At 64.1% G+C, this 57147-nt stretch carries 50 protein-coding genes (2 of these 50 running past the window's edge); 24 read left to right on the forward strand and 26 right to left on the reverse strand.

Annotated elements, in window-relative coordinates; translation table 11 throughout:
- Nucleotides 1-80 carry the final stretch of an NAD(P)/FAD-dependent oxidoreductase gene (locus tag H1D44_RS00945; protein ID WP_181512973.1) on the forward strand. It extends 1057 nt beyond the left edge of the window, so the window shows 80 of its 1137 coding nt (coding positions 1058-1137); its start codon lies off the left edge, out of view; its stop codon occupies nt 78-80.
- 24 nt (nt 81-104) lie between these two features.
- Here H1D44_RS00945 and H1D44_RS00950 read toward each other — a convergent pair whose 3' ends face one another.
- Both H1D44_RS00950 and H1D44_RS00955 read right to left on the reverse strand, forming a co-directional pair.
- Nucleotides 105-1691 (reverse strand): methyl-accepting chemotaxis protein, encoded by a 1587-nt coding sequence (locus H1D44_RS00950; protein WP_238984341.1) that lies wholly within the window; start codon nt 1689-1691, stop codon nt 105-107.
- Between the two features lie 168 nt (nt 1692-1859).
- Entirely contained in the window at nt 1860-3134 is a 1275-nt protein-coding gene (locus H1D44_RS00955; protein ID WP_181512974.1) for an O-acetylhomoserine aminocarboxypropyltransferase/cysteine synthase family protein, read from the reverse strand.
- A 112-nt stretch (nt 3135-3246) separates the two neighbouring features.
- Between H1D44_RS00955 and H1D44_RS00960 the strand changes: the two genes are divergently transcribed.
- The 6 genes from H1D44_RS00960 (at nt 3247) to H1D44_RS00985 (ending at nt 12259) form a co-directional block, all read left to right on the forward strand.
- A complete protein-coding gene (locus H1D44_RS00960; protein ID WP_181512975.1) occupies nt 3247-4980 on the forward strand; it encodes a SulP family inorganic anion transporter in 1734 nt (577 codons plus the stop codon).
- A 264-nt stretch (nt 4981-5244) separates the two neighbouring features.
- Complete coding sequence (locus H1D44_RS00965) at nt 5245-6405, forward strand: TAXI family TRAP transporter solute-binding subunit (RefSeq protein WP_181512976.1); 1161 nt, start codon at nt 5245-5247, stop codon at nt 6403-6405.
- A gap of 66 nt (nt 6406-6471) precedes the next feature.
- On the forward strand, nt 6472-8496 hold the full coding sequence (locus H1D44_RS00970) for a TRAP transporter permease (RefSeq protein WP_181512977.1): 2025 nt from the start codon (nt 6472-6474) through the stop codon (nt 8494-8496).
- 8 nt (nt 8497-8504) lie between these two features.
- Nucleotides 8505-9956: an enoyl-CoA hydratase/isomerase family protein gene (locus tag H1D44_RS00975; RefSeq protein WP_181512978.1), complete on the forward strand. Its 1452-nt coding sequence runs from the start codon at nt 8505-8507 to the stop codon at nt 9954-9956.
- The gene (locus H1D44_RS00980; RefSeq protein ID WP_181512979.1) at nt 9953-11146 is read left to right on the forward strand and encodes an acyl-CoA dehydrogenase family protein; all 1194 of its coding nucleotides are present in this window, start codon (nt 9953-9955) and stop codon (nt 11144-11146) included. Before H1D44_RS00975 ends, H1D44_RS00980 begins: the two co-directional genes overlap by 4 nt.
- Before the next feature lie 24 nt (nt 11147-11170).
- Complete coding sequence (locus H1D44_RS00985) at nt 11171-12259, forward strand: acyl-CoA dehydrogenase family protein (protein ID WP_181512980.1); 1089 nt, start codon at nt 11171-11173, stop codon at nt 12257-12259.
- An 83-nt stretch (nt 12260-12342) separates the two neighbouring features.
- Here H1D44_RS00985 and H1D44_RS00990 read toward each other — a convergent pair whose 3' ends face one another.
- The 6 genes from H1D44_RS00990 to H1D44_RS01015 all read right to left on the reverse strand — a co-directional run bounded on the left by H1D44_RS00990 (nt 12343) and on the right by H1D44_RS01015 (nt 18773).
- Nucleotides 12343-13293, reverse strand: coding sequence for an electron transfer flavoprotein subunit alpha/FixB family protein (locus H1D44_RS00990; RefSeq protein WP_181512981.1), 951 nt, complete (start codon nt 13291-13293; stop codon nt 12343-12345).
- 69 nt (nt 13294-13362) lie between these two features.
- Nucleotides 13363-14124, reverse strand: a complete 762-nt coding sequence (locus H1D44_RS00995; protein WP_181512982.1) for an electron transfer flavoprotein subunit beta/FixA family protein — start codon at nt 14122-14124, stop codon at nt 13363-13365.
- Between the two features lie 68 nt (nt 14125-14192).
- Nucleotides 14193-15581: a hypothetical protein gene (locus H1D44_RS01000; RefSeq protein ID WP_181512983.1), complete on the reverse strand. Its 1389-nt coding sequence runs from the start codon at nt 15579-15581 to the stop codon at nt 14193-14195.
- On the reverse strand, nt 15578-16003 hold the full coding sequence (locus H1D44_RS01005) for a PaaI family thioesterase (protein ID WP_181512984.1): 426 nt from the start codon (nt 16001-16003) through the stop codon (nt 15578-15580). Before H1D44_RS01005 ends, H1D44_RS01000 begins: the two co-directional genes overlap by 4 nt.
- Nucleotides 16000-17622, reverse strand: coding sequence for a class I adenylate-forming enzyme family protein (locus H1D44_RS01010; protein ID WP_181512985.1), 1623 nt, complete (start codon nt 17620-17622; stop codon nt 16000-16002). Before H1D44_RS01010 ends, H1D44_RS01005 begins: the two co-directional genes overlap by 4 nt.
- Complete coding sequence (locus tag H1D44_RS01015) at nt 17622-18773, reverse strand: acyl-CoA dehydrogenase family protein (protein WP_181512986.1); 1152 nt, start codon at nt 18771-18773, stop codon at nt 17622-17624. The genes H1D44_RS01010 and H1D44_RS01015 overlap by 1 nt, the downstream gene beginning before the upstream one ends.
- A gap of 202 nt (nt 18774-18975) precedes the next feature.
- Between H1D44_RS01015 and H1D44_RS01020 the strand changes: the two genes are divergently transcribed.
- From H1D44_RS01020 to H1D44_RS01060, 9 genes are all read left to right on the forward strand, one after another.
- Nucleotides 18976-20505, forward strand: coding sequence for a 3-hydroxyacyl-CoA dehydrogenase (locus H1D44_RS01020; protein ID WP_181512987.1), 1530 nt, complete (start codon nt 18976-18978; stop codon nt 20503-20505).
- Nucleotides 20506-20525: 20 nt separating this feature from the next.
- Nucleotides 20526-21734, forward strand: a complete 1209-nt coding sequence (locus tag H1D44_RS01025; RefSeq protein WP_181512988.1) for a 3-oxoadipyl-CoA thiolase — start codon at nt 20526-20528, stop codon at nt 21732-21734.
- A 90-nt stretch (nt 21735-21824) separates the two neighbouring features.
- A complete protein-coding gene (locus H1D44_RS01030; protein ID WP_181512989.1) occupies nt 21825-22634 on the forward strand; it encodes an IclR family transcriptional regulator in 810 nt (269 codons plus the stop codon).
- A gap of 114 nt (nt 22635-22748) precedes the next feature.
- A complete protein-coding gene (locus H1D44_RS01035) occupies nt 22749-23870 on the forward strand; it encodes an ABC transporter permease (RefSeq protein ID WP_181512990.1) in 1122 nt (373 codons plus the stop codon).
- The gene (locus H1D44_RS01040) at nt 23867-24673 is read left to right on the forward strand and encodes an ATP-binding cassette domain-containing protein (RefSeq protein ID WP_181512991.1); all 807 of its coding nucleotides are present in this window, start codon (nt 23867-23869) and stop codon (nt 24671-24673) included. Before H1D44_RS01035 ends, H1D44_RS01040 begins: the two co-directional genes overlap by 4 nt.
- Nucleotides 24673-25611, forward strand: a complete 939-nt coding sequence (locus H1D44_RS01045) for an MlaD family protein (RefSeq protein ID WP_181512992.1) — start codon at nt 24673-24675, stop codon at nt 25609-25611. The genes H1D44_RS01040 and H1D44_RS01045 overlap by 1 nt, the downstream gene beginning before the upstream one ends.
- Nucleotides 25608-26219: an ABC-type transport auxiliary lipoprotein family protein gene (locus H1D44_RS01050; protein ID WP_181512993.1), complete on the forward strand. Its 612-nt coding sequence runs from the start codon at nt 25608-25610 to the stop codon at nt 26217-26219. Before H1D44_RS01045 ends, H1D44_RS01050 begins: the two co-directional genes overlap by 4 nt.
- Nucleotides 26220-26330: 111 nt before the next feature.
- Entirely contained in the window at nt 26331-27023 is a 693-nt protein-coding gene (gene csiR, locus H1D44_RS01055; RefSeq protein ID WP_181513269.1) for a DNA-binding transcriptional regulator CsiR, read from the forward strand.
- Between the two features lie 159 nt (nt 27024-27182).
- A complete protein-coding gene (locus H1D44_RS01060; RefSeq protein WP_181512994.1) occupies nt 27183-27404 on the forward strand; it encodes a dehydroquinate synthase/iron-containing alcohol dehydrogenase family protein in 222 nt (73 codons plus the stop codon).
- A gap of 9 nt (nt 27405-27413) precedes the next feature.
- Here H1D44_RS01060 and H1D44_RS01065 read toward each other — a convergent pair whose 3' ends face one another.
- From H1D44_RS01065 to H1D44_RS01075, 3 genes are read right to left on the reverse strand one after another with little or no spacing between them, the layout of a single operon-like run.
- Nucleotides 27414-28352 (reverse strand): 5-oxoprolinase subunit C family protein, encoded by a 939-nt coding sequence (locus H1D44_RS01065; protein ID WP_181512995.1) that lies wholly within the window; start codon nt 28350-28352, stop codon nt 27414-27416.
- Nucleotides 28349-29068 (reverse strand): 5-oxoprolinase subunit PxpB, encoded by a 720-nt coding sequence (gene pxpB / locus H1D44_RS01070; protein ID WP_238984342.1) that lies wholly within the window; start codon nt 29066-29068, stop codon nt 28349-28351. Before pxpB ends, H1D44_RS01065 begins: the two co-directional genes overlap by 4 nt.
- Before the next feature lie 9 nt (nt 29069-29077).
- The gene (locus H1D44_RS01075) at nt 29078-29830 is read right to left on the reverse strand and encodes a 5-oxoprolinase subunit PxpA (RefSeq protein ID WP_181512996.1); all 753 of its coding nucleotides are present in this window, start codon (nt 29828-29830) and stop codon (nt 29078-29080) included.
- 213 nt (nt 29831-30043) lie between these two features.
- Between H1D44_RS01075 and H1D44_RS01080 the strand changes: the two genes are divergently transcribed.
- The 5 genes from H1D44_RS01080 (at nt 30044) to H1D44_RS01100 (ending at nt 34455) form a co-directional block, all read left to right on the forward strand.
- Complete coding sequence (locus H1D44_RS01080; protein ID WP_181512997.1) at nt 30044-30481, forward strand: VOC family protein; 438 nt, start codon at nt 30044-30046, stop codon at nt 30479-30481.
- A gap of 12 nt (nt 30482-30493) precedes the next feature.
- Complete coding sequence (locus H1D44_RS01085) at nt 30494-31498, forward strand: LysR family transcriptional regulator (RefSeq protein ID WP_181512998.1); 1005 nt, start codon at nt 30494-30496, stop codon at nt 31496-31498.
- 5 nt (nt 31499-31503) lie between these two features.
- On the forward strand, nt 31504-32487 hold the full coding sequence (locus H1D44_RS01090; protein ID WP_181512999.1) for a TRAP transporter substrate-binding protein: 984 nt from the start codon (nt 31504-31506) through the stop codon (nt 32485-32487).
- 68 nt (nt 32488-32555) lie between these two features.
- The gene (locus H1D44_RS01095; protein ID WP_181513000.1) at nt 32556-33119 is read left to right on the forward strand and encodes a TRAP transporter small permease; all 564 of its coding nucleotides are present in this window, start codon (nt 32556-32558) and stop codon (nt 33117-33119) included.
- Between the two features lie 31 nt (nt 33120-33150).
- On the forward strand, nt 33151-34455 hold the full coding sequence (locus H1D44_RS01100) for a TRAP transporter large permease subunit (protein WP_181513001.1): 1305 nt from the start codon (nt 33151-33153) through the stop codon (nt 34453-34455).
- A gap of 18 nt (nt 34456-34473) precedes the next feature.
- Here the strand turns inward: H1D44_RS01100 and H1D44_RS01105 are convergent, their stop codons facing one another.
- The 8 genes from H1D44_RS01105 to osmF form a co-directional block, all read right to left on the reverse strand.
- The gene (locus H1D44_RS01105) at nt 34474-36315 is read right to left on the reverse strand and encodes a protein kinase domain-containing protein (protein ID WP_181513002.1); all 1842 of its coding nucleotides are present in this window, start codon (nt 36313-36315) and stop codon (nt 34474-34476) included.
- 58 nt (nt 36316-36373) lie between these two features.
- Nucleotides 36374-38023 (reverse strand): dihydrolipoyllysine-residue acetyltransferase, encoded by a 1650-nt coding sequence (locus H1D44_RS01110; RefSeq protein ID WP_181513003.1) that lies wholly within the window; start codon nt 38021-38023, stop codon nt 36374-36376.
- A 28-nt stretch (nt 38024-38051) separates the two neighbouring features.
- Nucleotides 38052-39029 (reverse strand): alpha-ketoacid dehydrogenase subunit beta, encoded by a 978-nt coding sequence (locus tag H1D44_RS01115; protein WP_181513004.1) that lies wholly within the window; start codon nt 39027-39029, stop codon nt 38052-38054.
- A 1-nt stretch (nt 39030) separates the two neighbouring features.
- Complete coding sequence (locus H1D44_RS01120; RefSeq protein ID WP_181513005.1) at nt 39031-40257, reverse strand: thiamine pyrophosphate-dependent dehydrogenase E1 component subunit alpha; 1227 nt, start codon at nt 40255-40257, stop codon at nt 39031-39033.
- Nucleotides 40258-40510: 253 nt separating this feature from the next.
- Entirely contained in the window at nt 40511-41176 is a 666-nt protein-coding gene (locus H1D44_RS01125; RefSeq protein ID WP_181513271.1) for an ABC transporter permease subunit, read from the reverse strand.
- Between the two features lie 113 nt (nt 41177-41289).
- On the reverse strand, nt 41290-42231 hold the full coding sequence (locus H1D44_RS01130; RefSeq protein ID WP_181513006.1) for an ABC transporter ATP-binding protein: 942 nt from the start codon (nt 42229-42231) through the stop codon (nt 41290-41292).
- Entirely contained in the window at nt 42228-43394 is a 1167-nt protein-coding gene (locus tag H1D44_RS01135) for an ABC transporter permease (RefSeq protein ID WP_181513007.1), read from the reverse strand. Before H1D44_RS01135 ends, H1D44_RS01130 begins: the two co-directional genes overlap by 4 nt.
- Nucleotides 43395-43396: 2 nt before the next feature.
- Complete coding sequence (gene osmF, locus H1D44_RS01140; protein ID WP_181513008.1) at nt 43397-44308, reverse strand: glycine betaine ABC transporter substrate-binding protein OsmF; 912 nt, start codon at nt 44306-44308, stop codon at nt 43397-43399.
- 90 nt (nt 44309-44398) lie between these two features.
- Between osmF and H1D44_RS01145 the strand changes: the two genes are divergently transcribed.
- Nucleotides 44399-45394, forward strand: a complete 996-nt coding sequence (locus H1D44_RS01145; protein WP_238984343.1) for a DUF1853 family protein — start codon at nt 44399-44401, stop codon at nt 45392-45394.
- A 54-nt stretch (nt 45395-45448) separates the two neighbouring features.
- Here the strand turns inward: H1D44_RS01145 and cysS are convergent, their stop codons facing one another.
- Both cysS and H1D44_RS01155 read right to left on the reverse strand, forming a co-directional pair.
- Nucleotides 45449-46855 (reverse strand): cysteine--tRNA ligase, encoded by a 1407-nt coding sequence (gene cysS, locus H1D44_RS01150; RefSeq protein WP_181513009.1) that lies wholly within the window; start codon nt 46853-46855, stop codon nt 45449-45451.
- 1 nt (nt 46856) lies between these two features.
- Entirely contained in the window at nt 46857-48536 is a 1680-nt protein-coding gene (locus tag H1D44_RS01155) for a glutamine--tRNA ligase/YqeY domain fusion protein (RefSeq protein WP_181513010.1), read from the reverse strand.
- Nucleotides 48537-48690: 154 nt separating this feature from the next.
- Between H1D44_RS01155 and H1D44_RS01160 the strand changes: the two genes are divergently transcribed.
- Both H1D44_RS01160 and H1D44_RS01165 read left to right on the forward strand, forming a co-directional pair.
- Nucleotides 48691-49200 carry a peptidylprolyl isomerase gene (locus tag H1D44_RS01160; RefSeq protein ID WP_181513011.1) on the forward strand — a complete coding sequence of 170 codons (510 nt, stop codon included), beginning with the start codon at nt 48691-48693 and terminating at the stop codon, nt 49198-49200.
- Nucleotides 49201-49280: 80 nt separating this feature from the next.
- Nucleotides 49281-50042: a UDP-2,3-diacylglucosamine diphosphatase gene (locus tag H1D44_RS01165; RefSeq protein ID WP_181513012.1), complete on the forward strand. Its 762-nt coding sequence runs from the start codon at nt 49281-49283 to the stop codon at nt 50040-50042.
- A gap of 20 nt (nt 50043-50062) precedes the next feature.
- On the opposite strand, the gene H1D44_RS01170 is transcribed toward H1D44_RS01165, so the two are convergent.
- The 5 genes from H1D44_RS01170 to clpX all read right to left on the reverse strand — a co-directional run.
- On the reverse strand, nt 50063-51124 hold the full coding sequence (locus tag H1D44_RS01170) for a CobW family GTP-binding protein (protein ID WP_181513013.1): 1062 nt from the start codon (nt 51122-51124) through the stop codon (nt 50063-50065).
- Between the two features lie 151 nt (nt 51125-51275).
- On the reverse strand, nt 51276-53093 hold the full coding sequence (locus H1D44_RS01175) for a SurA N-terminal domain-containing protein (protein WP_181513014.1): 1818 nt from the start codon (nt 53091-53093) through the stop codon (nt 51276-51278).
- Between the two features lie 210 nt (nt 53094-53303).
- Entirely contained in the window at nt 53304-53576 is a 273-nt protein-coding gene (locus tag H1D44_RS01180) for an HU family DNA-binding protein (protein ID WP_181513015.1), read from the reverse strand.
- Between the two features lie 176 nt (nt 53577-53752).
- Nucleotides 53753-56158 carry an endopeptidase La gene (lon, locus tag H1D44_RS01185; RefSeq protein ID WP_181513016.1) on the reverse strand — a complete coding sequence of 802 codons (2406 nt, stop codon included), beginning with the start codon at nt 56156-56158 and terminating at the stop codon, nt 53753-53755.
- Between the two features lie 151 nt (nt 56159-56309).
- Nucleotides 56310-57147, reverse strand: the 3' portion of a protein-coding gene (gene clpX, locus H1D44_RS01190) for an ATP-dependent Clp protease ATP-binding subunit ClpX (protein ID WP_181513017.1). It continues 440 nt past the right edge of the window; only the last 838 of its 1278 coding nucleotides appear in the window; the start codon falls outside the window, past its right edge; its stop codon occupies nt 56310-56312.

Genomic DNA, 57147 nt, shown 5'->3' on the forward strand with positions numbered 1-57147 from the left:
GCCTATGGTGGGCAGGCCGTGCCAGCCTGGCCTGGAAGCACTGGCTCGACGAACGTTTCATGGCGCAGTACCGGACCTGATGCCCAAGGTCAGCGCCTCATCGTTCAGGCCGGCTCTGGCTTGTAGCCCATACGGAACCCACCCCAGTGCTTGCCATCGACGTAGATCGGCACCGACAGGTCGTGCATGATCTCGCCGGTATCCCGCTTGTAGGTCTGCAGCAGCAGCGTCTCTTCATGGGTCCCGCAGCGCTGTCCCGTCGTGTCCTCGTAGATACGCCGGTTGCGGCAGAACTTGAGGTCATGGTCGTAGTCGCCGGTGGGCGGTTGGCTGACACTGTGATTGTGGGTCGGAATGTAGCCACGCCGATCGATGCCGATGGCGTAAGCCACACCCAGCTTCTCCAGCAGTGGCTCCTGAATGGTCGGGAAATGCTCGTCGGTGAAGCCGACATAGGGGGTTTCGTGCTGCTGGGGGTTGGTACCGTGAATCGGAGTGTAAGTGGCATGGAAAAGAGTCTGCTCGTCGAGCTCTCCCCGCTTGATGGCCGACTCGAGCAGCCCACCCAGCGCCGTTGCTGCCTGGCGGGCCGCCTTGAACACCTGCTGGTGACGGCCCTCCAACCGCTGCTGGGCCAGCGCTCCATCGACGGCTTCTGCCCCCGCCATCAGGGCGCGCGCCTGGCTGGCCAACCCATGCATGTCCTGGTTGCCCTGCACGGCGTCTTCTTCCAGCGTGGAAAGTGTGGCTGCGACTCGCTGTGAGTGCTGGTTGGTATCCTCCATGGCTTCGGCGATGGAGCGTATCTCACCCTCGACCTGATCGAAATGCCCTGTCATTTCGGTGAGCTGTTCACCTACCTTGCTCATCTCCTTGGCCCGGTCACCGACACGCTGCATCAGGTGACCGATGGTGTCTACCACGCGGTGGCTGCTGTCACCGATATCTCCCACCAGAGCCTCAACGTTGCGGGTGGCATCTGCCGTACGTCCTGCCAGCTGGCGAACTTCCCCGGCCACGACCGCGAAGCCACGCCCATGCTCTCCGGCACGGGCGGCCTCGATGGAGGCGTTGAGGGAAAGCAGGTTGGTCTGCTCGGCGATCTCCTCGATCAACGAGGTCACGTGGCGCACGCTGTCTGCTTTCTGGCTCAGCATGTTGAGGAGCTCCAGCGCCTCCTCCGAGCGCTCGGCCAGGGCCTGCATTTCCTCGATCACCTGTCCCAGTGATTCGCGGCTGACATGGCTGGCATCACGGGAGCGGCTGGCCAGGGTGGCTACATTGGAGGCGCTGGCCGCCACCTGCTCGATGGCGGAGGTGATGGCCGCCATGCTGGAGGAGGCATCTCGAACCGTCTTTTCCTGACGTTCGAGGCGCTGGTCCATGCGATCCGCATGATGCGAGACTTCGGCCGATGCGATCGCCGTGGCGCTCGACTGATGAATCAGCCCATGGGCCATGCGGCGCAGTGAAAGGTAGTCGCGAGTGATGGGCAAGAAGGCGCGGCTGTTTTCGAGCGCCTCTCGGTTGGCGCGATAGACGGCGGCAGGACCGTTCAGCGCAAGCGCCGCCCCTGCCACCAGCGCCAATCCCAGGCCAGGCCAGGCGAGCCAGCCCGCACCGCTCAAGTTGACAAGGATGAGGCCCCCGGCAAGCGAAACCGCGGCCAGCAGTAGCATGAGGATCCGCATGACGTCTCGTCTCTTTGTTATAAGTGTTTTCCAAGATTAACGTCTTGTAAGTGACATGCGTAACACCACTTTCGCCTGACAGACGAAAGCACGACTCAAGCATCACGGAAATAGGACGAAAAGGGCAGAATTCTGGGCCGCCGCGCGAAGGGGGCGGCCCGTGATGGGTCACGCCTGGCTGGCAGCCAGGGCTTGTTCGAGGTCGGCGATGATATCGTCGACATGCTCGATACCGATGGAGAGCCGCACCATGTCCGGGGTCACCCCCGCGGCCACCAGTTCCTTGTCATTGAGCTGGCGGTGGGTGGTCGAGGCAGGGATCGATGAGCAGGTCTTGGCATCGCCGATATTGACCAGCCGCAGGATCATGCCCAATGCGTCGTAGAAGCGCGCGCCGGCTTCGCGACCGCCCTGGATGCCGAAGCTGAGGATCCCTGAGGCCTTGCCACCCATGTATTGCCTGGCCAGGGCGTGATCCTTGTGTCCGGGAAGCCCGGCATACTGCACCCAGTTCACCGCCGGGTGTCCTTCCAGGTACTCCGCCACCTTGACGGTGTTGTCGCAGATTCGCTCGATGCGCAGTGCCAGTGTCTCGAGCCCTTGCAGCAGGTTCCAAGCCGCCTGTGCCGAGAGTGCCGCGCCCATGTTACGCAGCGGTACCACCCGCGCGCGAGCGATGAAGGCGGCTTCCCCCACGTCACGGGTATAGCTCACTCCATGGTAGGAGACGTCCGGCTCGTTGAGCAGCGGGAAGCGCTGCGCATGGTCGGCCCAGGGAAACTTGCCGGAGTCGACGATCACTCCGCCCACCGTGGTGCCATGACCGCCGATGTACTTGGTCGCGGAGTGAATCACGATGTCTGCGCCATGCTCGATGGGTCGCCACAGGAAGGGGGTCGGCACGGTGTTGTCGACGATCACCGGTACGCCATGGCGATGGGCTGCTTCGGCAAGCCTGGCCATGTCGACCACGCTGCCGGAAGGGTTGCCGACGGTCTCGCAGAACACGGCCTTGGTGCGCGCATCGACCAGCGACTCGATGCCGGCAATATCGTCCTTGTCGGCAAAACGTACCTCGATCCCCTGGCGCGGCAGGGTATGGGCGAAGAGATTGTAGGTGCCGCCGTAGAGTTCGCTGATGGAGACGATGTTGTCGCCCGCCTCGGCGATGGTCTGGATGGCATAGGTGATGGCAGCCATGCCGGAAGCCACGGCGAGGCCGGCGATGCCGCCCTCCAGCGCTGCAATGCGCTGCTCCAGCACCGCGCAGGTCGGGTTCATGATGCGGGAGTAGATGTTACCTTCCACCTTGAGGTCGAACAGGTCGGCAGCATGCTGGGCGCTGTCGAAGGCGAACGAGGTGGTCTGATGGATCGGCACCGCCACGGCATGCTGGTCGTCGGGCTGGTAGCCGTGGTGCAGGGCAATTGTCTCGGGCTTCATGGCGTGTCCTGGTTGAGCGTCGTTGTTGGGCATATCGCTCGATGCTAACCAATACTCAACCCATCCTCCAATATCGTTTAGTCTGGGGGTCGATACCCGATCCGAGAGACGGATGCTCAAGCGCTACCTGCCTATCCTCACCTGGCTGCCACACTACAATCGGCGCCTTGGCGTCGCCGATCTGGTGGCTGGCCTGATCGTGACGATCATGGTCATACCGCAGTCGTTGGCCTATGCCGTATTGGCCGGCCTGCCGGCCGTGGTCGGTCTCTATGCCAGCCTGCTGCCCGTGGTGGCCTATGCCCTGCTCGGCACCAGCCGAACCCTGGCCGTGGGCCCGGTGGCCATCGTTGCCCTGATGGTGGCCATCGTTGCCCTGATGACCGGGGCCGCACTCTCTGGTGTGGCCGCGCCAGGCACCCCCGAGTATCTCCAGGCCGCCCTGGTTCTGTCGCTTCTCTCCGGAGTCTTGCTGCTGCTGATGGGGCTGCTGCGCATGGGGTTCGTGGCCAATTTTCTCAGCCACCCGGTGATCGCCGGCTTCCTGACGGCGTCCGGCGTGCTGATTGCCGCCAGCCAGATAGGTCACCTGCTGGGAGTCGAGCTCACGTCCAGGGAGTTGCTGCCAAGGCTGGCTGAGCTTATCCGGGGCTTGCCCGAGTTGCACTTACCCACCCTGGGGATCGGTGTCGGCGCGCTATCGTTCCTGCTCTTCCTGCGGCAGTATGGCCGCCCCACCCTGCGCCGGGTCGGCTGTTCCCGCCCCCTGGCCGATCTCCTGACGCGCGCCGGTCCGGTCTTCGCCGTGGTCGTCACTACGCTGGTGACCTGGCAATTCGAACTGGCCGAAGCCGGCGTCGCCGTCATCGGCCAAATTCCACAGGGGCTACCGCCACTCACCCTGCCAGGTGTCGACCTGTCGCTATGGCAGGCGCTGCTGGTGCCGGCGCTGCTGATCAGCGTGGTCGGCTTCGTCGAGTCGGTTTCCATGGGCCAGATGCTGGCCGCCAGGCGACGCGAGCGAATTTCGCCCAATCAGGAGCTGGTCGGTCTGGGCGGTGCGAATGTCGTTGCGGCTTTCTCTGCAGGCATGCCGGTCTCCGGTGGGCTCACGCGCACGGTGATCAATCACGATGCCGGGGCACAGACCCCGCTGGCGGGGCTCGTCGCCGCCGTTGGCATCGGGGCGGTGACGCTGTTCCTGACGCCACTGCTCCACTACCTGCCGATCGCGACCCTGGCGGCGACGATCACGGTTTCCATCCTGACGCTGATCGACATCCCGATGATTCGTCAGACCTGGCGCTATTCGAGGAGCGATTTTTCCGCCATGGCGGTGACCATCCTGCTGACCTTGGTGGATGGCGTCGAGACCGGCATCATCAGCGGGGTGCTGCTCTCCATTGCCTTGTTCCTCTATCGCACCAGCCGCCCTCACAGCGCGCTGGTCGGCCGCATTCCCGCCACCGAGCATTTCCGTAACGTGGAGCGCCACGAGACCGAGACGGTCAGCCACGTGGCGCTGCTGCGTATCGACGAAAGCCTCTACTTCGCCAACGCCCGCTATCTGGAAGATACCGTCTATGACCTGGTGGCTACCCGGCCCGAGCTGGAGCACGTGGTGTTGATCTGCTCGGCGGTGAATCTGATCGATGCCTCGGCGCTGGAGAGCCTGGATGCCATCAACGCACGTCTCAAGGACTCTCGCGTCATCCTGCATCTGGCCGAAGTGAAAGGGCCTGTGATGGATCGCCTCAAGCGCAGTGATTTCCTCGATGACATGACCGGCCGGGTGTTCTTGAGTACCTTCGCTGCCTGGCGTGAACTCTCACGCCCCTCACAGTGATCCAGGCAACCCGAACCCTCCTTCCGGAATTGAACCTTGGTCTAATCCGATCTTTCCCTGCTGCTATTCACAGGCTGCCAACCCATTAATTCATCAACCTTTTAGAAGTCATCCACAGGGCGATTCCGCATGGCGGAAGCTCGCACACGGTAGACGCTTGCGCATTCGTTGACACCGACGTGTCGGCTTTCTAGTATCGGTTTCAGTTTCGGAATCAAATACCGCATAGCAAAACAACAACCATTCACAGCACAGGAGACTCCTATGCGCCAGCTGTCCCGCTCACTCATTCTTGCGGCTCTTCCACTCTCGCTGATCACTGCCGGCGTGGCACAGGCCAGCGAGGTCGAGCTTCCCCGCACCATGGCCTGGACCGCCTATGGCACCAACTCCAGTGGCTATGCCCAGGCCGTTGCCATCGGCAACATGCTCCAAAACAGCTACGGCACTTCGGTACGCATCCTGCCCGGTGACAATGACGTGTCGCGCATGACGCCGCTGAAACAAGGTCGTGTCGATCTCTGCGCCTGCGGCATCGCCAGCTACTACGGTGCCGAAGGCGTGATGATGTTCGCCAATCGCGACTGGGGGCCCCAGCCGATCAGGGTTATCACCACCTCCACCGCATCATTCGGACTCTCGCTGGCCGTGGCCGGCGATCTCGACGTCGAGACCCCGGCCGACCTGGCCGGCAAGCGAGTCGCCTATATCCGCGGTGACGACGCCTTGAACAAGGGGACTGAAGCCTACCTGGCCTTCGGCGGGTTGACCTGGGATGACGTCGAGCGCGTCGACTATCCCGGCTACTCCCGCTCGTTCGACGGCATCATTGCCGGCGATGTGGACGCCTCATTTACCACTACCGTGACACCGCCGGCGCAGCAGCTCGCCAGCAGCCCGCGCGGCGTCAGCTGGCCGGTGCTCGATCCCGACGACGCGGAGGGCTGGGAGCGCATGATGGCCGTGGCGCCCTACTTCCGCCCGCATGAGGTCACCGCTGGGGCAGGCAACGTAAGTGCCGATAACCCGGTGCCCAGTGCCAGCTACCCTTACCCGATCGTGGTGGCCAACCAGGATCTCGATGACAAGGTGGCCTACGGCCTGATCAAGGCGCTGCAGAACAACTACGACGACTACAAGGATGCCGCTCCCGGCGCCGTGGGCTACGCCTTCGAGTATCAGGATCTGCAGTGGGTCGTGCCGTTCCACGATGCGGTAGTGGCGTATTACGAGGAGCTCGGTGTCTGGACCGATGAAATGCAGGCACATCAGGAAGCGCTGGTGGAACGCCAGGAGCTGCTCATCGCCACCTGGGACGATTTCGTCGCCGACGCCCCGAACGACGAGGACGAGTTCGAGGAGGCCTGGATGCAGGCTCGCGCCGAAGCGCTACGCGAGGCCGGTCTCGATCCGGTCTTCGAGTGACCGAGGCCCAGGCTCAGTACCGGGGGCGGCCTGGCCGCCCCTCCTCCCCGATTCACGGACGCTGCCATGACCACCCCCACCGCCCCTAGCGAATCGACACGCCAGCTGAAGGAAAAGGTCACTCATATCCGTACGCTCCCGGCCGCGCTACGCTGGATCCCCGGTGCCGTGACCGTAGTACTGATGATGATGACGCTGGATTACCTGTTCAACCTCGGCTGGCTGCGCTTCGTCACCGGGCTGGAAACCCAGTTCTACTATGCCGTGGTGGCACTGCTGCTACCGCTGGTCTATCTGCTGTGGCCGGTGGCATCGTCACGCCAGCAGCGTCCCATTCCCTGGTACGACTATGCGCTGAGCCTTGCCACGCTGATCGTCGGTGGCTATTTCGTCTACCATGCCGAAGCGATCCTCGAGCGCGGTTGGGCCTTCGCCGCTCCCGATACCGCGATCCTGGCAAGCTATGCGTGGTGGCTGCTCATCGTGGAGGCCGCGCGTCGTGCCGGTGGGTGGCCCATCGCCGTCATCGTCGCGACGTTCTCGCTCTATCCCCTGGTGGCGGACGTCATGCCCGGGCCGATCCAGGCATTTCCCTCCACCCTGGAGGAGACTGCCATGTATCACACCATGAGCACCGAGAGCATCATGGGGGTGCCGCTGCAGGCCTTTGCCGGGCTGGTGATCGGTTTCCTGGTCTTTGGCGTGGTGCTGCAGAAGAGCGGCGGCGGCAGGTTTTTCATCAATCTTGCATTTGCCCTGCTGGGCCATGTTCGCGGCGGTCCCGCCAAGGTCTCGATCTTCTCCAGCGGCCTGATGGGGTCGATGAGCGGCAGCGTGATCAGCAACGTGCTGACCACGGGGGTGCTGTCGATCCCGGCCATGCGCCGCATCGGCATGGGCCGCTCGTTCTCCGGTGGGGTCGAGGCCTGTGCCTCCACCGGCGGCGTACTGATGCCGCCGGTGATGGGGGCGACCGCCTTCGTCATGGCGATGTTCCTCGATGTTCCCTACGCTGCGGTGGCCCTGGCTGCGGTGATTCCGTCGATCCTCTACTTCCTCGGCCTGTTCATCCAGATCGATGCCTACGCTGCGCGACACGACATCAAGGGCCTGCCCGCCGTGGAGCTGCCCTCCCTGGTGGAAACCCTCAAGCAGGGCTGGTACTTCATCTTCGTCTTCGCGCTGCTGGTATGGATGCTTCTTGTGATGCAGCGAGAGGCCGTGGCTCCCTTCTATGCCACTGCGCTGCTGCTGGTGCTCAACCAGTTCTCGCGCCGCAACCGCTGGGGCCTGCGCGAGCTGGGCGAGGCGCTATCCTCGGCGGCCAAGCTGTTCGCCGAGCTGATCGCCATCCTGGCCGGTGTCGGTATGCTGGTCGGGGCGCTGTCGATTACCGGCCTTTCCGGCACCATCGCCAACGACTTCATCCATATTGCCGGGGGCAGCGTGCCGCTGCTGCTGATCATGGGCGCGCTGACCAGCTTCGTGCTCGGCATCGGCATGACCGTCACCGCCGCCTACATCTTCCTTGCCGTGGCCCTGGCTCCCGCGTTGATCCAGGGCGGTGGCCTGGACCCCATGGCGGTGCACATGTTCATTCTCTACTGGGGCATGCTCAGCTTCATCACCCCGCCCGTGGCGCTGGGTGCCTTCGCCGCCGCGACCGTGGCGGGCGCGCGGCCCATGGCCACCGGCCTGCAGGCCATGCGCCTGGGCAGCGTGATCTACTTCATTCCCTTCCTGTTCGTGCTCAATCCGGCATTGATCATGCAAGGTGCGCCATTACAGATCATGCTGGTATTCGTGCAGGCCGTGGTGGGAATCGTGCTGTTTGCCTCCGCCATGCAGGGCTACCTGATCGGCGTCGGCCGGCTCGGCATCGGTGCACTGCATGAAAGCCTCTGCCGTGGGCTGGTGCTGGTGGCGGGCCTACTGTTCGCCCTGCCCGGTGGCGGCATGGTGCCGCTCAGCCAGTTCGAGTTGCTGGCCGGTGCCCTGACCGCCCTGGTGCCAGCCGTGCTGCTGGCTCGCTGGAGCCAGCGCCAGGCCCGACCACACCTGGCTGGCATGACGACTTCTACCGATCGATGAGGAACCGCATGACTTCCCCTGTCTCCTACCAACGCCATGGCAACATCGGCGTGATCACCATCGACAACCCGCCGGTCAACGCCCTGGGGCAGGCCGTGCGCCAGGGCCTGATGGATGCCGTCGCCCTTGGCAACGAGGACAGCGAGGCCCAGGTGCTGGTGCTCAACGCTCGCGGCCGGACTTTCATTGCCGGCGCCGACATCCGCGAGTTCGGCAAACCGCCCCAGACTCCCATTCTGCCGGAGGTGATCACCAAGCTTGAGGCCAGCACCAAGCCCATCGTTGCGGTCCTGCACGGCAACGCCCTGGGGGGCGGGCTCGAGGTGGCGCTGGGCTGCCAGCTGCGCGTGGTGTTGCCGGGTACCAAGGTGGGACTTCCCGAGGTCAAGCTGGGCCTCCTGCCTGGGGCCGGTGGCACCCAGCGACTGCCACGCCTGACCGGCGTCGAGGCGGCCCTCGACCTGATTACCAGCGGCCGCTTTGCCGATGCCGACGAGGCACTCGCCCTGGGCATCGTCGACGCCGTGTCGGACGCTGACGACCCGCTCGAGGCGGGGCTGGCGGCGGCGCGAGACGTGCTGGCCGGCAAGTGCACGCCGCGAGTCACCGCTGAGTTGCCGCCCCCTGCCGCCGATCCGGCGGCCATCGAGCGCTACCGGACCAAGCTGCAAAGCGAGGTGCCCGAGCTCTACTCCCCCTTCCGCTGTGTCGACGCGATCGCCTTGAGTACCGACGGCAGCCTTGCCGATGGGGTGCGCCGCGAGAGGGAGCTGTTCTTCGCCTGCATGGATTCTCCCCAGCGTGCCGGGCTGATCCATGCCTTCTTTGCCGCCCGCACTCCCCACAAGGTGCCCGAGGTCGGTGAGGCAGCGGCGCTGACCCGCCTAGCCCTGCTCGGCACCCATCCGCTTTTCGAGCGCCTGCGCAGCAAGGCCGAGCGAGCCGGCATCGAACTCACATCGGCTCCGGACGCAGATACCCAGGCCTGCCTGATCGCCCCTGGCGCCGCCTCGGACTACACAAAGAGCTATGCAAAGAGCTGCGCCGAGACCTGCCTGAAGGTCGCCCTGCTGTCGCCCGAGCAAGCCCAAGAGCTCGATGCCACGGACGCCGACCTGGCGCTGGTCTCGGCCGACGGCGGCATGGCGGAGCTGGTGGTGTTACGTACTAGCGCCGAGCAGCAGCAAGCCGTGGCCAATGCGCTCAAGGCACTGCGTCTTCCCATGGTGGTCAGCCGTCAGGGCAGCCTGCTGGCAACGCTGACCCAGGCGGCAGGCGACGATGTCGCCAATTCCCGGGCGGCCATGGAGGCAGCGAGCCTGATGCTGGCCGAGCGCGGATGGGCCTATCGCACCAGCGACATCGACCTGCTCGCCATCGAGGCGCTTGGCTACCCTCGTCACCTGGGCGGGCCCCATCGTCAGGCCAGCCAGGCCACTGGCGGGGAGTGTCTCTCATGAACCTCGACTTCACCTGCGAAGAGCAAGCGTTCCGCCAGGAAGTGCGCGAGTTTTTGGCCGCCGAACTGCCTGCCGACATCCGTGAGCGCGTGCGCCTGGGCCGGCGACTCTCTGCCGATGACCATGTCCGGTGGCAGAACGTTCTCAGCCGGCGCGGCTGGCTGGCTTCCGGCTGGCCACGAGAGCACGGCGGCCCGGGCTGGGGGCCGATCGAGCGGCACATCTTCGACGAGGAGTGCGCCGCGGCCCATGCGCCGACCGTAGTGCCCTTCGGCGTCAGCATGGTCGCTCCGGTGATCATGAAATTCGGCAGCGAGACCCAGCAGCGCCATTACCTGCCACGCATTCTTTCCAATCAGGACTGGTGGTGCCAGGGCTATTCCGAACCCGGTGCCGGCTCCGACCTGGCCAGCCTGCGTACCCGCGCGGTACGCGACGGCGAGCACTACATCGTCAGCGGCCAGAAGACCTGGACCACCCTGGGTCAGCACGCCAACATGATGTTCTGCCTGGTGCGCACCGACCCCGAAGCCAAGAAGCAGGCCGGCATCAGCTTCCTGCTGATCGACATGCAGAGCCCTGGGATCAGCGTGCGCCCCATCGTCACCCTCGACGGCGCCCACGAGGTCAATGAGGTGTTCCTCGATGAAGTGCGCGTGCCGGTCGTCAATCGCATCGGCGAGGAGGGTCAGGGCTGGACCTGCGCCAAGTTCCTGCTCACCCATGAGCGCACCGGTATCGCTGGCCTCGGCCACGCCAAGCAGGCATTGCGCCATTTGAAGTCGCTGGCGGGCCGAATCCAGCACCGCGACCGCCCACTGCTCGAACTGCCGAGCTTCCGCCAGCGCGTGGTCAAGGCCGAGCTCGAGCTGATGGCGCTGGAGGTGACCCACCTGCGCGTGCTAGCCGCGGCCCGCGACGGCGGCGCGCCCGGTGCCGAGAGTTCGCTGCTCAAGGTGCGTGGTTCAGAGCTGCGCCAGGAGCTCAGCGAGCTGAGCCGCCGTGCACTGGGCCCGTTGGCCCTGCCCTTCTTTCCCGACTTTCTCTACGGCGACGAGGCGCTGGAGCCTGAGCGAGGCGAATTCGCCGCCATTGGCGCCCAGTACCTCAACCGGCGCAAGCTCTCTATCTACGGCGGCAGCAACGAGATTCAGAAGAGCATCGTCGCCAAGACGCTGCTCGGTATGTAACCGGTCAGCACGTAAGGAGCCCCCATGGATTTTTCCTACAGCGACGAGCAGCGCATGCTCGCCGACACCCTGGAGCGCCTGGTCGCCGATGCGAGCGGCGACGCGGCCACGTCCCCAGCGCTGTGGCGCACCTTCGCCGAGCTTGGCCTGTTGCAGCTTCCGTTCGCCGAGGAGCTCGGTGGGCTGGGCGGTGATGGCATCGACGTGATGATCGTGATGCAGGCGCTCGGCAGCGGCCTGGTGCGCGCCCCCTATCTGGCCGGCCTGCTGCTGCCCGGTGTCATCCTGGCCCGCCTGGCGGATTCGGCCCAGCGCGAGCGCTGGCTGACCCCGCTGCTGGCCGGTGAACACCGATTGGCGATGGCATGGCAGGAGGCCGCGTCACGCTACGACGCGCACTCCATCGGCGCCCGCGCCCGGCGCCAGGCAGATGGCTGGGTGCTCGACGGTACCAAGCAGGGGGTGCTTGCCGCCGAGGCGGCCGATGCCCTGGTGGTCACGGCCAAGCTCGACGACGACTCGCTGGGGGCCTTCCTGGTGCCAAGCGACAGCCGTGGCCTCGCGCGTCGCGACTATGCCACCATCGACGACTGGATCGCCAGCGACGTGCAGTTGGACAGTGTGGTCCTGCCTATCGATGCTCACCTGGGCGGTGACGCCAGCGAGGCTCTCGACGCCGCCCTGGCACTCGGGCGTGCGGCGCTCTGCGCCGAGGCGGTGGGCGCCATGCAGGTCGCCTGCGACCAGACGTTGGCCTACCTCAAGGAGCGGCGGCAGTTCGGCGCCCCGCTGGCCAGCTTCCAGGTGCTGCAGCATCGCATGGTCGACATGCACCTGAACCTGGAGCAGGCCCGCTCGATGGCGATTCTCGCTGCAGCCAGCCTCGAGCGCCCCGCCAGCGAGCGTGACTACCGTATTTCCGCGGCCAAGGCCTACTGCGGCGAGGCCGCTCGCTTCGTCGCCGAGCAGGCGATCCAGCTCCACGGCGCCATGGGCATGACCGAAGAGTGCCAGGTCTCCCGCTATGCCCGGCACCTGGTCATGTTCGATCACCACCTGGGCGATGTGGACCATCATCTTGAATGCGTCAGCGAGCGATTGACGGCGGCCTGAGGCCACCTCCTGTCGCCCGTGATGCAAAAAGGCCCCGGACCGGGGCCTTTTGCCTTTCAGGAAGTCCGTGAGCAGAGAATGGGCTACAGCTTGCTCTCGAGCTCCGGCAGGATCTCGAACAGGTCACCCACCAGGCCGTAATCGGCAACCTGGAAGATCGGCGCCTCCTCGTCCTTGTTGATGGCCACGATCACCTTGGAGTCCTTCATGCCGGCCAGGTGCTGGATGGCACCGCTGATGCCCACGGCAATGTAGAGCTCCGGCGCGACGATCTTGCCGGTCTGCCCCACCTGCATGTCGTTGGGCACGGAGCCGGCGTCCACCGCCGCCCGCGAGGCGCCGATAGCGGCACCCAGCTTGTCGGCGATGCCGTCGAGCAGCTTGAAGTTCTCGCCGCTGCCCATGCCGCGACCACCGGAAATGACCACCTTGGCGGCGGCAAGCTCGGGACGATCGCTCTCGGCCAGCGCCTGCTTGACGAAGGTGGACTGGGCGTTGTCGGCGACGAAATCCACCGCTTCGATGGCGGCACTGCCGCCCTCGCTCCCTCTATCAGGGCAGGCATCGAAGCCGGTGCTGCGCACGGTGATCACCTTGAGGCTGTCGGCGCTCTGCACCGTGGCGATGGCGTTGCCGGCGTAGATCGGACGCTTGAAGGTGTCGCCATCGACCACTTCGACGATCTCGGAGATCTGGCTGACGTCCTTCAGCGCGGCGACGCGCGGCAGCACATTCTTGCCGGTAGTGGAGGCGGCGGCCAGCACATGGCTGTAGTCGCCGGCCAGCTCGGCCAGCAGCGCGCCCATCGGCTCGGCCAGCTGGTGGGCGTAGACGGCGTGGTCGGCCACGCGGACCTTGGCCACGCCGTCAAGTCTGGCGGCGGCTTCGGCCACCGCGCCGACGTTCTCGCCGGCGACCAGGATATCGACGTCTCCACCGATGGACGCTTTCAACTGCTGAGCTGCGGCAACCACGTGGGCGGTGGCGCCAACCAGAATGCCGTCGTGATGTTCGGCAAGGACCAGTACGCTCATGGATTCCACTCCTATCACAGCTCTGTCTTCAAAGAACCGTTGTCAAAGATCTGTTTACACAAGCCGCTTTTACAGAACCTTGGCTTCGTTCTTCAGTTTGTCCACGAGCTCGTCCACGGAGCCCACCTTGATGCCGCCCTTGCGCTCGGCCGGCGACTCGACCTTGAGCAGCGTGAGGCTGCTCGCCACCTCGACGCCGAGATCGGCCGGCGACTTGACGTCCAGCGGCTTCTTCTTGGCCTTCATGATGTCGGGCAGCTTGGCGTAGCGCGGCTCGTTGAGGCGCAGATCGGTGGTGACGATGGCCGGCAGGGTCAGCTCGACGGTCTGCAGGCCACCATCGATCTCGCGGGTGACCTGGAGCTTTCCATCACCCCCGTCGCCGCTGACTACCACCTCGGAGGCGAAGGTGCCCTGGGGCAGGCCCGCCAGCGCGGCCAGCATCTGCCCGGTCTGGTTATTGTCGGTATCGATCGCCTGCTTGCCGAGAATGACCAGCTGCGGCTGCTCCTCCTCCACCACCTTGGCCAGCAGCTTGGCCGCGGCCAGCGACTCGACGCGCTCCTCGGTCTCGACGTGAACGGCCCGATCGGCGCCCAATGCCAGCGCGGTGCGCAGCTGCTCCTGGGCGGCCTTGGGACCGATGGTCACGGCCACCACCTCGGTGGCGACCCCGCGCTCCTTCAGGCGCACGGCCTCTTCCACGGCGATCTCGCAGAAGGGGTTCATGGCCATCTTGACGTTGGTCAGGTCGACGTCGGAGTGATCCGCCTTGACCCGGATCTTGACGTTGTAGTCGATGACGCGTTTGACCGCGACAAGGATCTTCATGCGTGTTCTCCCGATTGTGACCAGCTTAGCTGGGATGATGAGTGTCAAGCTGCCCTTACCGCTGGCGATCACCACGAAGCGAACAGGAACCAGCCTGACAACAGCGGAATGCAGGCCAGCAGAAAGCGTGCATTCCAGCGATAGCCGATGTGGGTCGAGGCCACCCCGGTAAAGCGCGACAGGATCAGCATTGAGGCCGTCATCGGCGACGACATGAGGGCCAGTGCCCAGCCCACCATCAGGGCGGCGCCGGTCAGCGCCGGCGTCAGCCCCTCGATAGGCAGTGAGGGAAGCAGGCCGACGAGCAGCGTCACGGTAACGATCGGGTTGATCCCGATCTGGGCCAGACCCACCACCAGCAGCATCGCCAGCACCGCATTGCCCGCCCCGAGCGGCTCGATGACCGCCTGCAGCGGCCCCAGGCTCTCTACCGGCACCAGCGCCACGCAAAGGTGGCCAAGGTAGCCCGCCGCCCCCAGTACCACGATCTCGTTGCCGATGGGTGCCACCAGCCAAGGTAGCTGACGGCGCAGGCTGGCAAGTGCCGCCGGCAGGCCCAGCATGCCGATCCGGCGTCGCTGCCAGGCAAGCCAGACGATGGTGCTGACAGGCGCTCCGACCAGGGCGGCAATCGGCAGCCGTAGTTCGAGCGCCCAGGCCAGCAGGAACACCAGCGAGACGATGCCCAGCAGCAGCAGGCTGAATTGTCCCAGTGGCAGCAGCGAGGGGGGCGAAGCGGCATCGCGGTGTGCCGCAGGGTGTGGGCCGGTGAGGTAGTCGACGCTCCATCCCACCACAAAGATCACCCCCGCGGCACCGATCACAAAGGGCGCCAGGTCGATCCAGCGCAGCGCCGGCAGGCTCGAGAGCACGACTGCAACGCCGATCCCCATTGGCGAGATCAAGGGTGCCAGCGAGAACCCGCGCAACAGGGCCAGCATCATGCGTCGCTGACGCGCCTGTCGCACCCAGGTACGTCCCTGAGCCGCGGCCAGGGTGTTGCTCTTCTCGATCATGCCGGCGAAAAGATTGAGCACCCCGATGTTGAGGATGATGCCGAACAGCGCCGAGCCGGCGGAAAGGATCGGGTAGCGGCGCCCCGGCGGCTGCAGCAACATGGCCTCGCCGCAACGGCGCACCAGGCGTGAGCGATAGGCCGGCAGGCGCAGCAGGCTCAGTGCCACGACGAAGGTGGCGAAGAAGGCGAAGCGCCCGCTCGCCTCGAACAACAGCCTTCCCGGCGCCTCGGCCTGCCACAGCGCCACCAGGCTCGCCAACCCTGCAGCCAGCAGCAGGCCGCGGGCCATGCGCGATAGTCTGCCTCGCAGCGTGGCCAGGTAGCCCGCCAGCGCGATGACCCCCAGGGCCTGGAGCATGACGCTGCCGTAGACGAGATGCCACAGGGTGCACAGCGTGACGACCAGCAGCAGGCCCGCGCGCAGGCGTGCCGCCGTCACCCGGGCAAGCCCTCCGGCGACTCGCTGCCGCTGCGGCGCCGGAAGGATCCTTCGGCGATGGCCAGCAGCTCGCCATCGGCGTCGATGACTTCGCCGCTGGCCATGTAGACCTTGCGCCCGCCGCCGCGCAGTCTGCCGGTGGCACGCAGCACGCCGGCCCCGGCGGGACCGACGAAGGTAGTGGTGAGCGAAAGCGTCATGCCGCGGCGCACCCGCCCGGGTGCGTCACAGTAGAGCCCGGCGAGGCTAAGGGCGCTGTCCAGCATCGAGGTGAGCACCCCGCCGTGCACGATGCCGCTGCGATTGAGGTGGCGCTCGTCGGCCACCAGCTCGACCACGGCGACTCCCTCTGACCACTCCACCACCTGCATGCCGAGCAGTTCGTGGTATCCCATCAGCGCTCGGGAAGCGGCTGCACTCATGCCGTGTCCTCCCGACCGGCCATGTCGCGCAGGCGACCCTTGAGGATCTTGCCGCTGGCAGTGGCCGGCAGCGTATCCATCAGGATCAGCCGAGTGGGACGCTTGTACGGTGCCAGCCGAGGGCCAATGAACTCGCGCAGCTCGGCCTGGCTAAGCGTGGCGCCAGGCTCGCACTGAACGAAGGCGATCACTTCCTCGTTGCCATCCACCTGGCGTCCCACCACGGCGGACAGGGTCACGTCCGGGTGTTCGTTGATCACCGCTTCCACGTCGGGCGGATAAATGTTGAAGCCGGAGCGGATAATGAGCTCCTTGCTGCGGCCGACGATATAGAGCTGGTCATCCTCGTCGAAGCGCGCGATATCGCCGGTATTCAGCCAGCCGTCCTCGGTCAGGCAGGCCCGGGTGGCCGTGGGCTGGCGAAAGTACCCCTTCATCACGTTGGGGCCGCGAACCCAGAGCTCACCGGCGCCCGCATGGTCGGGCTCGTCCTCGCCACCCTCCCCGAGGGGCTCGAGGCGATACTCCAGCAGCGGAAGCACACGGCCTACGGTGTGGGTATCGAAGTGATCGTCGATGCGGGTCTGACTGATGGTCGGGCTAGCCTCTGTGAGGCCGTAGCCGTTGTGCAGCGTAAGGTCGAACAGCGACTGGACTCTCCGCTTGAGGTCGCCGTCGAGCGGCGAGCCGCCGGCGGAGATGTAGCGCAGTGCGGGGGCGACGAGGGGGCGCTCTTCACGGCGCAGGAACTCCAGCGTCCGCGCGAACATCGCCGGCACGCCCTGAAGCACGGTGATGTGCTCATGTTCCAGCGCCGCCAGCATGGCGGTGGCGTCAAAGCGTGGCACGGTGTAGAGACAGGCGCCATTGTAGAGCGAACCCATGCACACCGAAGAGAGGCCGAACACATGGGACATCGGCAGTACGCCGTATACCCTTTCGCCTTCGCGAAGGTGGCGCATGCCTCCCGAAAGCGAAGCGATATAGAGGATCCCGCGATGGGTCAGCATCACTCCCTTGGGGGTGCCCGTGGTGCCCGAGGTGTAGATCATTGCCGCCACCTGGTCGGCACCGCTGGTCGCGACCGGCTCTGCCTCCACCCCGTTCGACGGTGAGAGTCGCAGTTGACCGAGCGTGGGATGTTCGAACGCCTCGGCGCCATGACGCTGGCCATGGGCCTCCGCCTCGGGGGACGCCTCGCTGGTGTAGAACACCCTTCGCGGCTGACAGTTGTCGCGGATTGCATCGATCTCCTGGGCGGAGAGCCGGGAATTGACGATGGCGACCCAGACATCGCACTCGCTGGCTGCCAGCAGCAGTGCCACCAGCGCCCGGCAGTTCTCGCTGACCGTCATGATGCGATCGCCCGGACGCACACCCAGCGTGGCAAGCCATTCGGCGGCGGCACGAATTTCTTGTCCCAGCTCGGCGTAGCTCCAGCGTATTTCGCCGTCAACCAGCGCCGGCAAGTCGCCCAGTCGCTCGGCATTCTCCAGCACCCGGGTACTCAGGCGCTGGGGGAGCTCGTCCACCAGCTCACTCGCCAGGCGGCCGAAGATGGCTTCGTCAGGCGCCCGGCGAGCCGCCAAGGGGGCCTTCAGCTCGCTTGCGTGGGCCATCAGCTCACCTCCCGCACCATGTTGCGGGCGATCACGACCTGCTGGATCTGGGTCGTGCCTTCGTAGATGCGGAACAGACGCACGTCGCGGTAGAAGCGCTCCACGGCATATTCGGAAATGTAGCCGGCGCCGCCGTGGACCTGTACCGCACGGTCGGCCACGCGCCCGACCATTTCGGCGCAGAACAGCTTGCAGCAGGAGGCCAGGGTCGAAACGTTCTCTCCCTCGTCCTTGCGTCGGGCGGCGTCGAGCACCATGGTGCGGCCGGCATAGGCCTCGGTCTTGCTGTCGGCCAGCATCGCCTGGACCAGCTGGTGCTCGGCCAGCGACACGCCGAACTGCTTGCGTTCGATGGCGTAGGCGAGGGATTCCTCGACCAGGCGCTCGGCGACGCCGACGCAGACCGCCGAGATGTGCAGGCGGCCGCGGTCGAGCACCTTCATCGCAGTCTTGAAGCCCTGCCCTTCCTTCCCGCCGATGATGTTCTCGGCCGGCACCCGGCAATCCTCGAAGATGATGTCACAGGTATGCGCGCCTTTCTGACCCATCTTCTTGTCCGCCGGGCCGCGCTTGAGACCGGGGGTGTCGCCCTCGACGATGAAAGCCGTGATGCCTCCGGCACCCTTGTTGCCGGGATCGGTGCGCGCCATCACGGTAAAGACATCGGCGTGGGGGCCGTTGGTGATGAAGCGCTTGGTGCCGTTGAGTACATAGTGATCGCCGTCACGCACCGCCGTGGTGCGCAGGCTGGCAGCATCGGAGCCGGAATCGGGCTCGGTCAGGCAGAAGGAGCTGAGCAGCTCTCCGGTGGCCAGGCGCGGCACGTATTTCGTCTTCTGCTCCGGGGTCCCGTCGATCAGGATGCCCTGGGCGCCGATGCCGTTGTTGGTGCCGAAGATCGAGCGAAAGGCCGGTGAGGTCTTGCCGATCTCCATGGCAACAAGGACTTCCTCCTCGAGCGTCAGCCCCAGGCCGCCGTACTCTTCCGGGATCGACAGGCCAAACAGTCCCATCTGCTTCATTTCCTCTAGCAGCTCGGGGGGCACGGCATCCTCCTCCGCCAGCCGCGCTTCATTGGGAATAAGCCGTTCGCGCACGAAACGAGAGATGGTATCGATGAGCTGATCGAGTACTTCAGGATCGCGAATCATGTCATGTCCTCACGATGATGACGGCTGGACCGAGTCCCACTGGCCCTTGAAATTCTTGACTCTCTCTGCCTTTATTTCGCTAAGCAGAATGAAAGTCCGCAGAAGTTGCCAGGCACTGTTGCATAGCCTAGGATGATCGTCAACTTTGCGGAATCATGTTCCGCATTACGAAATGCTAAACAGGACCAGAGAGGACGCCAGCATGTCGAATGGCACGTCGCCCCAGCCCACCCCCTTCCATACCCTGGGGATCGTCGGCACCGGCGCCATGGGGCGCGGCATCGCCCAGATCGCCGCTCAGGCCGGCCTGACCGTCTACCTCCATGATCTGCGTGAAGGCGCTGTCGCAGAAGCGCAGGATTTCATCGGCGGGATGTGGTCTCGCGGGGTGCAGAAACAGCGTCTCAGTGAAACCGAGGCCGAGCGCTTTCGTGCCAGTCTCAAGGAAGCAGCGACCCTGGAGGACCTGGCCGGCTGCGATATCGTGATCGAAGCCATAGTCGAGAAGCTTGACGCCAAGCAGGCGCTGTTCGAGCAGCTCGAAGGGATCCTCGACGAAGGGGCGGTACTGGCGACCAACACCTCTTCGCTTTCAGTGACAGCGATCGCCTCGACCTGCCGCCTGCCGCAGCGGGTGATCGGCTTCCATTTCTTCAACCCCGTGCCGCTGATGAAGATCGTCGAGGTGATCCCGGGCCTGCGCACCGCGCCGGAGGTTACCGAGCGGGTCGCAGCGCTGGGCCAGGCCATGGGCCACTTCACCGCCCGCGCTACCGATACGCCGGGTTTTCTGGTCAACCATGCCGGACGTGCCTTCGGCACCGAGGCCCTGCGCCTGCTCGGCGAAAGCGTCACTGACCATGCCACGATCGACCGCATCCTGGTCGATCAGGGGGGCTTTCGCATGGGCCCGTTTTCCCTGCTCGATCTCACCGGCCTCGACGTTTCGCACGCGGTCATGGAGTCGATCTACCACCAATACTACGAAGAGCCGCGTTTTCGCCCTTCTCCGCTGACTCGCCAGCGCCTGACAGCAGGCCTGCTGGGGCGCAAGAGCGATGAGGGCTTCTATCGCTACCTCGACGGCAAGCCCCAGGTGCCTGAGGAGGCGCCCCTGCCCGAGGCCCAGCCGCATCCCGTGTGGATCGGCGCCGAGGATGACGCGTCCCGCCGGCTGCTCACGGACCTGGTAAGTGCTGCCGGTTGGCCCCTGGATAGCGGCGAAGTGCCAGCGACGGATGCGCTGTGCCTGATTGCCCCGCTGGGGGAAGATGCCACGAGCTGCGCCTTGCGCCTGAACCTGCCTGCCGAGCGCTGCGTGGCGGTGGACATGCTGGCCGGCCTCGAGCGCCGCCGTAGCCTGATGACCACGCCTGCCACCCAGATGCAGTACCGCGATATCGCCAGGGCCCTGCTGGGCTACGACGGCACGCCAGTGAGCGTGATGAACGACAGCAACGGGTTCGTGTTGCAGCGGGTGGTGGCGTGCATCGTCAACGTCGGCTGCGACATCGCCCAGCAGGGCGTGGCCGAACCCGCCACCATCGATCGCGCCGTGGAACTCGGGCTCGGCTATCCCCGTGGGCCTCTGGCCATGGGCGACCATTACGGCAACCGCCGCATTCTAACCATTCTCGACAACATGCTGGCCGCCACCGGTGACCCGCGCTATCGCGCAAGCCCCTGGCTTCGCCGTCGAGCCATCCTCGACCTGCCGTTGACTTCGGCTTGATGCTGCACAAGGAGAATTCCATGCCAGACGCCTATCTGTACGACGGCCTGCGTACCCCCTTCGGCCGCCATGGCGGCAGTCTCGCTCCCGTGCGCCCGGACGACCTGCTCGGCCACGTGCTCAAGGCACTGGTCGAGCGCAACGCCTTCTCGCCCGACGCCTATGAGGAAGTGCTGGCCGGTTGCACCAATCAAGCGGGTGAAGACTCACGTAACGTGGCCCGCCATGCGGGCCTGCGAGCCGGACTGCCGGTATCCGTGGCGGCGCAGACCGTCAATCGCCTCTGTGGCAGCGGACTCGCCGCGGTGATCGACGCCGCCCGCGCCACCCGCCTCGGCGAGGGCGAGCTGTTTCTCGCCGGCGGGGTGGAGTCGATGTCCCGCGCCCCCTATGTCCTGGGCAAGGCGGAGTCGCCCTTCGCCCGTAACCAGCCGATGTACGACACCGTGATCGGGTCACGCTTTCCCAATCCGTGGATCGCCAAGGAGTATGGCAGCCACAGCATGCCCGAGACCGCCGACAACGTGGCCCATGACCTCGGGATCGGCCGCGACGCCAGTGATGCCTTCGCGGCACGCTCTCAGGCGCGCTACGGCGAGGCACTGGAGCGTGGCTTCTATAGCGGTGAACTTTTGGCCATCGAGGTTCCCCAAGGGCGCAAGCAGCCGCCTCTGGAGGTGAGCCGAGACGAGCATCCGCGCCCCGGAACGGACGCCGACAAGCTGGCACGCCTCGGTCCGCTGTTCGAAGACGGCGTGGTAACAGCCGGCAATGCGTCGGGCCTCAATGACGGTGCTGCGGCCTTGGTTGTCGGCAGCCTGGCGGCCGGTGAGCGGGCGGGCGTCGCACCGCGGGCACGCATCGTGGCCAGCGCCGTGGACGGCGTTGAACCCCGGGTCATGGGCCTGGGGCCGGTGCCAGCCAGCCGCAAGGCGCTCGAGCGGGCCGGCCTCACCCTGGACCAGATGGACGTGATCGAGATCAACGAGGCCTTTGCCGTGCAGGTGCTGGGCTGCGTAAAGCAGCTAGGCCTCGATGCCGACGACAGTCGGCTCAACGCCAACGGTGGTGCCATTGCCATCGGCCACCCCCTCGGCGCCTCGGGCGCACGCCTGGCCCTGACCGCCCTGCGTCAGCTGGAAGCCAGCGGCGGGCGCTACGCCCTGATCACCATGTGCATTGGCGTCGGCCAGGGCATCGCCTGCGTCATCGAAAGGGTAAACGGCTGAAACCACGACGCCCCGGGCCGGTCCGCCAACGGACCTTGTCCGGGGCAATATGCGATACTGCGCCAAACGATTTCGCGACAGGGAACCGCCATGAACGAACCCGCCCCGCTGGATGACGCTACCCCGCCGACCAAGGACCGCAACTTCGTCACGGCCCTGGCCCGCGGCCTGGAGCTGCTGCGGGCCTTTGGCGCCGGTGAGGAATACCTCGGAAATGCCGAGCTTTCCAACCGTACCGGCATCCCCCGCCCGACGGTATCGCGCCTGACCTACACCCTGACCCAGCTCGGCTACCTCAGGCACAACACCCGGCTGGAGAAGTATCGCCTGGGGCCCGGCATCCTGGCGCTGGGCTATCGCTTCCTGGCCAGCCAGGGGATCCGCGAGATCGCCCGACCCTTCATGCAGCAGTTCGCCGAGGCGACGGACTGCAACGTAAGCCTCGGGGCGGCGGACAAGACGGACATGGTCTATATCGAAAGCTGCCACGGCAGCGGCCCGCTGATCGTCAGGCTCGATGTGGGCTCACGGCTGCCAATGGCAACGACGGCGATCGGCCGTGCCTGGCTCTGCGGGCTTTCCGAAGCGCGTCGGGAGGCAGCGCTTGTCGAACTGGCCAAGGCGCATGGTAGCGACTGGCCAGCGCTGGAGAAGGGAATCAGGCGCAGCCAGGAAGAGTATGCCCGTCACGGCTTCTGCCTGTCCGAGGGCGACTGGCAATCCCAGATCAGCGCCGTCGCCGTACCACTGGTGCTCGAGGATGGCGCCGAGGTGATGGCGATCAACTGCGGGGGGGCCGCCCATCGCCTCGGTCACTCCATCATGCTCGATAACCTCGGGCCGCGGCTGAAGGAAGTCGCACGTCGCATACTCGGGGAGTTGCGTCACGGCGGTGGCTAGCAGCAGGCTCGATCGCTCCGCCTCGCTGTTACCTCACTGAATATGAGGATATAGTGATCGTCACAGGCCTTGCCGGCACCATGCAACCTTCTCAAGGGGTGATGAACGACTCACATGCCTGACACCGTTTCTCGTCCCGGCACGCTCGAGCAGCAAGACGAGCGACTGAGCGCCGTCGGTGACTGGACGCTAGCTCACTACGCCAGGCTGCGGGAGGCCGTGGTGCGCGCCCGCGGCGTCGAAACCGTAGACCTGGCAAGGCTCGGTGAGCTGGACACGTCAGGAGCCGCGCTGCTTGTCGAGTTGCTGGGCCCTGACAGCATTGCCAACATCGGCGAGTGGGCTCCCGCTCTCCCCGCCGAACGCCAGGCCCTGCTGAAAGCGGTTGCCGAGGCGACACGGACCCCGCTGACAGCTCCCCCCAAGCCGCGCATCACTCCCCTGACGGCGTTGGCCGGACTCGGTGAGTTGGCCGTACACCTGGCACGACAGCAGCTGCAGCTCGTGGCCTTCATTGGCCTGACGCTCAGCACCCTGTTCGCAACGCTCCTAACACCCTGGCGCTGGCGGGTCACCGCCCTGGTCGCACATGTCCAGCAGACCGGGCTCAACGCCATCCCCATCGTGGCGCTATTGACCTTCCTGGTGGGGGCGGTGGTGGCCTTCCTCGGCGCCACGGTGCTGCGCGACTTCGGGGCCACCATCTACACGGTAGACCTGGTGACCTACTCCTTTCTGCGGGAGTTCGGCGTCCTTCTTGCTGCCATCCTGCTGGCAGGTAGAACCGCCAGTGCCTTCACCGCTCAAATAGGCTCGATGAAGGCCAATGAGGAGCTGGATGCCCTGCGCGCCCAGGGCCTCAATCCTGTCGAGCTGCTGGTGTTGCCGAGGGTGCTGGCAATGATGATCAGCCTGCCAATCCTGACCTTGGTCGGGATGCTGAGCGGGATGCTGGGAGGCGGCCTGGTATGCGCCCTTGCCCTGGATATCAGCCCCACCCAGTTTCTCAATATCCTGCAGCGAGATATTCCCCTGCGTCATTTCCTGATCGGCATGGTCAAGGCGCCAATTTTCGCTTTCCTGGTCGCGGTGATTGGCTGCCTCGAGGGTTTCAAGGCGGCTGCCAGCGCCCAGTCGGTTGGCGAGCACACCACCTCAAGCGTCGTGCAATCGATTTTCATGGTGATCCTGCTCGATGCCTTGGCTGCGCTGTTTTTCATGGAGATGGGGTGGTGAGTCAAGCGAATGAGCCCGTCATCGAGATCCGCGGCCTGGTCAACCGCTTTGGCAGCCATGTGGTGCATGAGGACCTGGACCTGGATATTTGCCGCGGCGAAATTCTCGGCGTGGTGGGCGGTTCAGGGACCGGAAAGTCGGTTCTGCTACGCAGCATCGTCGGCTTGAAGCGCCCCGATGGCGGCTCCATTCGCGTCTTCGGCGAGAACCTGCAGCGCCTGGCTCCCGCCAGGCGCGCCAAGGTCGAGCGTCGCTTCGGTGTGCTTTTCCAGCGTGGTGCCCTGTTCACTTCCCTCAACCTCCAGGAAAATGTCGCCCTGCCGCTGATCGAGCATGTGGGCATGCCGCGCACCGATGCCGAGCGTCTCGCTCGACTGAAGCTGGCCCTGGCGGGTCTGCCGCCCGACGCGGCGCGGCTCAACCCGGCTGAGCTCTCCGGCGGCATGGTCAAGCGTGCCGCGCTGGCCCGCGCGCTGGCCCTCGACCCCGAGGTGCTGTTTCTCGACGAACCCACGGCCGGACTCGACCCGATAGGTGCCGCTGCCTTCGACCGCTTGATCCTGACTCTGCGTGATGCCCTGGGTTTCAGCGTCTTCCTGGTCACCCACGACCTCGATACGCTGTACTCGAGCTGCGACCGGGTCGCGGTGATTGGCGACAAGCGGATACTGGTCGCCGATACGCTGTCAGTGGTAGAACGCACCGAAGACAGTTGGATTCGAGAATACTTTCACGGCCCCAGGGGGCGGGCAGCCAGCCAAGCCGCAAGCAACCCGTCGGCATTGCACAGGGAGAAGCGTTGATGGAAACCCGCGCGCACCATGTCGTCATCGGCCTGTTCATCGTGCTGACGGCCGTTGGCGGGACACTGTTTGCCCTATGGCTCAACCAGAGTACTCGCGACCAGGCCTACACGGAGTACGAAGTGCTCTTCAATCACGGTGTCAGCGGCCTCTCGGAGGGCAACGCCGTGGAGTACAGCGGCGTCCGCGTCGGCGACGTCCTCGATCTTCGCCTCGACCCAGCCGACCCACGCAACGTGAAGGCCATCATCCGGGTGGAAAGCCAGGTGCCCATCCGCCAGGACACACGGGCACGCCTCGCCTTGGCCAACATTACCGGCAGCATGTCCATCCAGCTCCACGGTGGCACGCCAGAGAGCCCGCTACTCGTTACCCGAGCAGGTCACCCGCCTCGCATCGTCGCCGACCAGTCTCCACTGGGCGCCCTGCTCAGCGACAGCGAGGAGCTGCTGGGCAATGTCAATCGCGTACTCTCACGCCTGGAAGCCGTGCTCTCTGACGAGAACGTGGCAAGTGTCGAGCAGATACTGGCCAACCTGGAACGCACCACGGCTCAGTTTGCCGCCATCGGCGATGCTCCCGGTCGCGTCGCAGAAAGCATGGCCGACGTTTCCCAGGAGGCGGCGCGTGCCTTGGCGGAATTCCGTGAATTGGCCAACCGCACCAGCGGCATGATGCAGGGCCAGGCAGAGGGCATCATGGTCGACGCCCGTCAGCTCACCTCCAGCCTGGCCCGAACGGCTCAGAGCCTGGAATCATTGCTGGAGGAGAATCAGGAGGCCCTGGAAAGCGGCATGCGCGGTGTCCAGGGGCTCGGACCGGCTACCCTGGAGTTGCGCAACACCCTCTCGGCCCTCAATCGGCTGGTGCGCCGCATGGAAGACAATCCACGTGATTTCCTGCTGGGTCGTGATCGGGTCGAGGAGTTCACCCCATGAAGCGCACTTCTACTCTGGCCGGTGTACTGTTGGCTGCCTTCAGCCTGACACTGGCGGGTTGCAATCTGGTGCCGGAGCGCCAGTCCACGGCTCTGTACAATCTACCTGCTCAGGCGATCGAACCGGCCGCTCCGGGGGTCGATACCACGCTGCGCCTTTCAACACCCAGGGCCAGCGGTCTGCTGGAAGGCTCACGTATCGTCGTCGAACCGCAACCCAACCAGCTACGGGTCTATCAGGGGGTTCGCTGGTCCGACACCATGCCACAGCTCGTCCGCGATCGCTTGGTCGACGCCTTCCAGGACGATGGCCGAATCCCGCGCCTGGCGCATGCGGAAAGCACCGTGTCGGCGGAAGTGGAGCTGCTCAGCGACCTGCGAACCTTTCACAGCGTGTATGACGGTGCGCTCCCCGAAGCCGTGGTACGGCTGGATGTCCGCCTGGTCGAAACCCGTTCACAGCGGCTCATTGCCAGCCAGCGATTCAGGCAGCGACACCAGGCCGAAAGCGAGGCCATTCCTGATGTCGTCACGGCCTTCGGCGCGGCCACGGACAGGCTGGTCGGTGAGCTGGTCGACTGGACCGTAAGCCAGCTCGGCAACCGCTGAGTCTGCCCAACCTCCCCATGAATTATAGATACTTGGTATAAATGCCGAGCGGTTACCGACAATGGCTGCGTTTAGGTATCATGTCAGGCAAACTCAAGGGAACCAATGACAATGACCATGGACATCTCGCCACGCCAGAATCTCGCCATCAGTGCCTATCACTGGCTCAAGCGAGACATCACGCGAGGTGAATTCCAGCCGGGCGAAAAGCTGCTCATGAGCCGCCTCAAGGAGCGTTACAACCTGGGCATCGGCCCGCTCCGCGAGGCCTTGTCCCAGCTCGTGGCCGAGCGTCTGGTGGTGGCCATCAGCCAGCGTGGCTATCGCGTCGCCCCGATGTCGCTGGATGAGCTGGCGGATCTCTACGATGCTCGCGCCCAGCTCGAGGGGCTGATCCTCCAGCTTGCCATCGAGCGTGGCGACGATGCCTGGGAAGCCGATATCCTGGCCAAGGCGCACACCCTGGCCAAGGTCATGGAAGTCAATTCTCCCGAGGAGTTGCTGGACGTCTGGGACACACGCCACAAGGCCTTCCACACGGCCATTGCCAGCGGTTGCCGCTCCCCTCACCTGCTGCAGGTACGTGAAAGCCTGTTCGACCAGGTAGAACGCTATCGGCACCTGTGGCTGCGTGAAACCGTCTTTTCCGAAGAGGCCCTGGAGCGCAAGCGACAGGAACACGCTGCCCTGGTCGAAGTCATCCTCGACCGCCGGGCCGATAGCGCCGCCGAAATGATGCGCGAGCACCTGATGACACCTGTGCCCATCATCACTGAAGTGATGACACGACGCGGGCTGACCTGAACTTCACGAACTTCACGAACTTCACCTCGGCGTCATTTGCCTGTCATGTGCCGGCGTCATCATGCTGGTGACAGATCGCCCGGATCGTCTTATGTTGAAAGCTGAAAGTGAAGTGCGTCCACGTACAGCCAGGCTGCCCAGGGGCCTACGGAGGGAGTCATGCCACATCTGCTCAGGTTTTCCCGCGATATTGAGACCCGCCTCGAGCGCCTCGCCCAGAGTACAGGCCAGAGCAAGGCTGAACTGATCGAGCGCTGCCTGGGTGTGGGCATTCGCGATCTCGAGGCCCAACTGCTGCTGGAAGACGCCCTCAATCCACCCATGGGGGTCGATAGACCCAGCCTCGACCAGGTGCTGCGCGAGAGTGGCCTCGGCGCCTGACTGAGCCGCTCACTGCAACGCTGCCAGGCAGCGTCGATGGACTTGCAGCGCCTGTTCGCGTGCGGTCGCCACGAGCCTTACCTCGCGCCCCGGCAGGCATTGTGACAGGCGGGCTACGGCAAGCGGCGTCAGCGCACCAAGACGTGGATAGCCACCGATCGTCTGGCGGTCGTTGAGTAGCACTATCGGTTGGCCGTCAGGTGGCACCTGTACCGCCCCCAGGGGTATGCCCTCCGAAATCATGCTGCCCAGGCGGCAGACCAGGCGCGGCCCCACCAGCCGGACGCCCATACGGTCGGCGCGATCGTCGACCTGCCAGGGCAGGTTGAAGGCGCGCGACAGGCTGGCACCGCTGAAGTGGCCGATCTGGGCACCGGGTACCAGCGCCAGGTAATTTCCTGATAGCGACAAGCTGGTCGCTGGCTCGAATGGCAGTCCGCGACTGCCGGACGAACGGCCATGCCATTCCAGGCTGTCGCCCACCATCAGCGTCCGGCCATCGCCATGCTGACCGCCCAACTGCTCCCGAGGCGTGGCGCTGCGGCTGCCAAGCACCTTCGGTACAGAGAAGCCGCCAGGTACCGCCAGGTAGGCACGCAGCCCATTGCGTGGTTGACGAAAGACCAGGCGTTGCCCGGCGCGAACCTCGAAGCTGGCGCCAGGCAGCAGGGAGCGGTCATCCAGCTGAGCGTCGAGGTCGGCCCCCATCAGCGCCAGCGTTGCATCCGCCTGCGCTTCCAGCTCAAGACCGCCGCCGATGACGATTTCCAGCGCCGCGGCATCGAGTGCATTCCCCAGTAGCCAATTGGCCCAGTGAAACGAGAACCAATCGGCAGCGCCGCCTTGGGTGACACCTAGGTGGCGAACCCCGTAGCGGCCGTTATCCACCACCAGTGCCAGCGGGCCGGCTCTCACGACACGCAGTGAACCGTACTCGCCTGAGCTCATGGTGCGGCCTCCAGCGGTGTCGTATCTCCGCCCTGAGCAACGAACTCTTCGCGGCTGATTGGCTGGAACCGCACCCGATCGCCAGGCCTCAGCAGAGGCTCGCCACGCAGGGCGTACTCGAACAGCGGAAAAGTGGTACGGCCCAGGATGTTCCATCCCCCTGGGGACAGCAGCGGATAGATGGCCGTTTGCCGCTCGGCAATGCCCACGCTGCCTGCGGCCACCCGGCGTCTGGGCGTCTTCAGGCGCGGTGTCGCCAAGGCCTCGTGCACCAGGCCCATGAAGCCGTAACCGGGTGCAAACCCCAGCGCGAAGACGTAGTAGTCCCGGCTGCAGTGTCGCTTCACCACGTCTTCCTCAGCGATTCCTGCCTGCTGGGCGACGCGGGTGAGTTCGGGTCCAACGCTGGGATCGTACCAGACCGGCACCTCATGTCGTCGCCCCTGCCTGGTGTCAGTCGGTTGCAGAGACTCGAGTACCTGTTCGATTCGCTGCAGGGCTTCTGCGTGGCTGAGCCGCAGGGCGTCATAGTGAACCATCAGCGTGGTGTAGGACGGCACCAGGTCGATCAGGTCCTCGGCAAAGACTTGCCGAAGTTGCTTGTCGGCAGCCACGATCCAGCCCATGTTGGTTTCGTCGATCGTATCGAAGAGTCGCACCATCAACGCGTCCATTGCCACGAGCTCGATCCGTGCCGCCCGTTTCATCTCGCTCATCTGGTTTCGTCACACCCTGTCGAGGGTCTGGAAGGCATCGCGAATGGCACGTACTGCCGCCACGGATTCGGGATTGTCGCCGTGTACACAAAGGGTGTCGCAGGGCAGGTGCAGCGAAGTGCCGTCGTTCGCCTGCAGGGGTTCGCCGCGGGCGAGCCTCACCGCCTGGGCCACGATGATCTCCTGGTCATGGTGCACAGCCCCCGGTTCGCGCCGCGAAACGAGATGGCCCTGGGCGTCATAGGCCCGGTCGGCGAAGGTCTCGAACCAGATGGCCACACCCATTTCCCGGGCCAGGCGACGGCTGGGTTCGGGCTCGGCAGTTGCCATCAGCATCAGCGGCAGCGCGGCATCGTAGCTGCGCACGGCGCGCATCACCGCCCGCAGCAGCTCGGCATCGCGGGCCATGTCGTTGTAGAGTGCACCATGTGGCTTGATGTATTGCAGTTTGGTGCCCTCTGCCTCGCATATCCCCGCCAGGGCGCCAACCTGGTACAGCACCATGTCCTCGACTTCCGCCGGCGGACAGTTCATGGAACGGCGGCCGAAACCCATCAGGTCGGGATAGCCCGGATGCGCGCCGACCCTGACGCCGTGCTCGACGGCAAGCCTGACCGTGCGCCGCATGACGTGGGGGTCGGAAGCGTGAAAACCACAGGCGATATTGGCGCAATCGACGTGGGGCATGACCTCGCTATCCAGCCCGAGAGAGTAATTGCCGAAGCTTTCTCCCATGTCGCAATTGAGCAGCGGTACGGTCATGTAGTCTCCTGTTGGATGCGTTGTTGTTTGAGGAAAGACGACGTTCTCACTATATGAAGCGGCCTGCTCTCAGGCCAATCGTTTTTCACGATACTAAATATCGGTATCGCCTATCATATTGTTATTGTGCGGAAAAATGGTTGACGTCATAGCGCATGGCGATTATCAATGAAGCAATCCCGCTACATAATGCCAACAAGAGGAGTCCCCCTAATGGCGGTCAAGGATCCCTTCCATCTGGCTGTGCAGGTCCGCGATATCGACGAAGCTCGCCGCTTTTACGGTGATTTTCTTGGCTGTCCCGAGGGGCGCTCCTCGGAAAGCTGGGTCGACTTCGACCTGTATGGCCATCAGTTCGTCTGCCATCTCAACCCTGCGCTCAAGGAAAGTCCCGTTTCCAGCCACAAGAACCCTGTCGACGGACATGGCGTCCCGGTGCCCCACTTTGGGGTGGTGCTGGAGATGGAAGCCTGGGAAGCCCTTGCGCAGAAGCTGCGTGACAATGGCGTCGAGTTCGAGATCGAGCCCTACATTCGTTTCAAGGGCGAACCCGGCGAACAGGCCACCATGTTCTTCTACGACCCTTCCGGCAATGCGCTCGAATTCAAGGCGTTCAAGAACCGCGAAGAACAGCTGTTCAAGAAGGCGTGAGTCGGCCTCGTCATGCTCGATTTCAAGGAGCTTGAGGCATTCGTCTGGGCAGTGCGGCTGGGCTCCTTCCGCAAGGCAGCAGCACGCCTGCACTTGACCCAGCCTTCGGTTTCGGAGCGCATTTCACGCCTCGAGGCGAGCGTGGGCGAGGTGCTGCTCGAACGTTCGGCGAGGCCGATTCAACCGACGATGCGCGGCCGTGAATTCTTCCTCCACGCCGAGCGGCTGCTCGAGCAACGCGACGAGGCCTTGAAGCTTTTCGAGGATGACGAAGGTTACTCGGCCCCGCTGCGGCTCGGCGCCATCGAGACCATCGCACACAGCTGGCTACCCGACTTCATGCGCTGCCTGACACAGCGCTACCCGCTGCTGACCATCGAACTCAATGTCGACTACTCACCGGCGCTCAATCGGCAGCTCGCCGCCAACGAACTCGATATCCTGCTGGCCATGAACGGCTATCTGGAACCCGAGCGAATCGACCGGTTGCCGCTCAGCCCCTACGAAATGGGCATGTTCGTCTCCCCGGACCACATGGAGATGCTGTCGGCGCCGAGCGATATCTGGCTGACCCGCCTTCCATTCATTTCCTTCGGCAAGAACGCCCGTCCTTATGAGGAGCTGGTGGCCTACCTGGCCCAGCGAGGCATCGAGGCGCCACGCATACACAGCGTGAGCACGCTCATGACCATCGTGCGCATGACGATGGAGGGCCTGGGCATTGGCGCCCTCCCCGTCGCGACGGTCCTGGACGAATGGCGACAGGGCCAGCTGTATCGAATCGAGCTGCCGGTGCCGCTCCCGGACATGATCTACGACGTCATCTGGCGCAGGGGAAACCATCCCCGTTTCTGTCGTAACGTCGGACTATTGGCCCAGCAGTGCGCCGAACGCTATGCCCTCGCACGCAGGGAAGAGATGGGCCATGGCGACTTTTCCGGCCGATGGGTGCGGCCGGGTTTACCCGCGATACACCCGCAGTCAACACGAGCGAAACCCACAAGACCAACAAGGTAATGACCATGAACAAGAACGTGTCCCGCACCCTGCTGCTGGCTACAGCCTGCAGCCTTCCCGTAGCTGCCAGCGCCGCCGAGTGGACCATGGCGACTCCTTACGGCGATGCCAGCTTCCATACCAAGAACGTCAAGCAGTTCGCCGAGGACGTTGCCGAGGCGACCGATGGCGAGCTGACCATCAACGTGCACAGCGGCGGCTCGCTGGTCGCCCACGGCGAGATCAAGCCCTCAGTGCGCCGCGGCACCATCGAGGCCGGCGAGGTCTTCCTCTCCACTCTCTCAAACGAGGATCCGATCTTCGAAGTCGACACCCTGCCCGGGGTGGCCGGTAGCTACGAGGAGGCCTTCGACCTGTGGCAGACGACCAAGCCGGTCATTACCGAGCTGTTTGCCAACCAGGGCATGATGCCGCTCTACGCAGTGGCCTGGCCGGCACAAGGCATCTACACCGACTTCGAGCTGAACGATCCGGAACAGTTCGAAGGACTACGGGTGCGCGCGCCCAACATCAACACCCAGCGCTTCGTCGACTACCTGGGCGGCAACCCCACTGAGACCGAGGAATCCGACATTCCCACCGCATTCAGCACCGGCCGGGTGGACGCCATGATCACCTCGAGCTCCACCGGGAACTCGATGACCGCCTGGGACTACGTTTCCCACTACACCGATGCCAACCTGTGGCTGCCGAAGAACATCGTCTTCATCAACCAGCAGGCTTTCGACCGCCTGGATGAAGCCACCCAGGAGGCGGTGCTGGAGGCAGCCGCACGGGCCGAGGAGCGCGGCTGGCAGATGAGCCGCGACGACAACGAGGCGAGCCTCGAAGCGCTGCAGGAAAACGGCATCACCGTCTCCACTCCCAATGAGGCCGTGGCAGCTGTGCTGCAGTCGGCTGGCGATCAGCTGTTTGCTGCCTGGGAGGATCGTGCGGGCGAGCAGGCCCGACAGGTCCTCGATGAGTACCAGCAGCAGCGGGAAGACTGAGCCTGCAAGCAAGGCGGCGTGGCGGCTGACCGCCACGCCCTTCTCACGCTCCCCTCGAGGCCGGTGTCATGACTTTCAAGTTCAATGCCCTTTATCGCCTGGGTGCCTGGGGCGCGGCCGCCTGCATGGTGACCATCTGCACGCTGATCGCACTTCAGGTCTCATTCCGCCTTCTCGATGCTCTGCTGGTGCTGGTCGGCATGCGCCGACTCGGTCTCGGTATCACCGGCGTATCGGAGATTGCCGCCTACCTGCTGGTCGGGGCCACCTTCCTGGGCCTTGCCTACACCTTCGTGCATCACTCCCATATCCGGGTGACGCTGCTGATCTCGCGGCTGCCCTCCGCCATTCGCGCCTGGTTCGAAGTGTTCTGTCTCCTGGTGGCCCTTGCCATCAGTCTGCTGCTGGGCTACGGACTGGTGGAACTCGCTCGTGAGAGCAGGGCATTCAACGACGTCTCCTCCGGGTTCCTCTCGATTCCGCTGTGGATCCCCCAGACCGTACTCGCCACCGGCGTCTCGCTGCTCTGCCTGGCGCTGGCCGAAGCTCTGGTGATGTCCCTGCGCATTGCCATCCGCGAGCCCGAGCGTTTCCGCGAGGCGACCCGAACCGACGACAGCGAGATTCGCTGAAGCCAGATCCCATCGAACGGAGACTGCTCACGTGCTGATACTCAGCCTGGCCACCATCTTCACTCTTGCCGTACTGTTGGGCAGCGGCGTGTGGATCGCCTTCGCCCTGATCGGCACCGCCTGGGTTGCCCTGGCGTTCTTCAGCCCCTTCTCGCCGGGCCCGATCCTGGCCTCCGACTTCTGGGGTGCCAGCTACGGCTGGGACCTGACCGCGCTGCCGATGTTCATCTGGATGGGTGAGATCCTGTTCCGCTCGGGGCTCGCCGACAACATGTTCCGCGGCCTCTCACCCTGGCTCAACCGCATGCCGGGTCGGCTGCTGCATACCAACATCATCGGCAGCGGCATGTTCGCCGCGGTGTGCGGCTCTTCTGCGGCCACCTGTGCCACGGTAGGCAAGATGACCCTGCCGGAGCTGGAACGTCGCGGCTACGACAGCAACATGGCCATCGGGACCCTGGCCAGCGCCTCGACCCTGGGGCTGCTGATTCCGCCCTCCATCGTGCTGATCGTCTATGGCGTGGTCACCGAGCAGTCCATCTCGCGGCTGTTCATGGCCGGTATCGGCCCGGGCCTGATGATCCTCGCCCTGTTCATGACCTACCTCATCATCTGGTCGCTGGTGAGCGGCAATCGTCGCGGCCTCACCGGTACCGACGAGTCGTCCATGTCGCTGGGCCAGAAGCTGCGACAGACCCTCGAACTGCTGCCCATCCTGCTGCTCATCGGCGGCATCATCGTGTCGATCTACGGTGGCCTTGCCTCGCCCACCGAAGCCGCTGCCGTCGGCGTGGTGCTGTCGATGCTGATCGCCCGCTGGAACGGCAATTTCGATCTTACGATCTTCAGCGACTCGCTGTTCGCCGCCATTCGTACCGCCTGCATGATCGCCTTCATCATTGCCGGTGCCTCGTTCCTGACCTCGGCCATGGGCTTCACCCAGGTGCCGATGCAGCTGGCTCGCACCATCGGCGAAATGGGCCTGTCCCCCACCATGCTGCTGGTCGCCCTCACGCTGCTGCTGCTGGTGATGGGGTGTTTCCTCGACGGAATCTCGCTGATCCTGCTGGTGACTGCCATCATCATGCCGCTGGTCAGCGCCGCCGGCTTCGACCTGATCTGGTTCGGCATTTACCTGGTCATCGTGGTGGAGATGTCGCAGATCACGCCGCCAGTGGGCTTCAACCTGTTCGTGATCCAGGGGCTGACCGGCAAGGACATCCTGACCATCACCAAGGCCACGCTGCCGTTCTTCCTGCTGATGATGCTGGCCATCGTGCTGATGCACCTGTTCCCCGAGATTGCCCTGCACCTGCCGCAGAGCATGTCGCGCTGACCCCAGCGGCGCCCGGCCCTAGGCCCGGGCGCCGCCTTCGTCGCGCTCTTCGCGGGGATTGCGCGGGTAGTAGCGCTCCGGCAGGCGCTCGACGTGGGCAAAGAAGCGCGTGTCCTTGTAGGGCATCTTCATGAAGCCCGACACGCCGAGCCCTTCGATCAGGCCGACGGCGGCGAGGATGTCGTCGAGCCGGTCGCGAAACTCCGTCTCCCGCGAGGGATCGAGCAGCCGGTAGTAGCTGTGGATCTTGAGGTGCTGGGGCAGCGCCTCGAAGATGATCATCCCGGTGTGGTGAATGTCGTTGAGCGCCTCCAGCGAGGCGATGATCGAGTCCGGCAGCACCAGGAACTCCTCGGGATCGGGACCATCCTCGAAGTAGCTGTGCAGGCGGGTGCGGTCCTCGAGTTCGGGGACCGCGCTGACCTCATAGCGCAGGCGCATGCCGGGTTCGAGGACGAACGGGTGCATCGGTCCCGCCCGGTCCAGGTGCAGGGTGTCGCGGGCGTTGAACAGGCAGCTCTTGAAAATGCCCTGGCGATAGATGGCCCGGGCCAGGTTGACCATATTGTTGACCGCGGCGACGAAGGCCGGCTTGAGCAAGGCGTCGTGCAGGTTGAGGGAGGTATCGATATAGACGCCGTCGGTCTCCCAACGCACCGCCAGCCCGCCCACCACCGGATACTTGCCCAGACGACTGACGGCAGCCAGGAAGGCTTTTTCGGTCTCGCCCATGCCCTGCATGAAGTTCTTGTAGTAGCGGTCGAGCTGCACGTCGTTGACGTCGTTGAGGGTCTCGCGACCGCCCTCCTCGCGCAGGAAGGCCTTGCGCGAGCTGTAGACCACGGTATCGATCTCCCGGGTCGAGGGCCTGACCCAGGTGGGCACCATCGGCGCTTCCGCCGCCTCCGGCAGGTCGACCATGACCACCCGGGCCAGGCGCGGCATCTCGTTGATGAAGTGATCCCCTGCTCTCAGCCGGACCCTGGGATCGGGGTCGAGCATGCCGTCGAGCATCCGCGCGAACTCCATGGGCAAGCCGAGGGAGGTAGCGGGGATGGCGCGATGACCGAAGCGGCAGGACTGCGCCGAGGCCAGGGCATAGAGAGTGCCGGCGGCACCCTGTTCATCGAAGCGCGGCGAGGAGAGCGCACCGTTCAACTGCTCCTCGCCGATGAAGTAGACGTCGCCGAGACGGGCATTGGTCTGCTGCAGGTTCTCGGACATCAGCTCCATCACGTTGGCCGCCACGAACTGCTGGTTGGCGTCGAGCTGGGCAAACACCGACGAGCCCCAGTCGATCAGCGCGACCTCCTCGCGACCGGCGTCGAAAACCAGGTTGGATGGCTTGACGTCCCCGTGCACGATGGGCCGCCCTGCCGGTCCCGATTCGCGACGCAGGCTGCGCAAAATGTCGGCAAGCTGCGCGGCGATACGCACGACGAGGCGCGGTGACAGCCGTCCTTCGCGCAGCGAGACCTCCTCCAGGTTGATTCCGGGGGCCCGCTGCATGACCAGAATCGACTGGTTGCGCACGCGCTGGAAGGCGATCAGGCGTGGCACGCGGGGATGCACGACCTGCTCGAGCATGAACGCCTCCTCCTCGAGGCGGTCCTGCAGCTGCTGGGGCAGGTTGACCCGGGTGAACTTGAAGACGTACTCCTCGGCCAGGGCAGTGATCCCGGCAAACACGAAGCCGTAGGCGCCCTTGCCGATCAGCTCGATGTCCCGGTAGCCCAGCTGCTCGAGCTGGGCCTGGCACAACGCCACCCACGCCTTGAGCTTACGCGCATCGTCGTGGCTGAGCAGGTAGATCGACTGCTCTTCCGGGATGTAGAACTGCTGAAGTGGCGCCTGGGACATGTCGAATCGCCCATCGAAAGGGAGCCGTCGCGGGCATGCTCGCCCGGACGGCTGTGGACTAGCCGAGGTGCAGGAGCATGGTTTCCGGGCTCTCGAGGTAGCCCTTCCAGGCGTTGCAGAAGCGTGCGATGGAGCCGCCATCGATCACCCGGTGGTCGCCCGCCCAGGTCACCGTCATGATCGCCCGCCGGGTCACCTCGCCCTGGGCGTCGAAGCGCGGCAGCCACTGGCTCTTGCCGATCGCGACGATGGCCAACTCCGGCGCATTGATGATGGGCGCCGCATAGGTGCCGCCGAGGGCACCGATATTGGAGATGCTGATGGTGCCTCCCTTGAGGTCCGCCTGCGCCACTCGACCTTCCCGGGCATCGGCCGTCAGGCGCTGGATCTCGCGCGCCACGTCCAGCACGCTGCGCTGCTCCACCCGCTTGACGTTGGGCACGATCAGCCCTGACTGGCTGTCCACCGCCATGCCGACATTCACCGACGGCAGGTAGTGAATCTCGCTGACATCTTCATTGAGCCGAGCGTTGAGAATCGGCTCCTCACGCACTGCCAGTGCCAGCGCCTTCATGAAGAACGGCATCAGCGTCAGGCGCACCTGCCGCGTCTCGGCGACCGGCTTGAGCCGCTCGCGCAGGCCCAGCAGTTCGGTGACGTCGATCTCCTCTCCATACTGGAAGTGCGGGATGGTGCTGGCCGACTCGACCATGCGCCGCGCCATGACCGCGCGTACTCCGCGAATCGGCTCGACACGAACCTCACCCTCGGCCTGCAGCGGCACCGCACTCGTCGCAGTGGCCTTGCCCGTGGCGGCAGGTGGCGTCTGCTGTGCTTCTGTTGCCTCCCCTCGCTCGAGGTGGCGAAGCACATCCCCCTTGAGTACACGACCGTCCTTGCCCGAGCCGGCAATGGCCTCGAGTACAAGCCCATGCTCGCGGACCAGGCGACGCACCGCCGGACTCGCCGGTATGCGGCCGTAGGGCCCCCGCCCACCGCCGGCAGTCGACGCAACGCTAGCCGCCGAGCCGGCCACAGGGTCGCTCTCCTGGCTTGGGGGCTGTGGTCGCTCGGGCTCGGCGTGCCTAGACTGGCCCTGATCGCCATCGGCCGGGACATAGGCGAACAGCGGCGCATGTACCTTGGCGATCTCACCCTTGGGCACGTACAGCTTGCTTACCGTGCCCGCCTCGGGCGCGGTGATCTCGACCAGTGCCTTGTCGGTCATCACATCGACCAGCGGCTGGTCCTCCTCGATGGCTTCGCCTTCCGCCACTCGCCACTCGACCACCTCACACTCGACGATGCCCTCGCCAATGTCCGGCAGGATGAAATCTCTGCTCGCTGCGCCGGCTCCGACAGAGGGCGCGACATCTACCTGCGTCGAAGGTGCGGGCGCCTCCGCTGCCGGACTGGCCACTTCGTCCTGTTCCCGTGCAGCGGGCCGGGGGGCTGTCTCCAGGCCCACTTCGCCAGTCGCCTCGTAGGCGAACAGCGGTGCATGGACCTTGGCAATATCGCCCTTGGCCACATACAGGCGGGTCACGCGCCCCGCCTCGGGGGCCGTGATCTCGACCAGTGCCTTGTCAGTCATCACCTCGACCACCGGCTGATCCTCGGCGATCTCGTCGCCTTCACTGACCCGCCACTCGACCACTTCGCACTCCACGATACCTTCGCCGATATCGGGCAGCATGAAATCGCTCATCGTTATCTCCTGTCCTGATACCGGGGCGTCAGTACGCCATGGATGCCTTGATCGCTTCGAAGATCTTGAGGTGATCGGGCAGGTACTCCTTCTCCAGCGTCAGCGGGAAAGGGGTATCCAGGCCGGTCACCCGCTCGATGGGCGACTCCAGGTACAGGAAGCAGCGCTCCTGGACGGTGGCGGCGATTTCGCCGGCGAACCCGCCGGTGCGCGGCGCCTCGTGGGTGATCACCAGGCGACCGGTCTTGAGCACCGACTCGACCACGGTGTCTTCGTCCCACGGCAGGATGGTGCGAAGGTCGATCACCTCGCAGGAAATGCCGGCCTTCTCGGCCAGCTCCACCGCGCGGTCGATCACTTCCATCTGGGCGCCCCAGCCCAGCAAGGTGATGTCACTGCCCTCCTTGGTGACCTCGGCTTCGCCAATGGGCAGCTGGTAATCCTCCTCGGGCACCTCGCCGACTGAAGCGCGGTAGAGTCGCTTGGGCTCGAAGAAGATCACCGGGTCAGGGTCGCGAATCGCCGCCAGTAGCAGGCCCTTGGCCTGGTAGGGGTTGCGCGGGACGGCGATCTTCAAGCCCGGCGTGTGAGCGAAGTACGCCTCGGGAGACTGCGAGTGATAGAGACCGCCGGAGATGCCGCCGCCGTAGGGGGTGCGGATGGTCAGGCCGCCGACGTTGAACAGGTCACCGGAGCGATAGCGGAACTTGGCCGTTTCGTTGACGATCTGGTCGAAGGCCGGAAAGATGTAGTCGGCAAACTGGATCTCGGCCACGGGAACCGAGCCCTGTGCGGCCAGGCCGTTGGCAAAGCCGATGATGCCCTGCTCCACCAGGGGCGTATTGAAGCAGCGGTCACGGCCGTATTTTTCCTGCAGGTGGCTGGTGGCACGGAAGACGCCACCGAACACTCCCACGTCCTCGCCAAAGCAGAGCACCTTGTCGTCTTCGGCCATGGCGATGTCCAGTGCATTGTTGATCGCCTGGAGCATGTTCATCTTGGGCATCTCAGGCTCCTCCCTGCTCGTCGCCGGACGGTAGTTCGCTTCCCGCCGCCTTGACATCGGGATCGAGGGATTGCGCCCCTTTCGGGTAGGCATCGGGGTGCTTGCGGATATGCGTCTTGAGGGCATCGAGCTGACGCTGCAGCGCCGGCGTCACGTCGGCATAGACATCCGTGACCAGGCTCTCCAGCGGAGGTGGCGGCCGTTTTTCTGCCCGCTTCATGGTTTCCAGCACTTCGCGACGCAGGCTCTCCTGCCAGCTCTTCTCTTCCTCCTCGCTCCACCAGCCGAGGTCGTAGAGCCAGCGCTGCATGCGCAGCAGCGGATCCTTCTCGCGCCAGGCCTCCTCCTCCTTGCGGGAACGGTAGCCGGAGGGGTCGTCGGACGAGGAGTGAGCGGCAAGTCGATAGGTCATGGCCTCGATCAATACCGGCTGGTTCTGCTCCACGGCCATCCTTCGCGCTTCCTGTGTCGCCTGATAGACGGCCAGCACGTCGTTGCCGTCGACGCGGATCACGTGCATGCGATAGCCGAATGCCCGCGGTGCGATGCCGTCGGCAGCGAACTGCTCGCTGGCCGGGGTGGAGATGGCGTAGCCGTTGTTGCGGCAGAAGAAGATGACCGGCACCTTGTGCACCGAGGCCATGTTGAGGGCGGCGTGAAAATCCCCTTCCGAGGCCGCCCCCTCGCCGAAGAAGGTGATGGTGCAGTGCCCTTCGCCCGCCAGTTTCTGGCCATAGGCGTAACCGGTGGCCTGGGGAATCTGCGTGGCCAGCGGCGAGGAGATAGTCATGTAGTGCAACTTGCGCGAGCCATAGTGGATCGGCATCTGCCGTCCCTTGCCGTAGTCGAGTTCGTTGCCGAACAGCTGGTTCATGAACTCGTCGTAGCTGAAACCGCGGTAGACCAGCGCACCCTGCTCGCGGTACTGAGCCATGATCATGTCCGCATCGTCCAGCGCCGCGGTAGCGCCGATGACCGCCGCTTCCTCACCGGTGCACTGCATGTAGAAGGAGAGCCGCCCCTGGCGCTGGGCCGCCATCATGCGTTCGTCGAGCACCCGGGTAATCAGCATGGCCTGGTAGATCTTGAGCGCCTTCTGCTGGTCGAGATCGGGCGCCGCGGCCCCCTCATGCAGGGTGCCGTCCTGCTGCAGTAGCCGGAAGGTGGGTATGTGGAATTCATCGCCGGTCATGAAGCTCGGCGAGTAGACATCATGTGTTGTTGTCATCTTCCTGGTCCTTGGGTAGTGGCAGGAGGAAAGCCGCCCCTCGTGAGGGCAGTGTTGACTCTAATGTAGCTGTCTGCCATCGGGTGACTCCAGCAGTCCGCCAACGCTGGAGTGGTTGACGTTAACGTAAGATGAATCTAAACGCACCTCTTTTGCTATGCAACTTTGTTCTAGGCGGAAGAACACCTACCAAAATGCTGTAGGCCAGTTGAACCAACCATGAAGCTCCGCCGCCGCCACAGAGCGGCACCGCTCATCCGTGTGCCGGGGTCAGCTGACGCTGTCTGACAAGGCGCTCGAAGGCGCTGTCCACGGTGAGGGCCAGCAGACCAATGAGCAAGGCGCCCTGCACGATATAGGCGGTATTGCCGTTGACGATGCCCGAGATGATCGGATCCCCGAGGTTGCTCGCCCCTACCGTGGCTCCCAATGCCGCCGTAGCGATGTTGATGGTGACCGAGGTGCGGATGCCGGCGAGAATGACGGGGGCGGCCAGCGGCAGTTCGACCTGGCGCAGTATCTGCCCTGGCGTAATGCCCATGGCGCGTGCCGCCTCGCGCATCTCCGGCTCGATTCCTCCGATACCTGCAAGGGTATTGCGCACGATGGGCAGCAGTCCGTACAACAGCAGCGCGACGATGATCGGTAGCGTGCCGAAACCGAGTACTGGCACGGCCAGAGCCAGCACGGCGACGGGAGGAAAGGTCTGACCGATGGAGGCAAGCTGGGATACCAGGGGCAGAAAGTCCCTGCCCGCCGGACGCGTCACGGCGATCGCTGCCCCGACGCCGATAATGACCGCCAACAGCGAGGCGATGCCTACCACCAGTACGTGCTGCATGAGCAGAGCGAAGAAGCTGGCACGAGCATAGATCACTTGCCTTTTATCCGGCTCGAGCAGCCGAAAGAGCCACTCCATCTGTTCGATGCCGACCGTCAGCAATAGCAGCAGACTCAACCAGACGACAGGCAATAGCCAGGCCCTCCAGTACCCGCCTCCCGTGACAAGGCCGCTTGCTCCCACTGGGCGGTTCACGCTGCGTTGGCTCCGAGCAGGCGGCGTAGCGACAGCTCACCGATGGGAATGTCCTCTTCGTCGACCACCGTGAGCCGGTCGACGCCGTGCCAGAGCATGACCGACAGCGCCTGGCTGAGTGTTGCGCCATAGGCAATACGCTCGCTGGCGAGCAGGCGTGGCCCCAGCGGCAGCATTCGCTCGCTGACCTGGATCAGCGCTGCCTCCTTCAGGCCGCGATCCATGCCCCCCAGCAACGACTCGACAAAAGGATTCACCGGATCGTGCAACAGCTCGATGGGCTTTCCCTGCTGCACGATTCGGCCTTGATGCATCACCACCAGGCGATCGGCCAAGGCCAGAGCCTCATCCATATCATGAGTGACGAAGACGATCGTCTTGTGCAGACGCGCCTGGATTTCCCCCATTTCATGCTGGAGGGTCTTGCGCGTGATGGGATCCAGCGCACCGAACGGCTCATCCATCAGCAGAATATCAGGGTCCGCGGCCAGCGCTCGCGCCACGCCGACTCGCTGCGCCTGGCCGCCGGAGAGTTGGCGCGGGTACTTGTCGGCAAATTCGGTTACCGGCAGACCGAGCAACTGCATGAGTTCCTCGACGCGCTGGCGAATCCTGGCCTTGGGCCATTTGAGCAGGCGCGGAACCAGGCCGATATTGCGCGCCACCGTCCAGTGGGGAAACAGCCCGGTGCTCTGGATGACGTAGCCGATTCGTCGACGCAGTGCGACCTCGTCGAACGAGCGCACCGGCTGCCCATCCAGGTGCACCTCGCCGCCGTCATGCTCGATCAGCCGGTTGATCATGCGCAGGGTGGTCGACTTGCCACAGCCCGAGGTGCCCACCAGCGCGCACAGCTCACCCTTCTCGACACGCAGTGAAATGCTGTCGACGGCGGTCTCGTGGCCGAAGCGCTTGGTGACGTCGAACAGTTCGATCATTCAAGCCCTCCCGGGCGCAAGCGTTCTGACAGGAAGCCGATCAGGGCATCGGCCATCAGGGCCAGGGCAATGATCGGGAGGGCTCCGAGCAGGACCATGTCCATGGCTGCCTGACCCAGGCCCTGGAAGATGAAGGTGCCAAGCCCACCGGCACCGATGAGGGCCGCCACCGCCGTCAGGCCAATGGCCTGTACCGTGGTGATGCGCACCCCTTCCAACACCACCGGCAAGGCGAGTGGCAGGCGCACCTGAATGAATACCTGCCGCCGGCTCATGCCCATGCCGTGGGCCGACTCGATCACCGCGGGATCCACCTCCTCCAGCGCCACGTGAATGTTACGCACCATGGGCAGGAGGCTGTAGCCGAGCAGTGCAAGGAATGCCGGCGCCCAGCCGATGCCGCTGACACCGATGGACGCCAATCCTTCGAAACGCGAGGCCAGCCAGGCCAGCGGTGCCAGCAGCAGGCCGAACAGCGCCAGGCTGGGGATCGTCTGGAGGAAATTGAGTGCGGCGAATCCCATCCGGCGTACCCCGGGATGTCGTCGCATGGCCAGGGCCAGCAGCGAGGCGAGTATCAGGCTGGCGCCCACGGCGGCGCCGACCAGGGTAAGATGTGTCAGCAGCGCATCGGCAAACTGATCGCTGCGCGCCTGGTACTCGCGTTGCAGGGCCAACGGTTCGAGCCACAGCACCAGCGACAGCCACCAGGCCAGCAACATGGGTATCAGCAGCAACCAGCCCATCGGGCGAGAGAGTCCAAGCCGGGTACGCAGCTCTATCAGAGCGAGCAGCAGCAGGAACAACAATACCCAAATGGCGCTGCCGAGGCCGACGCGCGCCTGGGGCAAGTCGGGATCGACCAGCATGGCAGTCGCCGCGGCCAGCCACAGTGGCAACAGAGTCAGCACTCCCGTCACGCTGGCCAGCGATAGCCACAGCCCCTTGCGGGTGGGGTGCCAGGCAAGCAGCGTGACGGCCAGCATGGGAAGGACAAGCAGGATGGCCGGCACACCGCCCAGGATCCCCAAGGCGACATGCGGCGTGCCAGGCACGATGCGGTTGGGTGCCACGCTGACGACATCGAGCGTGAGCCACGCCGCGCCGGCAGCGAGCATCAGGCTGATAAGGACCCAGTTGGGCGCTTGCCTGCCCTCGCCCATGCTCAGTCCTGCAGCTCGGATAGATACTCCTCGGCGACCTGGCGCGGATCGAGGCCGTCCACGGCAACTTTGGCATTGAGCTCCTGCAGGGTCTCGAGGTCGAGCGAGCGGAACAGCGGATCGAGCAGCTCGGCAATGTCGGGATGCTCATCGAGGACTTGCTGTCGAACCACTGGTGCCGGCTGGTAGACCGGCTGAACGCCCAGCGTGTCTTCCAGTACCACGAGATCCAGCGCATTGAGGCCGCCGTCGGTCCCGTAGGTCATAGCGGCGTTGACTCCGCTGGTCTGCTGGGCGGCGGCGCGCATGGTGGCGGCGGTGTTGCCGCCCGAGAGCACCAGCAGTTGGTCGCTGCTCAATTCGAAACCATAGGCTTCCTGGAAAGCAGGCAAGGCCTGCTTCGACTCGACGAACTCTGCACTGGCAGCAAACTTGAACTCACCGCCATTATCCAGGTAGTTCGCCAGATCCTCGAGTGACGCGAGGCCGTGCTCGCGGGCCAGGTCACCGCGTACGCTCATGGCCCAGGTATTGTTGGCCTGGGCTGGAGTCAGCCACACCAAGCCATTTTCGGCATCCCGCTGTTTGACCTCTTCATAGGCAAGCTCGGCGTCATGCCAGACATCGCTGTCGGTCATGTCGAAAAAGAAGGCGCCATTGCCGGTATATTCAGGGTAAAGGTCGATTTCCCCACTCTGCAGGGCTTGGCGCACGATGCTGGTGCCGCCCAGCTGCAGCCTATCCTCGGTTTCGATGCCGCCCTGCTGCAGTCGCTGGATGATCAACTGCCCCAGCACCGAACCTTCCGTATCGATCTTCGAGGATACTGTCACCGGAGCCCCTGCCTTGGCACCGGTAGCGAGAAGCAGCGAGCCGGCAGCCAGCATTACCAGGCCAGACGTGGAACGTCTCATGTCGATCACCCTCCGTTGCGAATGTCGGTAAAGTATAAGGCGTGTACAGTTTGACTGTCAGACTCGCACTCAACGCGGAGCTTCAACCCGATGATGTCACAGGACGATGCCGCCTTGCTCAGCCATTGTCACCACCCACTGGTTCGCGACCTGGCCTGGATCGTGATGGCCCCGGACCTGATCACGACAGCATGGGCGGGACGTCCTTCGCGGGAGAGCCTGGGGCTTGAAGACGATGCCCGCCTGGCAAGCTACCTCACCGAGCAGGAAGCCAACCCTCAGGGACTGGAGCGGCGGGTCGGCAATACCGTCGATGGGCGCATGGGGCATTATCATGAACGCCTGTGGCAATTCTTGCTCGATACCGCGCCGGGCACCAGGCTGCTGGCGAGCAACCTGCGAATCCACTTCGGCAGGCGTACCCTGGGCGAACTCGATATTCTCTACCGGCGGCGTGACGACCCCTGCCCGGTGCACCTCGAGGTGGCGATCAAGTTCTACCTGGGATTACCCTTGGGGCCGGGACCGATAGATGGCCAGGCCCGCTGGATCGGCCCCGGCGGTGCCGACAGCCTGGCAACCAAGCGCGAGCACCTGAACCGCCACCAGCTCCGTCTGACCGAGCGGGCCGAAACTCGCCATGCGATCCAGCAATATACCCATCCCCGCGACATGGGCCCGGCTCCCGACTTCGCCATACAGCGCCAGATGGCGATTCCCGGCGTGCTCTTCTACCCCTGGCATGTGCCAATGCACGCGCCTGTCGAGTCGGCCCGGGAGCACCTGCGGGGTCACTGGCTGCACTGGCGCGACTGGCGGCGTATGCGTGACGGCCTGACGGCGCATACCCGGGCGGCCTGGCTGGTCAAGCCACACTGGCTGGCACTGCCCCGGGACGAGGCCTTCCGCCCCCTGCAGGAAGTCGAAAGTCGTCTGGCGCAGCATTTTTCCCGCCCTGCCTCACCCGTCCAGATCGCCCTTCTCGGCGCCACTGCCCATGGCATGCACCGGCGTCGGCTGTTCATCGTGGACGACAGTTGGCCGCTGCAGGTGCCGCTGCCGCCCCGGCCGGATTCTGCAGGCTGAATCGAGACGACTGCGCCCGGCCAAAGCCGGGCGCAGTGAACTCATGGGGAGTCGCTATGGCTTGGGCGGCTCGAAGACCCAACGGGTGCCCTCGCGGGAATCCTTGAGCACGATGCCAAGCGCGGCAAGCTCGTCGCGAATGGCATCGGCGGTGGCGAAGTCCTTGGCCTGCTTGGCCTCGGCGCGCCGGGCGATACGTGCCTCGATCTCTCTTTCGGACAGCGGCAGCGTCGCCATGCCCCCCTTGAGGAAGGCCTGCGGATCCTGGCTGAACAGCCCCAGCACGCCGCCCAGGCGACGCAGCTCGGTGGCCAGCGCCGGCGCCTGCTCAGGTGCCTCCTTCCTGGCACGATTCAATTCTCGTGCCAGCTCGAACAGCACCGAGAGCGCCTCCGGGGTATTGAAGTCGTCGTCCATGGCGGCAGTGAAGCGCTCGGCAAAGCGGCTTCCGCTCACGGTGTCGGCAAGCTCGATGTCCTTCTGCACCAGGCCTTCCAGGGCAGTGTAGAAGCGCTCCAGCGACTTGCGTGCCTCGGCAAGGGAGTCCGGCGCGTAGTTGATCGGGCTGCGGTAGTGGCTGGCCACCAGCAGGTAGCGCACCACCTCGGGGTCATGGCTCTCGAGCACTTCGCGGATGGTGAAGAAGTTACCCAGCGACTTGGACATCTTCTCCTGATCGACCCTTACCGCCCCGGCATGCATCCAGGTGTTGACGTAATTCTTGCCGGTGGCAGCCTCGCTCTGGGCGATCTCGTTCTCGTGGTGCGGAAAGGTCAGGTCGGGGCCGCCGCCATGAATATCGAAGGTATCGCCCAGGCAGCAGGTCGACATGGCGGAGCACTCGATGTGCCAGCCGGGGCGCCCCTCTCCCCAGGGCGAGGGCCAGCTCTCCTCTCCAGGCTTGGCGGCCTTCCACAGCACGAAGTCGAGGGGGTCCTCCTTGTGCTCGTCGACTTCCACCCGAGCCCCTGCACGCATCTCGTCGGGATTGCGATTGTTGAGCTTGCCGTAGCCCTCGAACTTGCGCACTCGGTAGTAGACGTCACCGTTGCCGGCCGGATAGGCATAGCCCTTGTCGATCAGCGTCTCGACCATGGCGATGATCTCGGCCACATGCCCGGTAGCGCGTGGCTCGTGATCGGGACGCAGCACACCCAGTCGCGCCTCGTCCTCGTGCATGGCATCGATCATGCGCGCGGTCAGCGAAGCGATGCTCTCGCCGTTCTCGTCGGCGCGCTTGAGGATCTTGTCGTCGATATCGGTGATGTTGCGGACGTAGGTGACGTCGTAGCCGCGCCAGCGCAGGTAGCGAGTCACAACGTCGAAGGCCACCATCACCCGAGCGTGGCCCAGGTGGCAAAAGTCATAGACGGTCATGCCGCAGACATACATGCTCACCTTGCCCGGCTCGATGGGGGTGAACGGCTCCTTGCGTCGCGTCAATGTGTTGTAGATCTGCATGTCAGCCCTTCTTCTGTATCTTCGCCCAGCTATCCTTGAGTCCGACGGTGCGGTTGAAAACCAGCTTGCCGTCGCGGCAGGCGTGGCGGTCGGCGCAGAAGTAGCCCACTCGCTCGAACTGGAAACGCGACTCCGGGGCAGCCTCGACCAGGCTGGGCTCGCCCATGGCCTGGCAGACCTGCAGTGAATCAGGGTTCAGGTGCTCGAGGAAATCGGCGTCCTTGTCCTTGTCCGGCTGCTCGACAAGGAACAGATTGTCGTACAGGCGCACCTCCATGGGCACCGCATGGGGGGCGCTGACCCAGTGGATCACCCCCTTGACCTTGCGTCCCTCCGGATTCTTGCCGAGGGTGTCGAAATCCACCGAGCAGCGCAGCTCGAGGATGTCGCCGGCATCGTCCTTGACCACTTCATCGCAGCGGATCACGTAGGAGTTGCGCAGGCGCACTTCCTTGCCCGGTGCCAGGCGGAAGAACTTCTTGGGCGGCTCCTCCATGAAGTCGTCCCGGTCGATGAAGATCTCGCGGGTGAAGGGTACCTGGCGCACAGCCATGTCCTCGCGAGCCGGATGACCAGGCACCTCATAGATTTCCTCGTGCTCCTCGGGCACGTTGGTCAGTACCAGCTTGAGCGGCTTGAGGACACACATGGCCCGCGGGGCGTTGTCCTCGAGGTCGGCGCGGATGGCGTGATAGAGCATGGCGATATCGACCAGGCCGCCGTCGGCGCGGGTCACGCCGATCATCTCGCAGAACTTGCGAATCGAGGCCGGAGTATAGCCGCGACGGCGCATGCCGGAGATCGTCGGCATGCGGGGATCGTCCCAGCCGTCGACGATGCCCTCGTCAACCAGCAGCTTGAGCTTGCGCTTGGAGGTGAGGGTGTAGTTCATGTTGAGCCGGGCGAACTCGATCTGGCGAGGGCGTGCGGGCACCGGCAGGTTTTCCAGGAACCACTCGTAGAGTGGGCGGTGATCCTCGAACTCCAGCGTGCAGATGGAGTGAGTCACCCCCTCGATGGCATCCGACTGGCCATGGGTGAAGTCATAGGAAGGGTAGATCTTCCACTTGTCCCCGGTCTGGTGATGCTGGGCATGACGGATACGGTAGAGGATCGGGTCACGCAGGTTGATGTTGGGCGAGGCCATGTCGATCTTGGCCCGCACTACCCGCTCGCCTTCGTTGAACTCGCCGGCGCGCATGCGCTCGAGAAGATCGAGGTTCTCCGCCGCGCTGCGATCACGCCAGGGGCTGGGGCGCCCCGGTTCGGTCAGTGTTCCACGGTACTCACGAATCTCGTCAGGCGACAGGTCGTCGACATAGGCCTTGCCCTCGCGAATCAGGTGCTGCGCCCAGGCGTAGAGCTGGTCGAAGTAGTCCGAGGCGTAGCGCACCTCACCCGCCCACTCGAAGCCGAGCCAGCTGACATCCTCCTTGATGGCATCGATGTAGGCCTGTTCCTCCTTGGCCGGGTTGGTATCGTCGAAGCGCAGGTGACAATCTCCACCAAACTGCTCGGCCAGCCCGAAATTGAGACAGATCGACTTGGCGTGTCCCACGTGAAGAAAACCATTGGGCTCCGGCGGGAATCGCGTGACGACCTTGTCGGCACGGCCGGCCTCGATCTCGTCGCGGATCTGGTTGCGAATGAAATTCGGCGCACTGGCGGTTTCGGTGGTCATGTTGTAGCGAAAAGCCTCTGGTTGGTCGCGAGTCTGGCGGGCGTCGCATATCGATGGGCCCGACGCGCTTCGCGCATCGATGCAAAACCGCTATTATAACGCCACGCCCATGCACGGCGCCAAGACGCGCACTCCAGGACAGGAAAATACTTCGATGATCATTCTCGAGACCGGCTACGGCGACATTACCATCGCCCTGAATCACGACAAGGCGCCCAAGACGGCCGCCAACTTCGAACAGTACGTGCGCGATGGACACTATGACGGCACGCTCTTTCACCGTGTCATTCCCGGGTTCATGGTCCAGGGAGGCGGCTTCGACCAGGACTTCAACCAGAAGCCCACTCGCGACCCCATCGAGAACGAGGCTGACAATGGCCTCAAGAATCTCACCGGTACCCTGGCCATGGCGCGCACCCAGGATCCTCACTCGGCCACCGCCCAGTTCTTCATCAACGTGGCGGACAACGACTTCCTCAACCATAGCGGCAAGTCGATCCAGGGCTGGGGCTACTGCGTCTTCGGTGAAGTAGTCGAAGGCATGGACGTCGTCGATCGCATCACTGCGGTGGAAACTACCCGCCGCGGCATGCACGCCGACGTACCTGCCGAGGACGTGGTCATCCTGCGTGCCTACGTCAAGGGTGAAGAAGCCGCCAACTGAAACCGCTACGCGGCGCACCCGGCTAACGGGTGCGCCCGCTTCCTCGCCCCCCGTCAGACCCAAGCCAGCGAGATACCCCCATGACAACCACCTTGATGATCTCCGACCTGCATCTTCATCCCGGAGCTCCTGACGTCGCCGAGGGTTTTGTCGGTTGGCTGGAAACGCGAGCCCGCGGCGCAGATGCGGTGTACATCCTGGGCGATCTGTTCGAGGCCTGGATCGGTGACGACCTGCTCGACCATGCAGATCAAGACCCCAGCGGCAATGCTCAGCTCGCCATCCGTGTCGCCGGTGCATTGCGACAGCTGACTGACGATGGCACCGCGCTGTATCTGATGCACGGCAACCGCGACTTCCTGCTCGGTCATCGTTTTGCCGACGCCATTGGCGCCAAGCTGCTCAGTGATCCCGCCGTACTCCGTCTTGGCGACGAGCAAGTGCTTCTCATGCATGGCGATACGTTGTGTACTCGCGATGAGGCCTATCAGGCGTTCCGCACCCAGGCACGCAATCCGGCCTGGCAAGAGCAGATATTGGCCATGCCCCTGGCCGATCGCTTACAACTGGCCGCAGCCCTGCGTCAGCAATCGGGTGAGGCGACATCCAACAAGGCCGAGGACATCATGGACGTGACCCCCGAAGAGGTGGTCCGTGTCATGCGAGATCACGGTGTCACGACACTGATCCATGGCCATACCCACCGCCCTGCGGTGCACGAACTGGAAGTCGACGACCAGCCAGCGCGGCGGATCGTGCTGGGAGACTGGCAGCCTGGCCACGGCTGGGAAGTGGAAATCGATGCCAGCGGAGAGCCGAAGCTACGCGACATCACCTACTAGCCCCCTGGTCCCACCCCTTCTCATATCCGAGAGGCACTTGCCTCGGCAGCCAGGCAGCAACCATGCAGGGACTCCAGCAGTTCTTCAGGCGTGGGCAAGTGCTCGACGGGACCAATCAGCTCCAGCCGCGAGTCCCTGCGCCAGGCGCTGTTCGTGATACTAGCCAGGCCGTCACCGCGGTTGTACAGCTTCCAGCCATGATTCGTGTGCAGCACGCCCTTGACTCGCAGCTCGCGGGGAAGCTCGCTCAACACCTGCGTCAAGCGGTCGAGGTCAAACACGTCGACAGGGCTCCAGCGCCAACCCAGCGTATGGTAGCCCAGCGCCCTGGCTGCCTGCTGCACTGGCTGACCCGGCGACGGAATGGCCGCGGTAAAATCCTCCAGAAGCAGGGCCTGTTGCCCTCCCCCACGCAGCGCCTCATGGTTCGCGCTCAGCCAGCTCTCCTGCTCCTCCTTCTCATGGTGGCAGCCAGCCTCGAGAAGCAACGAAAGCGGTAGATTGCCCTGGGCGGCATTGGCCACCCACTTCTTGGGCGGCCAAAGCGAGTCGACATGGCGCTGGGCTGACGCCATCTGCTCAGGGGTGACAAGATCCACCTTGGTCAGCGCCACCGCGTCGGCCATGGCAAGCTGGTCGTTGAAGGTTTCGTGCTCACGGCAACGCGAGTCATCGAGCCTGGCGGGATCGAGCAACACGACGATGTCGCGGATATCGAGCACGCCGACAAATGCCTCCCCGCGTAGTACATCGAGCAGGCCAGCGGGATGCCCCAACCCCGACGGCTCGATGATGAGGCGGTCTGGTCGGTGGCGGTGAAGAAGATTCACCAGGGTTGCCTGCAAAACGAAGGCAAGCTGGCAACAGAGGCACCCTCCGGGCAAGCCCTTGATGATGACGTCATCATGTTCATCGAACATCGCTTGATCGATGCCAATCTGACCAAACTCATTGATGAGGATCGCCCAGCGCTCGCCTTCGGGCTTCTGTTCAACCAGGCGACGGATGAGCGTTGTCTTGCCGCTACCCAGGAATCCGGTGAAAAGGTGAACGGGGACGGCGGCTAACGGTGATGCGGCCATGAGACATCCTCCGGATGGTATTGTTATACCATATCAAGTTGAGTTCGATCCGACATCCCGTGCGGACGCACGGGTTTTGATTCGAGGTAACGGTATAAATGCAGGTCAATGAAAAAGGGGGCCAAGCCCCCCCCTTTCCGTATGGCCGGCATCAGCGCCGAGTAATCTCCGACGTTTCTCTCAAGTGACTGCTCAGACCCTGCACTGCCGCTTGTGCGCGAATCTGCTCGGCCATCCGCACCACGAACTGGTCGACCTGCTCATCCGCCTGACCGGCTTCGACCCGATCAAGGGCAACCAGGGCAATCCGCTCGCCGTCACTGGCATGACCGAAAATGGTTTCCCCCTCTTGCGGATGAGGCAGGCGGAAGGCGGCCTGCATCACTGCACGAGGCGCATCGCCCTGCTGGCGGGAAGCCTGCTCGACATGCTGCCAGTCGATGTCGAGCTCTTCACCGGCACGCAGGCGTTCTACCTGCTGTCTGGCTACATCCAGCAAGGCCTCGCGCTGCTTGAGCCTCGCAACGGACTCTGTCACGCGATCGCGCACATCTTCCAGCGGCAGAATGGTGGCTTCCCGGTGCTCGGCCACGCGCAACACCATTCGGCGGTCCGTATCGAGCTCGATGACTTCGCTGTTGAAGCCCTCTACCAGCACGTCCTCACTGAAAGCTTCGCTCATGACACCAGGCTCGGACAGCACGCCCTCCCCCCCGTCACGGGAAACCCAGTCGCTCTCATGCAGTTCGAGATCAAGCTGCTCGGCAACGCTGATCAGGTCATCCGCAGCAAAGCTTTCATCAATGAGTGTCTGGACTCGACGGTTGAATTCCCCTGACACCTGGCCAAGCGCCAACTCGCGTGACAAATCGTCGCGCATTTCCTCCAGGGGCGGCTGGTCCAGCTCGGTCACCTTGACCAGGTGCAGGCCGCTGCTGGTTTCTACCACCCCGGAGACCTGACCTGGAGCAAGCGCAAAGGCGGCATCATCGAAGTCGTCACCGAAGAAGCCACGGCTGATCACGCCGAGGTCACCGCCCTGCTCTGCGGAAGCGGGATCGTCGGAGTATTCAAGCGCAAGTGCTTCGAAGTCCTCCCCGTCCGCAAGGCGCTGACGAACCTCTTCCGCGCGCCCCATTGCCTCGTCACGGCTACGGTCGTCATTGAAGGAAATCATGATATGCGACACGCGCCGATCGGCGTCGCGACCGCGTGTCTGCCATTCCTCACGCAGCGCTTCCTCGTCGACCTCCACCTGCTCGGCCATTGCCTGACGGTCGATGATCACATACTCGAGGCGGACCTGCTCTGGACGCTGGTAGTTGTCACGATTGTCTTCATAGTAGGCTTGCAGCTCCGCATCGCTGACCTCTACGGGGGCCTCGAGGTCAGCGGCATCGAGCGTATGGTAGCGGAAGCTGCGCCGCTGGTTCTGCAGCGCAGCCAGGTTGTCGCGCTCGCTGTCGAGAATGAAATCGCTGACCGCCAAGCCTTGTTGCAGCTGTTGACGCTTGAGGTCGACGCGCAGCACCTCCCGGAACGAGGTCGGCGTGAAACCAGCGCTATTCAGCCGATTGCGGAACAGGTCGGCATCGAATCGGCCGCTCTGATCCTGAAACTCAGGCAAGGTCACGATGACCTGGTCAAGCTGCTCGTCGGACAAGTGAAGTCCGCCATCCTCGGCAAAAGCAAGCAGCAGCCTCTCGCCGATCATCTCATCGAGAACCTGCCCACGCAGGGCACGCTCCTGCTCGGGCGGGACCTGTCCGGAACGAATGGCACGCTGCACCTCCATCTCCAGCTCCTGGCGAGTAATGCTCTGCCCGTTGACCTTGGCGACTTCGTCGCCTCCTCCACCGAACAACCCCACCAGGGACTCGACACCGAACAGCGCCATGGTCACCACCACGGCACCTACGATGATCTTGGCGCCCCAGCTTCTGGAGCGGTCACGAATACTTTGCAGCATGCAGGCCTCGCTTGCTGATGGTTGGCTGGCTATGGCGCCATATTATACGTTGGCGGTTCGCCGTGGGCTATCTCGGTCGGTCCTGAGACGGGATCATGACACGCCGGAAGTCCCAAAAAGAAGGCGCACCGCGGAAGCGGTGCGCCTGATCGTTTGCTGCCGTCGCGAGATCGCCCAAGGCGGGCTCGACGGCGCAAAAAATCCTTTGACTCAGTTGACGGAGTCCTTGAGAGCCTTGCCTGCCTTGAAGGTGGGCACCTTGGCTGCGCTGATCTCGATCGGTTGGCCTGTCTGCGGATTACGACCGGTGCGAGCAGCGCGCTCCTTCACCGAAAAGGTACCAAACCCGACGAGAGACACGGTGTCGCCTTGCTTGAGGCTGTCGGTGACGGTGTCCACCATGGCATCCAGTGCGCGAGACGCTGCGGCCTTGGGAATATCGGCAGACGCAGCGATAGCTTCGATCAGCTCGGACTTGTTCACTCTTCACCCCTTGACTGTTTCAGAAAATGGCTCTAATCGGCGTGCCTTTCGCCTGGCAACACGATCACAGCATGGCTGGCAGTTTATAGCAATGCTGCAAAAGAAGTGTCAAGCAATTGTGCCGCCAAACCGTGCCATACCGAAGTTCTCTGTTCAGGATGGCACGGGAATTATCGTTAATGTGTACTTACCATGGTGGAAGAAGAAGATGAATCTTCCGCTCTAGATTCTTCGCCACCAGTGCTAGACATTGCAACGAGCGCACACTCCAGTACCTCATCGATCCAGCGGACTGGCCGTATATCCAGCGCGTCCTTGATATTGTCCGGCACCTCCTTGAGGTCCCGGCGGTTCTCTTCCGGAATGAGCACAATCTTTATACCACCGCGCCGTGCTGCCAGCAATTTCTCCTTGAGACCGCCGATCGGCATCACTTCGCCACGCAAGTTGACTTCGCCGGTCATGGCCAGATCGCAGCGGATCGGCCGTCCGGTATAGGCTGACACCATGGCAGTGACCATGGCAATACCCGCGCTGGGACCGTCCTTCGGAGTGGCACCTTCCGGCACGTGGATATGCAGGTCTTCTTTCTCGAAGCGCTCGGGATCGATGCCTAGTGACTCGGCGCGAGCCCGCACGACGGTATGGGCGGCACTGACGGACTCCTTCATCACGTCGCCCAGAGAGCCGGTCTTGTTGATCCGCCCCTTGCCGGGAGTGACGACCGACTCGATATTGAGCAGCTCCCCGCCTACCGAGGTCCAGGCCAACCCAGTGACTCGCCCGACCTGGTCCTCCTTGTCGGCCAGGCCATAGCTGTAGCGGCGCACGCCGGCATAGGTCTCGATGTCGGCAGCGGCAAGCAGCTGCGGCGCCTGGGCGCCCTTGCCTGCATACTCCAGGCGCTCGCGCAGCACCTTGCGGCACACCTTTGCGATTTGACGCTCGAGCTCGCGCACCCCCGCCTCACGAGTGTAGTAGCGGATCAGCTCCAGCAGCGACTCGTCGGAGAGCTCGAGCTCACCCTCCTTGAAGCCTGTCGCCTTGATCTGCTTGGGAACGAGATAGCGCCGTGCAATGGCCAGCTTCTCGTCCTCGGTGTACCCCGGGAGGCGGATGACCTCCATACGGTCCAGCAGCGGGCCGGGGATGTTCATCGAGTTGGCGGTACAGATGAACATCACCTCCGAGAGGTCGAAATCGAGCTCCAGGTAATGGTCGTTGAACTTGTCATTCTGCTCGGGATCCAGGACCTCGAGCAGGGCCGAAGCGGGATCGCCGCGATGATCCATGCCGATCTTGTCGATCTCGTCGAGCAGGAACAGCGGATTCTTGACCCCGGCCTTGCTCATGCGCTGAATCATCTTGCCCGGCAGCGAGCCGATGTAGGTACGACGATGGCCACGGATCTCGGATTCGTCACGCACGCCACCCAGCGCCAGGCGCACGTAATTGCGGTTGGTCGCCCGGGCGATGGACTGGCCCAGCGAGGTCTTGCCCACGCCTGGGGGGCCAACGAGGCAGAGTACCGGCCCCTTGAGCTTCTTGACCCGCTTCTGCACGGCCAGGTACTCGAGGATGCGCTCCTTGACTTCATCGAGGCCGTAGTGATCCTCGTCCAGCACCTTGTGGGCATGCGGCAGGTCGTGCTTGACGCGGGTCCGCTTCTTCCAGGGCACCGCCACCATCCAGTCGAGATAGGAGCGCACGACGGTGGCTTCCGCCGAACTCGGTGACATCATCTTGAGCTTGCCCAACTCCTGCAGCGCCTTGTCACGAGCCTCCTTGGGCATGCCCGACTCCTCGATGGCTGACTCGTACTTCTCAGCCTCGTTAGGCACGTTCTCCAGCTCACCCATCTCTTTCTGGATGGCCTTCATCTGCTCGTTGAGATAGTACTCGCGCTGGGACTTCTCCATCTGGTCCTTGACCCGCGAGCGGATGCGTTTCTCCACCTGAAGCAGGTCGATTTCGGACTCGATCAGTGCCATCAGGTGCTCGATCCGGTCGCGCACCCGGTCCATTTCCAGCAGCTGCTGCTTGTCCTGGATTTTCAGTGACAGATGGGCACAGATGGTATCGACAAGGCGGCTGGGGTCCTCGATGCCTGAAAGCGAGTTGAGGACCTCGTTGGGCACCTTCTTGGAGAGCTTGACGTATTGCTCGAACTGGTTGAGCAGAACCCGAACCAGAGCCTCCTGCTCACGCTCGGTCAAGGGCTCACTATCGCGCAGCACCGCATCGGCCATGCTGTGCCCCTGGTCGGCATGATGTACTTCGCGCAGGTCGGCACGTGAGACGCCCTCGATCAGCACCTTGACGGTGCCATCGGGCAGCTTGAGGAGCTGCATGATTTCGGCCACGGTGCCGATGGTGAAGAGATCGTCGGTGCCCGGGTCATCCTGCCCGGCTTCGCGCTGGGCCACCAGCAACACGCGCTTGTCGCCAGCCATGGCGGCATCGAGCGCCTGAATCGACTTCTCGCGGCCGACAAACAAGGGGATCACCATCTGCGGATAGACGACCACGTCGCGCAGTGGCAGGAGGGGCAGACTCAAGGTCTGAACGGCGTTCTGCTGCATCGCAGACGTTCCTCAAACAGAAATCGGTAGATACAGAGGGTGTGGGGGCACAGCCCGCCTATTGCAAGGGGAGGCAGGACGCAACATGCAAAGGGGCCGCCCCGAGCGACCCCTTTACCTCATGGGCGTGGCGACGTGAGGCCGCGTGGCTTCAGCCGTCCGTGCCGTCGACCCGCTGTTCCTGCTGTGAGTAGATCAGCAGCGGCTCGCTGTCGCCGGCTATGACGGACGCATCGATGACCACTTTACTCACTCCCTCCATGGAAGGAATCTCGTACATGGTATCGAGCAGCACCGACTCCAGGATCGAGCGCAGGCCTCGAGCGCCGGTCTTGCGCGCCATGGCCTTGGCAGCCACCGCACGCAGGGCGTCCTCGCGGAACTCCAGCTCGACGCCTTCCATGTCGAACAACCGGGCATACTGCTTGACCAGGGAGTTCTTGGGCTCGGTGAGAATCTGAATGAGAGCATCCTCGTTGAGCTCGGTGAGGGTCGCAATGACCGGCAGTCGACCGACGAATTCGGGGATCAGACCGAACTTGACCAGGTCCTCCGGCTCGACATCGACGAGCAGATCGCCAACGCCCTTGGTCTCGTCCTTGCTTTTCACCACGGCGCTGAAGCCGATGCCACCCTTCTCGGCACGATCGCGAATGACCTTGTCGAGACCGGCAAAGGCACCACCCACGATGAACAGGATGTTGCCGGTATCGACCTGAAGGAACTCCTGCTGCGGGTGCTTGCGCCCGCCCTGCGGCGGCACCGAGGCAGTCGTGCCCTCGATCAGTTTGAGCAGTGCCTGCTGGACGCCTTCGCCCGAAACATCACGGGTGATCGAAGGGTTGTCCGACTTCCGCGAGATCTTGTCGATCTCGTCGATGTAGACAATGCCGCGCTGGGCCTTCTCCACGTCGTAGTCGCACTTTTGCAGCAGCTTCTGAATGATGTTCTCGACGTCCTCACCGACGTAACCCGCCTCGGTGAGCGTG

Origin of the sequence: Billgrantia kenyensis (genome assembly GCF_013697085.1) — a bacterium.
GTDB lineage: Bacteria > Pseudomonadota > Gammaproteobacteria > Pseudomonadales > Halomonadaceae > Halomonas > Halomonas kenyensis.

Bases quoted from the DNA above. Each gene is read 5' to 3' on its own strand.
- H1D44_RS01125 (WP_181513271.1), bottom strand. From the start codon at position 41,176: ATGGAGTGGCTCTTTCGGCTGCTCGAGCCGGATAAAAGGCAAGTGATC.
- cysS (WP_181513009.1), bottom strand. From the start codon at position 46,855: ATGCAGATCTACAACACATTGACGCGACGCAAGGAGCCGTTCACCCCC.
- H1D44_RS01115 (WP_181513004.1), bottom strand. From the start codon at position 39,029: ATGCCCAAGATGAACATGCTCCAGGCGATCAACAATGCACTGGACATC.
- H1D44_RS01050 (WP_181512993.1), top strand. From the start codon at position 25,608: ATGAAGCGCACTTCTACTCTGGCCGGTGTACTGTTGGCTGCCTTCAGC.
- H1D44_RS01170 (WP_181513013.1), bottom strand. From the start codon at position 51,124: ATGGCCGCATCACCGTTAGCCGCCGTCCCCGTTCACCTTTTCACCGGA.
- lon (WP_181513016.1), bottom strand. From the start codon at position 56,158: ATGCAGCAGAACGCCGTTCAGACCTTGAGTCTGCCCCTCCTGCCACTG.
- H1D44_RS01025 (WP_181512988.1), top strand. From the start codon at position 20,526: ATGCCAGACGCCTATCTGTACGACGGCCTGCGTACCCCCTTCGGCCGC.
- H1D44_RS01110 (WP_181513003.1), bottom strand. From the start codon at position 38,023: ATGAGCGATTTCATGCTGCCCGATATCGGCGAAGGTATCGTGGAGTGC.
- H1D44_RS01175 (WP_181513014.1), bottom strand. From the start codon at position 53,093: ATGCTGCAAAGTATTCGTGACCGCTCCAGAAGCTGGGGCGCCAAGATC.
- H1D44_RS00960 (WP_181512975.1), top strand. From the start codon at position 3,247: ATGCTCAAGCGCTACCTGCCTATCCTCACCTGGCTGCCACACTACAAT.
- H1D44_RS01130 (WP_181513006.1), bottom strand. From the start codon at position 42,231: ATGATCGAACTGTTCGACGTCACCAAGCGCTTCGGCCACGAGACCGCC.
- H1D44_RS01015 (WP_181512986.1), bottom strand. From the start codon at position 18,773: ATGATTCGCGATCCTGAAGTACTCGATCAGCTCATCGATACCATCTCT.
- H1D44_RS01155 (WP_181513010.1), bottom strand. From the start codon at position 48,536: ATGACCACCGAAACCGCCAGTGCGCCGAATTTCATTCGCAACCAGATC.
- H1D44_RS00965 (WP_181512976.1), top strand. From the start codon at position 5,245: ATGCGCCAGCTGTCCCGCTCACTCATTCTTGCGGCTCTTCCACTCTCG.
- H1D44_RS01085 (WP_181512998.1), top strand. From the start codon at position 30,494: ATGCTCGATTTCAAGGAGCTTGAGGCATTCGTCTGGGCAGTGCGGCTG.
- H1D44_RS00970 (WP_181512977.1), top strand. From the start codon at position 6,472: ATGACCACCCCCACCGCCCCTAGCGAATCGACACGCCAGCTGAAGGAA.
- H1D44_RS01090 (WP_181512999.1), top strand. From the start codon at position 31,504: ATGAACAAGAACGTGTCCCGCACCCTGCTGCTGGCTACAGCCTGCAGC.
- H1D44_RS01020 (WP_181512987.1), top strand. From the start codon at position 18,976: ATGTCGAATGGCACGTCGCCCCAGCCCACCCCCTTCCATACCCTGGGG.
- H1D44_RS01045 (WP_181512992.1), top strand. From the start codon at position 24,673: ATGGAAACCCGCGCGCACCATGTCGTCATCGGCCTGTTCATCGTGCTG.
- H1D44_RS01145 (WP_238984343.1), top strand. From the start codon at position 44,399: ATGATGTCACAGGACGATGCCGCCTTGCTCAGCCATTGTCACCACCCA.
- H1D44_RS01065 (WP_181512995.1), bottom strand. From the start codon at position 28,352: ATGAGCTCAGGCGAGTACGGTTCACTGCGTGTCGTGAGAGCCGGCCCG.
- H1D44_RS00975 (WP_181512978.1), top strand. From the start codon at position 8,505: ATGACTTCCCCTGTCTCCTACCAACGCCATGGCAACATCGGCGTGATC.
- H1D44_RS01010 (WP_181512985.1), bottom strand. From the start codon at position 17,622: ATGGCCCACGCAAGCGAGCTGAAGGCCCCCTTGGCGGCTCGCCGGGCG.
- osmF (WP_181513008.1), bottom strand. From the start codon at position 44,308: ATGAGACGTTCCACGTCTGGCCTGGTAATGCTGGCTGCCGGCTCGCTG.
- H1D44_RS00980 (WP_181512979.1), top strand. From the start codon at position 9,953: ATGAACCTCGACTTCACCTGCGAAGAGCAAGCGTTCCGCCAGGAAGTG.
- H1D44_RS00990 (WP_181512981.1), bottom strand. From the start codon at position 13,293: ATGAGCGTACTGGTCCTTGCCGAACATCACGACGGCATTCTGGTTGGC.
- H1D44_RS00985 (WP_181512980.1), top strand. From the start codon at position 11,171: ATGGATTTTTCCTACAGCGACGAGCAGCGCATGCTCGCCGACACCCTG.
- H1D44_RS01160 (WP_181513011.1), top strand. From the start codon at position 48,691: ATGATCATTCTCGAGACCGGCTACGGCGACATTACCATCGCCCTGAAT.
- H1D44_RS01035 (WP_181512990.1), top strand. From the start codon at position 22,749: ATGCCTGACACCGTTTCTCGTCCCGGCACGCTCGAGCAGCAAGACGAG.
- H1D44_RS00955 (WP_181512974.1), bottom strand. From the start codon at position 3,134: ATGAAGCCCGAGACAATTGCCCTGCACCACGGCTACCAGCCCGACGAC.
- H1D44_RS01165 (WP_181513012.1), top strand. From the start codon at position 49,281: ATGACAACCACCTTGATGATCTCCGACCTGCATCTTCATCCCGGAGCT.
- H1D44_RS01135 (WP_181513007.1), bottom strand. From the start codon at position 43,394: ATGGGCGAGGGCAGGCAAGCGCCCAACTGGGTCCTTATCAGCCTGATG.
- H1D44_RS01095 (WP_181513000.1), top strand. From the start codon at position 32,556: ATGACTTTCAAGTTCAATGCCCTTTATCGCCTGGGTGCCTGGGGCGCG.
- H1D44_RS00950 (WP_238984341.1), bottom strand. From the start codon at position 1,691: ATGCGGATCCTCATGCTACTGCTGGCCGCGGTTTCGCTTGCCGGGGGC.
- H1D44_RS01080 (WP_181512997.1), top strand. From the start codon at position 30,044: ATGGCGGTCAAGGATCCCTTCCATCTGGCTGTGCAGGTCCGCGATATC.
- H1D44_RS01105 (WP_181513002.1), bottom strand. From the start codon at position 36,315: ATGTCCCAGGCGCCACTTCAGCAGTTCTACATCCCGGAAGAGCAGTCG.
- H1D44_RS00995 (WP_181512982.1), bottom strand. From the start codon at position 14,124: ATGAAGATCCTTGTCGCGGTCAAACGCGTCATCGACTACAACGTCAAG.
- H1D44_RS01060 (WP_181512994.1), top strand. From the start codon at position 27,183: ATGCCACATCTGCTCAGGTTTTCCCGCGATATTGAGACCCGCCTCGAG.
- H1D44_RS01030 (WP_181512989.1), top strand. From the start codon at position 21,825: ATGAACGAACCCGCCCCGCTGGATGACGCTACCCCGCCGACCAAGGAC.
- H1D44_RS01120 (WP_181513005.1), bottom strand. From the start codon at position 40,257: ATGACAACAACACATGATGTCTACTCGCCGAGCTTCATGACCGGCGAT.
- H1D44_RS01075 (WP_181512996.1), bottom strand. From the start codon at position 29,830: ATGACCGTACCGCTGCTCAATTGCGACATGGGAGAAAGCTTCGGCAAT.
- H1D44_RS01005 (WP_181512984.1), bottom strand. From the start codon at position 16,003: ATGAGTGCAGCCGCTTCCCGAGCGCTGATGGGATACCACGAACTGCTC.
- csiR (WP_181513269.1), top strand. From the start codon at position 26,331: ATGACCATGGACATCTCGCCACGCCAGAATCTCGCCATCAGTGCCTAT.
- pxpB (WP_238984342.1), bottom strand. From the start codon at position 29,068: ATGAGCGAGATGAAACGGGCGGCACGGATCGAGCTCGTGGCAATGGAC.